Raw genomic sequence first — 57671 nt, 5'->3', positions numbered from 1 at the left:
GATTTTACTTTTCATTTACCTAACCCCCAGTTCCATAAAAATTATTGTTGCTGATACCGGTTAAACATCAGGTAAGGTTTAGTCAAGTCCTCGATCAGGTTAGATTTATCTTCGATAGCCAGTTCAACGGTTATGTAGCCCTTGTACCGTAGCTCAATCATCTTCTCGATAAACGTATTGTTGTCCGTCACTCCTTGACCGAACCGAACGAAGCTTTCGATGCCTTTCTCAATGGTTTCTTTCACATGAATATGATTGATTTTCGAATGAAGCTTGTCGATCACTTCGTCCAGCTCAATGTTGGACGCTTCAAAGTGCCCCGTATCCACACAAACACCTATATTCGGAGAATCGATGACCGTAAAAACCGACGTATAATCTTCAATGAATTCCAAGTTATTGTTGGTGTGATTTTCCAAACAAACCAGCACGCCCTGTTCCTCGGCATAGGGCATGATTTGCTTTAGAACGGCTATGATCGCTTCCAATCCCCCTGCCTGCCCTCTCCGGCTCCCGGTCGCCACAATACGATGACATCCCAATTCCCGTGCGGCATCAATCATTCTAAGCTTATGGCATACATCCTTACTGATCTCATTATTGTTGTTTCCGCCAAAGGAAGAGCCGTACACGGCAATCGGTACGAGCCCCGACTCCGCGCATCTCCTCTTTAAATTAAGAATTACCCGGGGAGTCAAATCAGAAGGGTGCCAACAATCAAGCTCAATATACTTATATCCCATCTCGGGCATTAGCCTCAGGCTATTTGTAAACTTGTTGTCACCGAAACCGTCGCAAGACAAGCTTGCGCAAGCCAAACCGATCATACATTTCAGCCTCCTGTCATTGTTTATGTTCTACTGCTTTCTACTGCTCTTCCTTGCGTATAGAGTCCGCCAGCTTCATTCCGAGCAAATCCTCCCAAAGCAAAAACATAGAACCTGAAGAATATACTCCCAATCCCTTTACACGTCCAAGTTTGAACGTTTCATGCACAGCGGCGGCAACGGGTACGAAGCTGTGATGACGGCTTGCTTCCTCCATGACGTAGTCGATATCCTTTCCATGCTGGGCCATATTATGGTTTTGTACCGGTTGCCCCGATAATATTCCTTTTCTTAAACCGCTAAGCAAGCCCGATTTCCCGCCGCCATGCTCAACAGCATCATAAATTTTCGAAATGTCGACCCCAAGCTGTGCGGCAAAGGAAAAAGACTCGGTAACCGAGCAATAAATGGCGGCCATAAGCATCTGGTTAACCATTTTGCTGACTTGGCCGTGTCCGCATGGCCCGATATGAACAATCGTTGACCCCAAAGCTTCCAAAACATCCCTTTGAGCTTCGAATGCCGCCTTATCTCCTCCAACCATAATGGAAAGAACGGCTGCTCTGGCCCCAACTTCACCGCCGGTTACCGGACAATCCAGCATCCATCCTCCCGCCGACGCAACCCGCTCAGCCAGCTCTATGGAAGCTTTCATGGTTGAGGTTGTTGTATCCAAAATCGTTTTTCCTTTGAAATCGACGCTCAGGAGACCATTGGGTCCTGCAATCACCTGCTGCAAGACAGGCACATTAGGCAGACTAAGCACGATGGCGTCAGCCCGTTCGGCTGCATCGGCCAATGAAGCGGCAACCGATGCGCCAATCGATTTCAGGCTCTCCGTTTTTGTATGATCCGCATCGAATACGACAGTCGGAAATCCTTTTTTGATTAAAATTTCAGCCATTGGCTTCCCCATAACTCCCGTGCCTATTACTGCTACTGTTTTCATAGTTTCCCTCTTTTCCTAGGTTTGTTTATGAACCGCACCCAGACTGTATTCAAGCGGGCTCATATCCGTGACTTGCTTGAACATACGGCTGAAATAAGCCGCATTGGGATAGCCTACCATCTGGGCAACCTCATAGACCTTGTAATGATTGGTAATTAAAAATTCCTTTGCTTTATTGATTCGAAAGCGGGTCAGATAAGATACAAAGCTTGTGCCGGTTTCGCGTTTAAAAATATTGCTTAAATAGTTCCGCGATAAGTTAAGCTCTTTGGCGAGCCGCGCAAACGATATTTCCTCGTTGTAATGTTCGGCAACCTGTTTTTTTACATAGTCAACATAAGACAATGATTTTCCGTTTGACAGATGCTGAATGGACAGCATGTATATGTGCTCGAGTTGGTTTCTCATCCATTCTTTTAATCTTTGTCCCGTGTTTTGCTTCTGCAGTTCCTGAAGCGTCGCCAATGGTTGGATCTGCTCTGTAAGTGTTGGAACCGCTTGTAACAGTTCGATTAGCACATTAGTGACAATACCGCTGCAAACGGTCTGCAAATAAGCAAAAGGCACGTGCTTTCCCCGTATCAACACCCTTTCCACATCATTCCAAACCGTTTCAAAGGGCACCATTTCATGCTCTTGCAGCCAGTAACTTACCGTTCCTGCCAGTTCATGCGGATATTGCGGCCAATCCGGAAACGTATCCCCTGTGTCGCCTGCATACAGCATTTGGTTGTATCCCTCAAGCTCGCTTAAAGCGAGCATTTCAACGGATTCCTTGCATGAAAGCGGATATTGTTGAACATCCGGGTAAACACAGCCGATCCCCGCATTCGTATTCAGATTCAAAAAAGTCTCGATCTTATTCATAGTTTCTTTGGTTACCTTTATTGCGTCGGATACCAGCCTTTCCGGGTTATTCCCGCAAAGCAAAACCGGAAGCCGGTCATGATCAAATGGCAGGACATAACCTATCCCTACGTCTGATACAATTTCTTCGGCGACATTGGCACAGGCAAACTTATAAAGCTGCCAATCTTTTTCCAAACGCATCTTGATATTTTCTGCCCTGTGAACCTTTAAGCTGATCACAATACCATTGCGGAAGAGATGGGGATCGAGCTGATAAAAATCAAGGATATGCCGCTGAGTCTCTTCGATAACGAGACCCGAAGTAATCATTTTATGCAAAAAGTACTCCCGCATAACGGGAAGCTGACGTTCCATCTGATCCTGCAGCTCCGCCAGCCTGTCATGCCGCTTGCGTATAGATAGCAGTTCTTCCATTACATTGCGGATTTCCGTTTCAATTTCCGTATATACGGTAGGCTTCATAATATAACGAGTCACACCAAGATGGATGGCTTCCTGCGCATAGGAAAATTCGCCATATCCGCTCAATACGATAACCGGAACGGTAGGATTGACATTTCTTACCTTTCGAATAAATTCGAGGCCGCTCAGCTTAGGCATACAAACGTCGGATACGATCAAGTCGGGTACGTGCGATTGGAATTTTTCCCAGGCTATCAAACCGTTTTTAGCGGTGTCGATTTCAGTGAAGCCAAGCTGATTCCATCCGATCATCGTCCTCAGTCCGTGCAGCACATGCTGTTCATCCTCCGCAATAATAACTCTCATGCCTTCCATCTCCTCCGTTAACCGTCAGCCTGTTTGTACGCTCCCATATCTCGATTTCAGCAAGCGATCGAATAACAGGGAGTATAATCTGTACCCGTACTCCCCCTTTCTCCAGGTTTTGAAGGGAAACACCGTAGTTTGAGCCGAAAAATAATTGGATCCTTTGATTGACATTTGTTATCCCGTATCCGCCGGAACCGTATGCAATACCTGTCCCGATCGTAGACATAGACTCATTCGACAGTCCCGAGCCGTTGTCTTCGATGATCAGCCGAAAGCTTTGCTCTTCCAAAGGCTCTGCTTTAATTACAATCCGGGCATGTCCCTCCTCCAGATCCTCGAATCCGTGGATGATAGCATTCTCTATAAACGGCTGAAGTATAATCCTTGGAACGTAATACAACGAATATTCCGTGTCTATCTTGACAGAATATGAAAATTTATCGTTAAACCGCTCCTGTTGAATAAGCACATAGGTTGCCGCATGCTCCATCTCTTCCTTCAGCCTGATGAAAGGTCCTCCCTTGCCCATGCTTATTCTAAAAAGCCGGGCCAGATTCGCTGCCATCCTGCTGACATCCATGGCCCCTTGCACTGCAGCCATCCAGTTCATCGTATCGAGTGTATTATATAGAAAGTGCGGATTGATTTGACTTTGCAGCATGTTGACTTCCGCGTCTCTTTTCGCCCGATGCTCTTCTTCCAGTTGCTCGAGAAGCATTTGCAGCCTTCGTACCATCAGATTGTAGCTTTGCAGCAATTCATGAAATTCAATTATAAAATTTTGATCCATCCTTTCGTTGAAATTACCGCTTTTCACCTTTTCGAAGCCTTGAAGCAGCATGGAAACCGGTCTAATAATTCGTTTCGACAAGTAGAAGGCTACCGGGACGGTTAATAATAAAGCGAACAGTCCTGTTAATAAGACGATATTCCGTAATTTATTAGCATATTTGTATACTTCTTGCGACTCTATAATATTGACAAGTCTCCAGCTGCCGGTTCCCTCGCTCGAATAGATATACATATAGCTTTCTTTATCTATATCTACAATGGATATTTGATCGTCGTTTTCGTATCCGATCCCTTTCAGCCAATTTTTATGACGTTCCATGTCCCCGCTTTCCGGTGAAAACACCGTGCTCATTAATCTGTTTTTGGGATCGAGAAGCAGAAAGACCTCATTCGAAACGGCATTCTCCTTGCCGGTTTGCAGCAGGCTCTGCAGCACCTTCTCTTTTAAATTAATTTCAACGTAACCGGTCAGCTCTCCCCTTTGATTAAATATTTTCATTACATAAGTCAGTACCGGCTCACTAACGAGTTTCCCCTCATTACGCACCGGCATCCAGATGGAATCAAACTCCCCGAGTAGTTTTGCCGCTTCTTCCCCCCAAGGAATAGAAGAAGCAGGAAGTATCAATTCGCTGATGGAAGGAATCGATTTGATGCTGTATACCTTTATACTTCTTACTTCCGGCTTAACTGCGGTATAACCGGTCAACCAATAATCAATTTCACGCAATGAAAATACATGGCTGTAGATTTCGGCCGTCATCGGTGCGCCGCTTAACACCTCACGCAATTTAGGATTTGTCGAAACTGCAAGTCCCGTTTCTTCGATCTGGCGCAGCAGATTGGAAATTTGACGCTGGTTGGCATCGAGCGCATGCAGCCTTGTAGCCCGCGTTTGTTCGGTTACAGTTACATGGACTACACTATAAAGAGAAATGGTAATAAGCGATAAAAATACAGCATTGAATGCAATTAAAATGGCTAATAGAAAATATCTTAACCTCCACTGCTTCTTCATAGAGTCCCCCCCTTGCTGCAGTCCCCGGATAACGGGAGAGCTATCAGCTGTTGAGCCTATTATACGAAACTCTTGTCTAATCAGGTTCGGAATTTGGAGGTCGCATGAAGATCGGCATCATCCTTTCAAGCCGCCGCTGGCAATGCCTTCAATTAAGTAACGCTGAAATACAATAAATATGAAGAATACCGGAATTAACGACAAGGCAGACATGGCAAACATCGGCCCCCATCTGGATTCGGAACTGGAGTCGAGAAACATCCGCAACCCAAGAGAAATCGTATATTTTTTCAATTCGCTTAAATACAGAAGCTGAGAGAAGAAATCGTTCCACGTCCAAATGAATGTGAAGATTGCCGTAGTAACAAGAGCCGGCAATGATAACGGCAGAATGATCCTTGCGTAAATTTGAAACGGTCCGCAACCGTCAACCGTAGCCGCTTTATCCAGCTCGTTCGGCAGCGTGCGAATGAATTGGACGATTAAAAAAATGAAGAACCCGTCCGCAGCTGTAAACTTGGGTACGATCAACGGCAAATACGTATTGATCCAATCCAGTTTGCTGTAAATAATATATTGCGGGATCATGGATACATGGTGAGGAAGCATCATCGTGACCAGCATCACGGCAAACAACGTTTTTTTAAACCTAAACTCCAATCTTGCAAAAGCATAGGCGGTCAGCGAGCATGACAGAATATTGCCGAGTATGGAGAGTCCGGAGACAAGAAAGGAATTGCTGTAAAATACAGAAAAGGACGTATCCGAGATTCCTCTCCAGCCTTGAATGTAATTAATTAAGGTTGCAGCCTCCGGCAAAAGTCCCGTATCTGTGAATATTCGGTCCGGCTGCTTGAAAGAGCTGCTTATCATCCAGATTAACGGATATAACATCAGTAACGAGCCTGCGATGATCAGCAGATGTAAAATCAGCTTATTTGCTTTGAAAATTACCATCAGACGTATACTCCCGTTATTCATAATGCACCCATTTTTTTGATGAAATGAAGGTTAGAGCGGTAAATACAGCTATGATCGCCAGCAGTACCCACGCCAAAGCAGAGGCATATCCCATGTTGAAATTCGCAAACCCTTCCCGATACAGCAGCAGCGTATAAAACAAGGTTGAATCCAACGGACCTCCGCTCCCGTTGCTGATGATATAAGCGGGCGTAAACGCTTGAAACGCCGATATAATCTGCATAATAAGATTAAAAAATATGAGCGGCGTCAAAAGCGGAAACGTAATATGCAGCAAGCTGGAGAGGCGGCCCGCGCCGTCAATTCCGGCTGATTCATAGAGCTCCTTGGGAATTTGCTGAAGCCCCGCCAAAAAGATGATCATCGGCGAACCGAATTGCCAAACCTTCAGTAGTACAAGTGTATACACCGCATATTCCGGTGAAGCGATCCAACTGACTCCCGTAATGCCGAATACGGAAAGCAATTGGTTGAAAATACCGTCCGCTCCGAACACCTCTCTCCACAATATCGCAATAGCCACACTGCCTCCAAAAAGAGAAGGAATATAATATACGGCACGATAGAAGCGAAGACCTGCTATTCCCTTGGATAGCGCAAGCGCCAAAAGCAACGCAAACATCAGCTCAAGAGGCACCCCAATGAGGACGTAGGTTACGGTTACCTTTAACGATTGGTAGAATCGGTGGTCATTGGTGAACATTTCCTTATAATTATCCAGACCCACCCAGGTTGGCTGAGAAAATAAATCATAATCAGTCAAAGCCAAATAAAATGAAGCAACAATCGGAATGAGAGTGAAAGCCAGCAAACCGATGAGCCAAGGGGTTAGAAATAAATAACCAGCAGCATCCCTTGTAATGCTCTTGTAAAACTTCATCTTTCATCCTCCAAGTATTTATTTTAAAATTTTGTCCACTTTTGCAAAGAAATCGTTAACCGCCTGCTCGATCGACTTCTTACCGAATGCAACTTCTTCGCTCGCTACTTTAAATTCCCTGCTCACTTCCGCTACTCCAAGAGGAGGCGTTACAGCCAGCTTTACTTGATTGGATATTTTACCGACAAACTCGATAACTTTCACTTCTTCCTGATTCAGCAACGGCTTCACAAATTCGTTCATTTTTTGGGAGCCAACCGGACCGTGTTCCGTCTTGAAAACTTTTCCGGCTTCCTGGTCATTAACAAAATAATGGATAAACAACGCAGCCTCCTTCGGGTGTTTGGACTTTACGGAAATGCTCATCCAGGCCCCGCCTAGCGTATCGTTTGTTTTTCCGCCGGGAATCAAAGGTACTCTTGCGATCTCAATCCTGTCTTTTGTAAGTGCTTGATATATTTTTAATTGATTAGCCGGAACGCCTCTCATGCCTGTGTTCCCTTTAATAAACATGGATTGGTCGTGTTCTTTTCCCCCTGCTTCCGCTTGCTTCGCCGCCGGCGGAATTGCACCTGCCTTACGCAATACGTCCCAGTTTTTGAAGTATTCGATCATATCCTCCCTGGTATATCCCAGCTTACCGCTTTCTGTATATAAATCTTTGTCTTTATACCTCAATATGTATCCCAAAAAGCTTTCACTGCCGCTTCCGTCCTCAATAGCCCAGAAATCGTCCCTATTGACTGCTTTTTTCAATTCAATCGCTTTTTTGATAAAATCGTCCCAAGTCCAATTTTCGGCCGGGGGCGTTACACCTGAACGCTTGAATAAATCCGCATTATAGTAAACCGTATCTACAGAATAGCCAAGCGAAACGGCATACTGCTTTCCGTTTACTTTGCCGCTGTCCACGACGGCCGGGCTAAAGTCCGTCAAATCAATTTCTTTGCTTTTAACCAAATCATCCAGTGCCAAGAGCTGGTTTCTTTTGGCGTAATCGGCCAGTTTCGTCTGATGCATATGCACAATGTCCGGTGCATTACCGCCTGCCATCTGTGTTGACAGCTTATCCCAATAAGGCCCAAAATCAGCAAATTCCCGACTCACCTTAATGTGGGGATATTTTTTTTCAAAATTATCAATGATCTGATTGTACATCTTCGCACGAGGCTCTCCCCCCCACCAGCTAATTCGCAATTCAACCTTTTCTTGCTGTTTGGCATTATCTTTCGTCCCGGATTGAGGTGCCTTTGATTGCGAAACAGTTGATCCACTGCACCCTGCCACTCCAAACACAAGCGATGTGCTCACCAATGCAATCACCGGATGTTTATAACGCATTGAACAACCCTCCTTATTGTTTTAACCGCTTACAATCCATACTATAAAGAAAAACATACCCCCTGTGAATGCAGATAGGTATGCTCTTATTGCACACAGGTAAGATCGGCAGGCTTGATCAAGAGCCTTTTCATCTTTGTGATTCATTCATCCTTCTGGTTTATGCCGCTGCTCTTTCTTCTGGCCGGCATGTCAACATTTAGAAACTGCGATATTGCATTTCTTCTCTCAAGATGTCCTTGTGTTATTAGATTTTTACCGCATTGGTTTCCCATTTTTCTTCTCAATTTCAAGTCATACAAACGGAACAACAATTTGCTTCTCTCCTTCTCAATAAGAACATATAAAGGAATCCGAATTTCGGGACAAAACGATCTATTGTATTATGTAAAATGGACTCGAAACCTTTATCGTTTATCAACTACGGAAAACGTTTCAATCTTATGTCCATCTTTGGAAAACAATATAACTTCTTGTCTTTTTGAAAAGACAAGAAGTTATAACTATAAAACAAAAAATCCGCTCAAATCGCGGATTCAAATCGATATATGTTCTTTTACTCTTACAGCTGTCGGTTGACAAGAACTTGATCTCATAAATGACAAGAGCTCGGATGACTACATAAACAGCTGCCTGGCTGCAAAACCTTCAAAACTGTCTTGACATCTTATATTATCATGGCAAGCCGCTTTATAGCGAACCTATGCTCTCTGCATACTCTCTAAAATATTGTCGATGGCAGCTTTGTAATACTCATCCGGCTTTGTCTTGATGACATAGCTGTGATTGCCATTCGGGAGAATTTCGAACGAGTTCCTTCCCGTTTGCTCATCTACTCGAGCTGTCCCGGTTATGGTACGATATCCCGCTTCCGTTTCATCACCTTGGCATGCAAGCAGTACCAGCATAGGATCCCAGGAGCTTCTTCCTCGAGAAGAATTGTGATCGCGCATCGCTTGCGCAACAAGATCCGTCGAGGAAGTCAATGTTCCGCCTGTCAGTATGTTGTTGGCGACTTCCCACCCCAGGAATGTGATCGCAGTCGGCCAATGCACACATAAGTAAGACCCTGCTGCTCTTGATCGCGGATTTCGTGCGAAATTGTTTTCCACCCCGTTGCCCTCATCGCCCCAGTTGCCTGCCATCATCCACAGCTTGTTTACTTTGCAGCTTACCAACTCCAATCCGGTCAGAGGCGAAATATCGTCTCCGGGACTGAGCAGCAAATTCGCCAATACTTGGGGATAACCGATTTCAACGACATCGAGCTTGTCTTGGGCATGGGCCAAGCTTCTTCGATATACTCGTACGGCATCCTCGCAATCCGCATTCGTTCTGGTTGAATGCGTGCCTGCCGCCATATTTTTCTGATAAGGAGGGTTGCCTCCGAAGTCAGTCGCCTTATGATCAATGCCGATCGGCACGCCCGGTCTGCCTTCTTCCTGCAGAAAGGCATCCAGAGACATTACCGAATATTCCATGCAGGCGTTTATGCCAATCGCCATGATATCAATCATCCGCTGCTTCTCTGCCCATACCAGCACTCTCATTGCAGCAACATCGTCACAATCGGTCCACCAGTCTGTTCCCACCAATACAGTTCTAGGCTTCATTGTCCTCACGCTCCTTCACCTTTATTTCGGTTCCCGATTAATTCCGTTTTCAGTGCGAAGCGGGAGTGATATCAGTTTATAGCCTCCCTGTACGGTTTTCCCGCCGGCGGCCTGACTATCAGTTCTTCCATGATAGCCCCCATCTCGGCCCGGTCCATCTTCTGAAGCAGATACCCCTGATTACGCCCCGGCTTCTTCCTCCATACGAACGAGCAGTCATCCTGAATATCGATATAGCCGTCCGCTTCGAGCTCCCAATAATCCCATAATCCTCTGACCGCGTAGAGTACCGCGCTGGGGTCGGCCGTATGATGATTCCAATGACCGAGGTCAAACCGGTCCCGGTGAAGCTGGTAGGCTCTGCGCACAGGATTGTCGTCCGGAGTCTGCCGCAGCGCCTCGCCCACTTTGATATTGTGTCCGATTTCCCGGCCTGCGAATGTTATTCGGCCAGGCCAATTCCGAATGGTATATACGGCAGCCGAAGCATCCCTGGTAAAATTCACGTTGTCCTTGGCAACGTCTACCGGAAAATTGCCGCCCATACAAACCCATTCAGAAACCTTGCGCTCGATCAATTCCAAGCCGCGCAGCGGACTGATCGCGTCCGGCCCGCTCTTCAACAGATTTTCCAAGTTGGACATATAACCGATGGTCAAAATTTTAACGCTGCCAGACTCCGCCTGCTCCAGCACCCTGCGGTACACCTCGACGGCATCCGGCGCCTCTTCATTGGAGGCGAGCCGATGCGGGAATTCTGCAGCCAATTTATCGAGAAAGCTGGAATCGTCCCGGAAAGCGCCCGCTCCGTTCTTGGGCGCCCCGACCGGAAGCTCCGGCCGGTTATAATACGTATTAATCACATCGACGACCGGCGCCGACATCGGATAACGGGAAGAAACCACCGTTGCCAAGATGTCAACCTCACCGGCATCCGCCATCGCATGCAGCATACCCAATGCGGCGGTATCGTCACAATCCGTCAGCATATCCGTATCCAAAATGAGCTGTACCGGCTTCATTTCCGCACCTTCCTTCAACCCTTGATTATACAATGCAAGCCCTCCCAAAGATCCATTCCAACGTCTGCCGCGTCGGACCTTTTTACATTTTTGACCACGCTGTATACGTATCATTGTAAATTTTCAGCACCTTGTCGATACCCATAGATTTTACGCGCTTCACATAAGCATCCCAGTTGCTGAGTGGTTCATTGCCCATAATGAATTTAATAATCATCTCGTCGACATAGGTTTGAACGTCATTCATCACCTGGCGGCGCACTTCATCGTCTTCTTTCTTGAAGCCAAGCTCAGGGATGCCGTCTAACGCATATGGAGCTATTTTGTTCATTGCATCCACGTTAAAGCTCGGATTCATCTCCAGGGTCGTATCCGGATGATGCAGAACAGGCCATGCGCTCTGGATCGGAGAGAACGTGCCGATTGCCTGTTTGGCCGACATGCCGTTCGGATTTTTCTGTACAAAGTCGGAATAGTGATAGCGGCCGCCAGGCTCCTTGGTGAACGTTTTCCCTTCCTCAGGACCAAAGGACAGAAAAGCGGAGCCTTCAGGACCATAGAAATAATCGAGCCATTTCACGGCCTCGGCCGGGTTCTTGTTAGACTTGGTAATAACCGTATGCGCGCCTCCCACGATACCTCCGAGCGGCTCTCTCTGATCGCCGTGCGGCCCTTTCATAGGTATGGTTCCCACCAATTTGAAGCCGGGAATCGTCTTCGGAAGCGTTTCGTTAAACGCTCTTAAATGTCCGCCCAACAGCCCTCTGTAGGAGCCGACGAGATTTTGCGACACCTTGCTTTGGAAAGCCTTCTCATCATTGGTCGCAAATTCTTTATCCAGCAATCCTTCCTTATACAACTGGTTGATCCAGGTGAGCGCCTCTTTAAACCGGTCCTCGATCGGGCCAAAGCGGATTTCCTTGGAGCCCTTCGGAATATAGAACGTGTCCTCCACGTCCCAGGCTCGGGACAGATTTCTTACAAACCCGATGCCGTTGGTGCTGTATGGAATTTCGTCCATCTTGCCGTTTCCGTTAGGGTCTTTCTCTTTAAACGCCTTCAGTACCGTGTACCATTCATCGGTCGTTACCGGCTCCTTCAGGTTCAGCTTCTCCAGCCAGTCCTGGCGGATCTGAAGCGGGTTGTTGATTCGGGATGGTCTGCTGCTCTCGTCATCCGCGTAAAGGCGCGGCAAGTAGTAGATCTTGCCTTCCGGCGTCGAAATCCACTTTTTAATATTCGGGTACTTCTTCATCAGAGCGGTCAGATTAGGCGCATTTTTCTCAATCAGATCGTTTAAATCGATAATCGCCCCCATCTGGGCATATTTCAAAACTTCCGTTATAGGTGTCTGCACAATCATATCGGGCAAATCGCCGGAGGCCATCACCAGATTAACTCTTTCTTTGAAGTTTTCCGCCGGCGGATTGTCCCAATCGATATGGACATTCGTCTTTTCTTCCAATTTCACGAACACATCCATTTTATCGTAAGGCATCTCGTGAGCCGCTTTAGGCACCAAAATTTTGAAGTTGATTTTTTGCTTGGCCGCATCCCCTGCAGCCGGAGTTCCGGCCCCTTTTTCAGGCGGACTGCTTGCCGACGGCTTGCTGGCGCTCGTATTGCAGCCGGCCAGCATGGTGGATGCCATGCCAACCGTAGCCACAACGGCAATTCCGGTTTTGAACTTCATCGATTTTTTCATTCTAACTTCCTCCCCTAATTTTAAATGTTCGAAAAAATACGTTTTCACGCTTACACTACCCTTTGATTGCCCCCACCATAACCCCCTTTACAAAATATTTCTGAAGAAACGGATATAGACAGAGGATAGGCAGGGTCGCGACCACCATCGTGGCGTACTTGATCCCCTCGCCAATCATTTCCTGATCGGATATTGCGCCTCCGGACATATCCTGCGTAGAGCTTTGGATCAAAATTTCGCGTAAAATGATTTGCAGCGGGTACAACGTCCTGTCCGACAGATAGAGCAGTGCCGGAAACCAGCTGTTCCAGTGGCCCACACCGTAGAATAGCGTCATTACTGCGAGAATCGGCGCAGACAGAGGCAGCACGATTTTCCAAAATACGGTCAAATCGGATGCGCCGTCGATAAAGGCTGACTCCTGCAGCTCCACCGGAATCGTGCTCTGAAAGAAGGTTCTCATGATGATCAGGTTCCATGTGCTGACGGCCCCCGGCAGGATCAGTGCCCACATCGTGTTCAGCAGCCCGAGATTTTTCACCAATAAATAACTGGGAATCATCCCTCCGCTGAAAAACATCGTGAACACGAACAGCAACATAAATATATTTTTTCCGTAAAAGTCCCGGCGGGACAGAGGATACGCCCCCAGCGCCGTCAAAGCTACGTTTACGAAAGTACCCACAACCGTGTAAATAATCGTATTTCCGTAGGTACCCCAGATTTCGGGATTGTTGAACACCATATCATAGACCAGCAAGGTAGGATTTACCGGCAGCAGCAGCACCTGTCCCTTTAATACGGCGATAGGGTCGCTCAGCGAGCTGCTTACAATCAGCAGCACCGGGTACAGAACGGATGTGCATATCGCCAACAGAATCAAAATAATAACGGCTTCAAACAGCTTCTCGCTGAAGCTTTCTTTGATATTCATAGTTTTCTTCCTCCCCTACCACAAGCTCGTGCCGTTCATTCTTTTACTTATTGCGTTAAACGTAACCAGCATCACCAGATTGATAACCGAATTGAACAGCCCTACCGCCGTAGAAAAGCTGTATTCGCCTCCCTGGATGCCCCGCCGGTACACATAAGTCGAGATGACGTCGGCAGTTTCGTAGGTAATCGGGTTATACATCAGCATAATTTTTTCAAAACCGACACTAAACAACCCGCCCATCCGGAGGATGAGCATAATCATAATCGTCGGTACGATACTAGGAAGCGTAATCGAGATCAGACGCTGCCAGCGGCTCGCGCCGTCAACGACGGCAGACTCATATAAATGCGGATCGATCCCGGACAAAGCAGCCAAATAAATGATGCAGCCCCATCCGGCCTCTTGCCATACACCCGATAGCACATAAATGGTTTTAAACCAGGCCGGTTCAGCCATAAAATGGACCGACTCCCCGCCAAGCGCAGTAATCATCACGTTGACAATACCGCTGCTGGGGGAAAGAAAGGAAAGAATCATCCCTACGACAACGACCAGAGAGATGAAATGGGGGATATAGACGATCGTCTGAATGCCTCGCTTTAAAAAGTTTTTCTGTACCTCATTAATCATTAAAGCGAGGATAATTGGAGCGGGAAATCCTACTAGAAGCGCATACAAGTTGATCATTAAGGTGTTTCCCAATAAACGTGTAAAATAAACGGAGGAAAAAAACTGCTCGAAATATTTGAGGCCGACCCACTGGCTGCCCCAAACCCCTACGAACGGGTTGAAATCCCGAAAAGCAATTTGCGCGCCATACATCGGGATATAATCAAAAATAATATAGTAAGCCGCTACCGGAGCAATCATTAAATAAAGGTAACGGCTTCTATACAGATTTTTTAGCACTGCACTTCTCATCTCTCATACACCTGCCCAATCTGTTTTTTTGCAGTATAGCATGAGAAAAAAAGGAGAGTAAATGAACGTTAATTTCACATGTTGCTATCTTGCTGAGGTGTCAAAAGTCTGCATTGCTGCTAGGTTTTCGGGCATTTGTATGTGCATTTTTTGCAGCTGTTCATATTTTGCAGCCGCCTTAAAGCGAGGGCACTCAGGAGGATTTGGAGCCGTACATCTCCTTGAAGCGGCCCGGTGTGATTCCCTCATATTTTCTAAACACCCGAATCAGACTGTGGCTGTCGGAATACCCGCAATCCTCCGCGATCTCCGCTATGCTCCTACCGGTATGCATTAACAACGGCTTCGCTCTCGCCAGCCTTAGAGCATGCAAATAATCAACGAAGCTGGTTTCCAACTGGTTTTTGAAAAACCGGCTCAAATACGATTGCGATACATCGAATTTATCGGCCAGGTAGCCTAAGGAAAGATTTCGATCACAGCAGTTGGCTTTGACAAATTCAATGACCTCCTGCTTGAAATCCGATTGTTCCCGCACTTTACTCATGCTGATATGCTCGCAAATGCTTTGATAAAAGCTGACCGTTTGCTTGTAAACCTCCTGCAGCGTCTTGCATTGCAAGAAGGCAGGCAAGGTGTTCGCACGGCGAATAATTTCGTTGTAGTCGTCAGGCTCCAGTTCGGCAAGCGCTTTCATGGCTGTGTTAACAATCTCGAAATAAATGCACTGGGCCATGCTTATCGATGTGGGGCTATGCTCAATTCGATGAATCACCTGATCCAATACTTCGCGTATCCCTTCAAAATCCCCTTGCTTCAGGCAATCCAGTATCTTTTGCTCATGCTGCAGCGTGTAGAAGTGCCGTTCGGTGGAGCCTGTCACGATCTGCTGGAACAAAATAACCGTGTTGCCACCTTTCACCATTCTGTATTCCAAAGCGGATTGCGCCTCCATGCTGGATTTGGAGATTTCCATCAGATTCTGGCACACATTGCCGATTCCGATCGTTAACGTGATTTTAAATCGCTTCTCAAAGAAATCTTTGGTTGATTGAGCCATGGCTAACAGTGTTTCCTCCTGCACAGCTTCCTTCTCGCCAAAATCCAAAACGAGCGCTACCCTATCGATGCTGATATCGACCGTATGGCCTACCGCCTGCGATTCACACATTTCCTTGGCTACATTGGCAATTGAAAACCGGTACAAGCCCAGCAGCGGTTCATTGCTTTCCTGCACCAGACTCTCCGCCGCATCGATATGAAACAGCATGACGGCGAAAGGACCGGAGCTCAGCTTCAAGCCGGTAAATTCGGAAATTTCCAGCGCTGCTTGCCGGTCCCGATATTCCCCTTTGAGAAGGCGCCTGAAGAAATCGGCCTGTACGACAGATTGGTACCGATCCATGCTGCTGCGCAAATCCTTATCCTTGCTAATAATCGTCGTCATGACTTTATCGATCAGATCGAGCTCATGCTTGTAGCCCTCCTGCCCCTGTTCTTCATTTTCCCGATACTTGTAGATGCTGTCGGCGATTTTGCGAATCGGATTGTAATGACGATAGGAGAAATAATAGGCCAATGCGATCCCGATGAGAACGGATAGAACGAACAAGATCAGGACCAGAACCTTCGTGGCGTTTACCTTGGAAAGCACGCCTCCGGAATCGAGCACGGATATACAGGCCCAGCCCGTAGACTCCGATTTGATATAGGAGATGATCTTCTCTTTTCCGTTAATGTTTCTATAATAAACCCCATCCTTGTTCTTTCCCGTCAAAGCCTTCAATTCACCAGCTTCAAGCACATTCCCATCGTTGCTGATACTGTTGACGACTCGTCCTATCGTATCGGTAATGTACATGCTCCCGCTGTAGTTTCCAAGAATGAGGCTCATCATTTTATTTATATTTTGGGCATCCATCGTAATCATCAGCATAGCCTTGTGAGTTGTATCCGCAACCGGCAGCGGTTTGAAATAGACGATCCGATCTTGCTTCGAATTTAGGCCGTCCATCACTTCAACTGGCAGTACCTGTTTCTCGCTGCTGTGATCCAACAGCTCTTTCAACTTCGCCTCCGGCATTCCGGCAGGAGAGAACACGTTATAAAACATGCTAAAGCTGTATTTACTGTCCGCTGAAACAACCACATCGGAATTCCGGTAATAAAGATAGATGTTATCTATAAACGTATTGGCGGTTCGCATATTCTTCAATTCCCGCGAAATCTTATAGAAGTCAAATTCCGGCAAAAGATCTACATCCTGCGCAAACAGCGAGGGGCTTACGCTGCTGTTCTGGGTAAGCTGAACAGCGACGTTATCGAACTCCTTCAGCCTGGTTTGAACCGTGTCCAATGTCTGCGAGACGGTTACCAGCGTTGCGTTCTCTACTTCTTTGTAGAGAGTTTCACTGAAGCGCTGATACAGGAAAATTCCGGTAAAGCAAAGGGGTATCATCAATATGACAATATAGGACAAAATAAACCGGGCAAACAGCGCAAATTTTCCATCGATTGTGAACCGTTTGCTTCGCCGCAGGCTGAATGGTTTCATAGTTACCCCCTTATGTTAAAGCTTACGCTTTTAGGATCTGGTCTAGTCTTATTCGATGTCAAGCGATTGGAATCCTCTCTGTCCTTAGCTACAAGTGTAAAGAAATCCATTCAACCTCGAGAAGAAGATATCGGTAGTCGCTATTTTTGCATGGTCAAAAAATGGCCAGTCTGACTATTTACAGTAATTCACTTCCCTCCAGCCACTCCAGTTCGCCTACTTTCTGCTGGCGGACATATGGCCCGAGTCGGATTCCATAACAATTTTATTGGCGGAGGCTTCATCGCTTTTAAGCTTACTGTCCCATTTGCCCTTCCACTTGAGAAACACAGACAGAAATTCGCAATATGCTCGTTGGTCTGGATCCATTACGCGATGCATGCATTCTCGGTTGCTGACCTGATTATGTTCGTGGTAGAGCCTCATTTAGGGAGAGGAAATTTATGCGCAAGGATTACATCGATTGGCTCAGAAATATAGGCATCCTGTATTTATTCCTTTATCATACGGAAAGAATTTTTGATGACCCCAATCCGTTCTATATCAAAGGAGAAACGAATGTATTGTCATCTCTTGTGATTCCATTCCTCCTTCTGGTTTATGCCGCTGCTCTTTCATCTGGCCGGTATCTCAAGCTTCTATGCGTTTCAAAGGAGAACGGCAGCCTTACTTGCCTTTACTTATGATACGGTTCTCCCCGCGTCAGTAAATGGTAAAGTAGAATCCGTAAAGAATCGTCTTCTGAGAACCAGAAGTCGATATTTTTAATGCTCTTGCGGTCAGCTTCCATGTGTATTTCCTTAATCAGTGCCCGTAGGAGTAACCGTTTTTCATCATTAGTTGCTTCCTTGAAACAAGACCTCGAAATTCTGCAAAGCCTCGAAAAATTCTACGCTGCATATTCACCTACAATACCCACTATTCCAAATCTTGTACGCTCATTTTTTCAATCTCCCTAGTTCTTTTTAATTTTCCACGACAGGCAAAATATACGCCAAGTAAGATTGCCGTTGGAATGTTATAAATGAAAAAAATATAGAACATCTTGAAAATAGTTGCAACCTTAGGTATTTGAACAGTATTTAAAATGGTTTTATAACCTTGCTCGGTTAAGGTTGCCACTGGTGTATAAAGTATAAGTCCCAATGTAGCCATGATAGATATAATCAAAGTAATTGCTGGAAGTATCAAGCCCAACCATTTATTATCTTTCTTCGAAAAGAAAATCTGCAAGAAAACAACCCCAGTTAGAAGCAGCACAGATAAAAGTGCCATTAAAATTGTTTTTATCACAATTATTATCATCCTTTCAATTTTTTGTATTCTGAAATAAGAATCTTAGCTGCATCTAAACCAATCTTTTCGTTTATGACCATTCGCTTTATTAAGTTAATATATGGTTCATTCGAATTATTCTCACTGATTTGAATCTTCTGAATCAGTCTATCAAGTCTAAGCCGAACAGTAGGGTAAGTAACGCCGTACTGTTTGGCTACTTCTTTTAGAGAACCGGAAGCTTGGAGAAACTTTTTAATGAACACAATATCCTCATCTTCCAGATTAACCATCCATTCCGGAACTGTCTCAATAGGCACACTCTCACCACCTTTAATAAAACTAAGTATAATTTTTAACATTATTAAAGTCAAATCGCAAAAAAATATCTACAAAATTAAAAAATTACTTTTAGCAATGCTAGAATAGTTCACTTTGCAAGGACGCTACAAAAAGCATCAATCTTAAGTCAGTGATCTTCAAGTCATTTATTTTAATCAAGAAAAGCCCAAGCATTTATCGCTTGAGCTACCTCTATTTATACAATAGGCATATTCGGTAATAATGAATGATCTAGGCGTTCTCGATTATTTGTCAACACGGTGTGTTAACACTACTACTTCTCGGCAATGCCGAGGCAGATGGAACAAGACTTTGCTCGTACCATCGATATTAGATTCCTCCCAAATGCTTGGGGGGAATTTTTATTTGAATCAAGCTTCAAACTGGAAAAAAACATTTCAAAAAAAAACGAAATTTCTTTTGGACATTTTTTAGTATAAATTGAAATCAACTGTTTTCCGCCTAAATCCGAATAGCCGTACAAACTGGAAAGAGCCCGAAGGATTGGTGCTTCTTACCTCCGGGAGCTTGATTACAATAGTTTTATAGGAAGAACCGGGACTATGGACTATGAAACGGAGATCTTCTCCTTGTTTTGCCCTGCTTGCATCATTTGATCGTGAACCCGCCGTCAATAACAAGATTTTCGCCTGTTATCATATTGGACGCATCACATGCCAAAAATAGCATTGCTGCGGCTATTTCATCGGGATAAGCGAACCTTCCTGCCGGGATCGTCTTTTTCATTGCTTCCCCAACCTCTCCAGGCCAAGCCTTTTCCCCCATTTCCGTCCAAACGACGGTGGGAGACACCGCATTAACGTTAATATTGAATTCAGCCCATTCTAACGCGAGGACTTTGGTCATCATAATGACAGCCGCTTTGCTTGAAGAGTAGGCCAGATGCTTGTCGATGGCAATAAAACCTGCTTGCGATGCGATGTTGATTATCTTCCCGCCCCCTCTCTTGATCATCTCCCGGCCCGTATACTTTGACATCAAGAAGGTTGCCTTCGCGTTAATATTCATTTGTTTATCCCATACTTCTTCGTCTAAATTTTCGGCATCGTCAAGCTCAACGGCGCCTGCAATATTGGCCAAAATATCTATTTTTCCGAATTTCTTTAAACTTTCCTCTAACACGTTTTGAATGTTTTCAGATTTAGTAATATCACATATGAATGCCTGTGCATCCGCACCTGTCTTGTTTAATGAGTCGGCAACCTCCTTTACACTCTCTTTAATATCAAGCAAAACAACTTTGGCTCCCTTTGAAGAAAAAAGCTCCGCAGTTGCCTTACCGATACCGTTTGCCGCCCCTGTGATGATCGCAACCTTCCCCTGCAATCCAAAATTACGGTCAAAAAATTTATATTCCATAATTGTCTCATCTCCCAGCTTAAGAATTGTACAGCTTAAAAAACGCCTGAGTTCTGCAGTCTTGGTCGGGCAGCTTGGTCTCCTCCAACCATAATCTCGCCCACATCTCCGCCGGAAACAGGAGCATCCAATGAGAAGCGGCCTCTTGCCGAAGCCGCCTGCTCAATGGACCTGCCTTCCGCAATCAGTTCGTCCGCCTTAACGCTTAATGACTACCGCTGCAAAATCGGTTAATAAAGGAAGTTCAATCATAGTTTCTCCATGTTCGCTTGTAAAAGACACATCCTGGTTTTCTATTAAACTGATCGCTTGGCTGCAAGCCCGAAGCCATGGCAATCGCACTTGGATATTGTGAACAGGAATCGGTTCGAAATACGTAACCCCGTTAAAGCCCGAAACATTAAGCAAATGAAGAATGTACGTCTCCTCGTCCAATTTGTTAAAAAATAATTCCACGTTTTGAGGCGCGTTAGTTTTGATTTGATGATTACCATCCATTACGGCTTCTAAGGAGTCCAGCACAATATGCTTGTTATCGGCATAACCGAATTGGTAATACAGCCGCCCTGGTTGCCATGGAAAATAAATTGCCTTTTGTTGTCCGTTCGATACAATGCCTAATCCAAAGTATTCGTTAGATGTGCTATGACCCGATGCGCGCTCCGGAGGCCCGAATGTTGACGGATTGACAAGAGGCAGGTGACGGACCGCCTTGGAACCGAAGGTTACCCGGGAAAAGCTGCCGTCCAGCAAGATCCAGTCGCGTTCTGCAAAGCTTGCAAAAAACTGCTTATTGTCCGTCTGCAGATAGGCTGCTTCCCGGTGATAGTCATGGATATCCTCTAATGTCGCGTCAAAATTTCGTTGCATGAACGTTTGATTGTCTTCTCCCCGGGTAAAGGACCTGCCGGTGCTAAGCAAGCTGCCCCCTAGTTGACAAAAGTTTTGAAGCTCCTGAAGCTCCTCGCTAGAAAACTCAGGAATGTCGGGAATCATCACCGCTTTGTAGACGGACAATCCTCCCTTACGATTAGCCAGTGTTTTTTGATCAATGACGTCGAACAAAACATGCCCTTCCTTAAGCATTTTAAAAAGTCCATAATACTCTTTGAGATCCGTTTTCCACATCTTCCTTGGTTTAATTAAGGCAACCTCGCTTACGGACTGAAAGTTTCCATAATATTGCTCATGTTCTTTATGATACTTAAATATCTTGGAGACTGTCGGTAAATTTTCACGATCCGGATAGTCTTCGAATACACCAATGATACAAAAATCCAATCCGGAGCCGCTGGCTAACCCTTCTTTCAGACGAAGGTTAATCTCGTGCCTGGAAACGGCGGTAAACCGGTGAACCAAATCGACAGCATTGATGCAGCAATTGCTGACGAGCTTATCATCCCATGAATCCTCGAGCGACTTTACATTCTCCGATGCGGAGTACAACCAGACCGGATGTGGTCTCTCTTTATCCGTATTCGACTCTTTACGGACGATATCTACCTTATGTTCACTGTAGGTGGATATCGCAATATCCCGGTTTTTGCTCTTGACCAGTTCGTAGACACGATCGAGCATTTTCGCAGCGGTTACTTGCTGATAGTTCATATGCTGTCTATAAACCGGGTCATTCATGTTGGCTTTTTCCGGCAAATCTAAGTTGTACAAAGCCCGAAACCGGGTTTTACAGCTATTGCAATGGCAAATTCCATGATCGTTGCCGCTATAGTCAAACGTGTTATACCCGAACCAATTAAAGAAAATTCCGTCTACATCGTAATTCGTCAAGACTTCATCGATGATTTGCAGGGAGTACTCCTGTTGATAGTCGCTGCTGATGCAAGAATGTACGATCCCATGATAATTAACTTCCATGCCGTCTTTGGTTCTATAAAACCATTCCGGTTTTTTTGCAAAAATGCTCTCGTGGGCTTTGCTGAAATCGAACCGGGCAATGAATTTCATTCCGCTCGCGTGCGCCTTCTCTATGGCTTCTTTCAACAAGTCCTTCTTCTGATTCGCCGCCCTGTAGTGGTACTCTAATTGGGTAGGATAGAACGCAACGATACCGCCCGCATTCATCATCAGCACATTCGCGGATAGTTCTTGCAGCTGAGCGATTAACGCATCCACATCCAGATTGGCATCGACTTCACGAAGATTATTTTGGATGAGCCGTAAATTGTTTTTGGACCACCATGCCATATGCTTTGCCTCCATTAGCTTCAGATTTAATTGCCTAATAGGCAAAACTATAAGCAACAGAATCGATTCCGGCAATAATAATATTTTTCACCCGGCTGTATCAAGGATTTCCGCGGATAGCACTTTATTGCAACGGGCACACTGGACCGCTAAACCGCTGTATGCCGACGGTTAGAACTCAACGCGAACCATATCCCATACACCTAACTCTGCCAGTTCTGCCGTTAAAACGCCATTGTTAACTTCATAGTAAACAGGTTGGCCCGATATACGGGCTGCAACATCTTTTACCTGCTGACCCAGCTCCAGCTTCAATGAAAACTTGATGTTATGGCAGGGAATGTTCTCCTTAAGCGGCCGCTGTCCAACTCCATTGACGAAATGCAGCAATAAGAGGTTGTCCTTCTTAAACACGCTGGTCTGTACACCGCGAGGAGCATCAACTTCCAAGTGTTTCTTTTCCCCCAGCATGATGTCAATATAGGCTCCAATTAATATACAGAAGTCGTCTAGCCCATATTCTCTAAATAGCCGGCTAGGCTCATAAGGCAAGAACATGACTTTCCCTTTCTTGAATGTACTTACCATACATAATGGCACTTGGGTTTGGGCTGCCGGCAGGCTGGCCCGCTCCGGCGGCGCGCCGACAGAATCCGCAGGGGCAAAAGGCGGCACCCAGGTTGCATAGACCTCGGTGTCGGATTTCGGAACACAGAACCCTACTCTACCGCGAAGCGGAACCAGGTTGGTTTCCCCGAGCTTGGTGCGTAGAACGTTGCCTGCGGGCTCAATACGCTGATAGGTTGCCACCATTTGCTCGCTGCAGACAATCTGCCCTTCAGTTCCGAGCAGGTGGAGGATAGGACTGAGCTCGATCCCGGAAGTGCCTTCCACAATCAAATGCCCGCCACCGGCCACATATTCCTCAAATAACCTGCCTGCATCTTCAGGAAAAACGAAACCTTTTGGAACGACTACAACAGGGTACCGTTTCATTTTCTCAAGCTCAAGCTGATAATGTGTCATCATATCGAATTCAATATGGTTGCTGATCAGTCCGTCAGCCCAGCCCTGGACGTATGTGCCGTCGTCACTAAGCAACTGCACCTGTGATGCGCAATTTGCCTCATCCATGTCATCTTCTACTTTTTTGATCATTTGGTTGAGTCGGGTAACGCCATCCAGGATTCTTTTATCTTCGATTGTATCGCAAAATCCCGTAAGTGTGGACCAATGCGCCCCGCCGTTTGCCTTAATCTGCGCGGACCAATAGAGGAATTCCGGCACCGGTAACCCCACATGCCGCCAATCCATCCCCGGTTGGGCGTGAATAATGCCGATGGGCGAAGGCAGTCCCTCCACAGTCCGCCCCATCTTCATGCGAATAGCCGGCTCGCTCCATTCAGGGAGGTTCTTTTGTCCATGAGAAAGCACGTCCTGCGCTTCGGTGCAAAGCATATTCCCCGTTTTGCTGCGCTCGTTGATATTATCTGCAGGCAAGGTCATGTTGGCTCCCAGATCGAGTTTAAAAGGAAAATAATAGCGCGTAAAAAGCTTGTCCGGAGCTTTAGTGCGCATCAGATCCCAATATTTCTGCGTACTCTCGGTGTTGCAGGAGGCTAACCAATCCGTTTCAAATTCAGAAGCTTTTTCCGGAATCGGTTTTCCGTATTTCTTCAGGTACTTTTCTTGGCATACACCGCACCAACACGATGAAGAGTAACCGCCGTTCCAAAAAATCCCGTCAACGTCGCCGTAGTTGTCCAAAATTTCGTTAATGACAGCGAGGCCTACCTCTTCATTTTGGTAGCCGTTATTAATGCAGGTAGTGTATAGCCTCCGCCATAGGCCGGGACGGTCATTGCCCCGTGGAATGAGGGATCCGTCCGGTTTGCGGGCGAACCATTGCGGGTTCTGATGGTAGATATAATCCTCGGCCATTGCAAAATCGAATCTGGCAATCACCTTGATATTCCGGGCATGGCATGCGTTCAATATTTCACGCAAAATATCCCTTCCGTCCTCCATATATTCATTGACATAATGGAACCGCACTTTGCTTGGATACCATGCCACGATGCCGCCGGCGTTAATTGTAATGACATTGGCGCCCATCTCTTCCGATTCGCGCGCGATTTTTTCCGCGTCCATCAGGGGAGCGTCCTTCGATTGCAGGTTGAACTGTATGATGCGAAGCGGCATTTGCCACCATAATCTTTGTGAATTCATCTCGAACACCTCTCTGAAATTGATTTTCAAGCAGTTGTTAAGCGTTTCCAATCGCTTGTATATTTATTTTAGCATCATCATTTTAGGAACATTTATATAAAACTGTAATTCCTTTATGGATTCATATGTATTTTTTCAATAAAAAGGTCCCGAGAGCGGATACTTTCCAAGTGTCCAACTCTCGGGTCGCGGTTCACCCTTATCTAACGGCACCTCTGTTTTCGAAAGAAGCCGAATTCATTTTGATTTTATATTCTTTGGGGGAGAGCCCGGTATACTTTTTGAAAAGAGCCGAGAAATGACTGACATGCTTAAAAGATAGCATGGTCGCCACATCGTTGATTGAGTAAGACGAGAAATAAGAGAACAGGAGTCGTGCCTCTTTGATCTTTTGCTTATGGATAAAAGTGGAGAGGTTAATGCCTGTTTCACAATAAAACAGATTCGACAGGTAATCGGGACTTATTTGTTGCCTGCCGGCAAGATCCTTTACTTTCAGTTCATCAAAAATATGCTGTTGGATATAGCGGATGCACTTCTCCACGCGAAGAGAATAAGCATGCTTCTCCTCCTCTTTAATGATCCGGATAAACAATTGTATGGCATTGTCGAGATAATGGATTAACTCGTTGCGGTTGGTCACACTGCTAATATCGGCTATTATGATTTCACCTAACGAGCAGGCTTTTTCACTATTTACATTATGATCAATAGCAATACGTATTGCGGTATCAATGATGCGAATTGCATTAGCCCGGTCATTGAGTACAGCTTCCTCCTTAGACATACGGTCCGGTAGGGGGGATATTCTATACTTGTTCAATACATCCCGCATTAAATGGATATCCCCCTTTTCCAGGGATAATTTAATACACTTCTCCAATTCATAATACTGATAGATATATCCGCTTTGTTTGCGTTCCATTGCACGCTTCAGCCATTCGTTCTGATTCACAGTCATCTCCCCTTGCTCAATCCAGTAAAAGGCGTGTCGTTACTCCTAGAATCGTCCCCTAATTGGGACGTCGCGTATGTCGACAGCAATGATTTGAACATTCTCACCTTAGCAGCGCGGCATATCCGTTGGCATAACTTTCCCGTAGTAATGGCTATTTTCCTGTAATATTACTATAACATTTCCTTCCATTGTATGTCCAAACCACCTAATAAATATAAAGAAAGGCCAACCAGTAATCTCTGGCTGGCCAAATAATGATGTATCAGAAACCCGCCAATTTAATCGCTACTTTCATGGCGTTTATCATAGCTACGGGATTTGCTGCTCCTTGTCCCGAGATGTCAAAGGCGGTGCCATGTGCCGGAGTCGTTACAACTACGGGCAGACCACCGCTGATGGTGACCCCTCTGTTGAAACCCAGCAGTTTCATCCCTGTCTGTGCTTGATCGTGATACATTCCAACCAAGCAATCAAAAGGCTTAGTATTTAAGCGAAGATAAATAGTATCTGCAGGATACGGCCCTTCCACCCGGATGCCCATCTCCAGAGCATCTTTAATAGCGGGACTGATCGCCTGAATTTCTTCCATTCCCATTAGCCCCCCATCTCCGGCATGAGGGTTAAATGCAGCTACGGCAATGCTCGGCTGCTGAATGCCCGCCTTCGACAAGATATCATGGGCAAAGCGGATAGTCCTTCCTACACGTTCCTTTGTGATCAGGGAAGCCACCTCCTTCAGTGGCACATGAGAGGTTACCCGTGTCACCCATAAATCTCCCATTACGTTAATCTCACTAAAACCCTCCGTGCAGTCCAGCAAACTTGCGAAAAAATGTATTTCATCTTTAAAGTGATAGCCTCCCCGATATAATGCCTCTTTGTTCAAGGGCGCATATACGACTCCGTTCAAACGCTGCTTCTTGGCCAACTTTAACGCATATTCCAATACTTCCCCGCAAGCCTTTTCACAATCAACCGAAAGGGTGCCAAGTTTATATTGCTCGGGGTTCAAAGTGTGTAAATCGATTAAATAAACTTCATTTTCATCATCCACTTGTTCAATATCTTCAATCTTTCGATAAGAAAAGACTTGACCTGCAACCGATTGACCTTGGCGAAAAATATGTTCATCACCGATAAGCACCCAAGTTGCCAATGCTTTTACTTCTTCCAACATGTCGATTAATGTGGCGGGAACAGGCCCTTATCCCTATTAATCGACAGTCTCTATTTCTTTGCTAAACCTTACTTCCGCTTCTCTGCAAATAAGGCAAGTTTTGCATAAAAATCTTCCATAATGAATCTGCTGTCTATATGTTTATAAACCCGTATCGGCCGGTTGTCCGGACTTTCAATATATTTATAGTCATCAGTAAATTGCGGCGCCGGAACCAGATCATAATGATACGCGTGCTCAAAAAGGAGCAGCCCTACAACCGGCGAATCGCCCAAGCACCAACACTCGCCTGTTCGGTATGAGCTTCGTATTGCATGTACGGATTGCCCGTATTCTACCAATTGATCGAATAAGTATTTTCCAATTTCCCGGTGGGGTCTAACCCTATGCTCCAGCTCCGCAATAGAAACAATAACTTGCTGATATACGTCTCTGGGAACTTGCCAAACGGGAACCTTTGATTTAAAAACCAAATTAGCCGCATGGATATCGTTGTGCAAATTGTACTCGGGTCCGCCATTCGGATAAGCCCCGCCGCCTATCCATATTACAGTTAGCTTGTCCGCAATTCGCGGCTCCATAAGCAGCGCTGAAGCCATATCGGTGAGGGGCCCCAAGAAAGTAACAAATAATGGTCTCGGGTCGTCGGACAGCGCTTCTCGAATAATTAATTCGGCGCCTTCGGACGGAACCGGCGTTGTTTCATCTTTAAGTGAATGGGTTGCCCCGCGGAATATTAAACCGTTTTTGGGAATGGACATCAGATCGAAAATAGTTTCTATTTCCTTATAGCTGTCTTCCATACTGGTTTTTGTTTTCGCATCTCCGAAGTGGGCTGCGATAAACCCCCGGTTATCAAATCTTGGACTTAACAGAGTATGGACGATGGCATATTGGTCGTCGCCTTCATTTTTAGCATCCGTGTTTGTAATCACCCGAATCATTTGTTCCTTTGGCACTGTAAAGGCATATTGATTATAGTTCATTTGAATCGCTCCTTTTTTAGGGTTGGTTGTGGTTATCTATTATCCTTTTACTGAACCGGATAACCCGGAAACAAAAAATTTCTGGAACAATAAATAAACGGTAAAAATCGGAATAACCGAAAATAATACGCCTGCATTCAATAGCCCGTAATTGGTCCCGTATTCCCCTTTGAAATTCATCAGACCTGAAGGGACTGTCCGCAATTCATCAGATATAATAAAGATCTGGGCCAGCAAAAATTCATTCCAGGTATGAAGAAAATCAAGAATGACCAGGGTGGCCACCGCGGGCATCGCAATTGGCATTATAATCCGCCAATATATTCCGAAATCGGAACAACCGTCCATCTTGGCCGCCTCATCCAGCTCTCTAGGAATCGACCGAAAAAATCCGCGTAACACCAGGATCGCAAAGGGCAGACCAAAGCCGATATACAAGATGATCAGGCCGGTATGTGTATCGATCAAGCCCGTTTTGCTTAACATCAAATTAAGCGGAATCAGTGTCGCTTGAAACGGGATCATCATACCGGTCAAAAAGAACGAAAACGTTGAATTGCTCCAGCGGTAATTTTGCCTTGTTAATGCAAACGCTGCGAGCGATGCTATAAATATGCCGAGAGGCACTTTAATTAATGAAATACTAAAGCTGTTCTTCATAAACAGACCCATTTTCCCTGCTGTCCATGCCTCTGTAAAGTTAGACCACTTTATCGTTTTTGGCATTTCATAAAAGGCGCCGGAGAAAAAATCCGCAGGACTTTTCAAGGCTGTAAATGCCATAAATACGATGGGAAGCAGCCAAATGAAACTAAAAACAATTAAAAAGAAATAGGAAACAATAACCGGTGTTCTGCTTCTTACCCTTCCTATTGCATTGCTCTTCTGCAGGGTCATCTCCGATGCCGGATTCATAGAATTGCTCCTTCCGCGCGATTATACATGTGATTGTTTAGACATATGCATGATATACGGAATTGTAATGGCCATAACAAGAATAACGAGAATCCACGAAATGGCGGAGCCCACCCCCAAGTTATGGAATTGAAACGTCTGATAATACATCCATGATGCCAACACTTGCGTGCTCTGGGCAGGTCCCCCGCCCGTCATGGCATAGATCGTATCAAACACTTTCATGGAGCCGATTAGTGTAGTGGCGAACACAATGACGAAGGTTTCTCTCAGCATAGGAACGGTGACATAAATAAAAACTTGGAGCTTATTGGCGCCCTCTACTTTGGCGGCTTCATACGGGTCTGAAGGGATGGACTGCAGCCCTGCCAAGAAAAGGATCATAGGGGCACCCACATGATGCCAGGTTGACGCAATAAATACGGAAAGAAGCGCCAATTTAGGATTGGATAACCATTCCACCGGCTCGAATCCGATCCCCCGGAGGATTTCATTAAAAACACCGAATTCAGGATGATACATCCACGACCACATCAGCGATACAACAATTCCTGACAAAACATACGGGAAGTAAAAAACACCTCTGAAAATAATCATTCCACGCAGCTTGTAATTGATGATCATCGCTAACGACAAGCCCAACACCGTTGTAGCAACCAAGGAACCTGTCGTCCAAAGAAAGTTGTTTCTTAGTGCTGTATAAAAAACCGAGTCCCCGGTGAAAAGGGTTACATAATTTTGAAGACCTACAAAAACCTTTGCCGTATTAATAGAACCGTTCCAACTAAAAAAACTAAGGTAAAGCGTATAGATGGACGGATAAACAATCACTGCCAAATGAAAAAAAAGCGCGGGTAATAAGAAAATAAGCGGTTTAGCTAAACGTACATTCATGCCATCATCTCCGTCACTTTTTATTGACCTTATACTTTTCCACTTCTTCTTGCATGAACTTGGCCGCACGTTCTGGCGTCATATCCCCTGTAACAATTGAGTCTTGTGCTTGGAAGAACTTTTGAATAATTTCCTGCGGCAATGCTTGATCCGTGATTAAATACGTTCCGCCTTCCAACGCTTGTACAAATTTTTTAAGGTGCGGCATATCTGAAGTTATAGGCGCGCCGATCGAAGCTAACGGCGGATTCAAGATGGAACCAAGCTTTTCAGCGGTTTTCGGGTTCACTGAGAATTCGGCGAATTGGATTGCCGCCTCTTGTACTTCAGGCGAAGACTTCTTGTTAATCTGGTACATATCGACATAGCTGGAAATCCTTAAAGGCGTTTGATCGGTTGGAAATGGAAAATACCCATACAAATTCAAGTCTTGCTGATCCTTATTCATAGTGACATCAAAAGTCGGGTTTTCCAATACCATGGCTGCCGTAGCTTTGTAGAAGGCGATTTTGGTTTCAGTCGGATCTAACGTAAGGAACCCTTTTGGAAAATAGCCGTTATCCGACCATTCCTTCCATTTTTTATAAGCTGCAACTACCTTGGGATTATCCCACGACTCTTTAAAACTCTTAAGACCATCATTCAAGGAAGAGCCTGCATAATGTTCAATTAAGCTTTCCATGAATCTCATCGTAAGCCAACCGCCTTTGCCGGCCGTTGAAATCGGTGTGATCCCGTTTTCCTTTAATGTTTTTAAAATCTTTTCGAAATCATCAAATGTTTTTGGCTCTAGCAGTTTATATTTCTCAAAAATGTCCTTACGGTAATAAATCCCCATTCCTCTGACATGCTGGGGAACCCCGGACAATTGTCCGCTTAATGTAGCCAGATCCAATGTAGATTTCAGGTACTTTTGGTCCCAATTATTTTTCTTGGCATATTCGGTAAGATCAAGTGTGAATCCGTTTTCAGGATAATAAGAACCTAACGTCCCTCCCCAGTTATACCACATATCCGGCAGCTTCCCTGATGCTGCGGCTACCCTCAGTGCTTCCTTATGGGGATCGGTAGCTCTGGTGCTCAGCTTAATTTCAATATTAGGATGTTCCTTTATAAATTCTTTCTTCACTGCCTCAGCAGCGTCGGCAGGGTTTCCGGTTAGTGTCCATAATTCAACAACAATTTTTTTTGCCGGTTGGTCTGCTTTGTTTTCTCCACCTTTACTGTTCGCTGAGTTCTGTGGCGAGCTACATCCTAATACGAATGAACCTGTCAGCAATAAACTTAACCCTACAAGCCCTGGTTTCTTCATTTCGTCACCTTCCAAAATTTATTGTGGTCTCGTAATTATTATCAAATAAATCGTACCTGGTTGATACAGGGTAAAAACGGTTTTTTTTGTGTTTATACGGTGCTTATTCCCCTAAATATCAAAAAGAGCGGGACCTCTCCCGCTCGCCTCACTTTATTTCATTTTTATATTCTAGTGGAGTTACCCCTACTCTTTTTTTAAATAAATGCGTGAAGTGAGCGGGATCATGATATCCAATTTTCTCGCATACTTCATAAATCTTTATTGCCGGATCGGACGATAGCAGCTCCTTTGCCTTTTCAATCCTTAACTTGATTAGATAACTGGAAAAAGGTTCGTTGGTTACTTCCTTAAATTATTTTGCCCAAATAATCGGGACTTAAATAAACTTCTTCAGCAATCGTTTTTAAGGAAAGCTCTGTAGAGCACAACCGCTTCTGCATTAATTCCAACACAAGAGCGACGACTCTCCGGTTCTTTTTAGGCTCCAGATTGTGAATGTACTCAGGTGAAAGGGGCCGCGGGGAATCTTTAATTTCGTTATAGTTCACGATCGGCCCCAAATCTTTTTTCTTTGCCGCCTCCAGAGCTTGTACGCTTTCCATATATATTCGGGATGTTTCATTAAGCTGTTCACACAGCCCGGATAAACCGATAAGAAGCTTAATCTTTAATATCATTTCAATTTGTTTATACAAGCTTTGCGCCATTTTTTTCTCTATTCCCGAAAACTCACGGTTAATGAAGGCGATTACAACAATATGGGTTTCGTTTATAACCGTAAATATATTTCCATACGGCTTCAAAAATTCCTCAGTAACATTTTTTATGGCCGATAAAGCGGTAGGTAAGTTCCATCTTTCGACGCCTTCATCGATATAACAGCTCATGATACAAATTTTATTAAATTCCGGTATGATCGAATCGTCAAAATAAGGCATTGGAATACCTATGAGTAAATCGTCCAACCTTTTTTCAAGCATATCTTTTTGCCTTCGTACATTTAACTTTTTCTCATTCTCTTCACCCTGGATCGACCTATTGACTCTGTTGATTGCCTTGAGAATCGATTCAATGGAAGCGGGTTTTAATAGATAATCCATTACTCCGAAACGGATCGCCTCTTGTGCATATTCAATATCTTTATAACCTGTAAGTAAAATAACTTTAGTATGCGGAGAATGAACATCCATGTATTGTATTAATTGCATCCCATCCATACCCGGCATACGAATGTCTGATATGACCAAATCGAAGCTTTGCTTTTGCATATAATGAACAGCCTCTTCCCCATCCTTGGCTGTATGAATATTTTCCCAGCCCGCGCTTTCAATCATTTCCTTTAATGTACGCAAAACAAATGGCTCATCATCCACAATTAATATATTCATTCTTGTTCTCCCTCGTTTACTATAGGAATATTCAATTCCACCTTTAATCCTCCTAAATGACTATGACTTAAAGCGATTCCATACATTTTTCCATAAATCAATTGAATCCGGTGCTGCAAATTTGGCAGTCCTAAACCGGTATGCAAAGTTTTGGAATGGTCTATTTCCATATCAAAATCTAAAGCTTTAGCCATCTGTTCAGAAGTCATGCCTATTCCGCTGTCCTCAATAATAAGATTCAGATTATTTCCATTTCGTGAAATATGGATATGGATGTCCCATCTCTCGCTTTTCATCGGTTCCAGACCATGGATAACTGCATTCTCGACAACAGGCTGCAGTATCAGTTTCATCACCGGGTACTTCAATAACTGTTCGTCTACATAAATAATAATATTCAACTTATCTTCGTAACGAGCCCGCTGCAGCTTTATGAAACGGTTCAATTGATCCAGGTCATCCTGTAGAGTAACAAATTCCGAACCCGGTTGAACGCTATATCTAAGCAGCTCACTTAGTGTCAGGACCATATCGGAAACCCGGTTTTGCTTGTCCATAACGGCATAATAATAAATAATATTCAAGCAGTTATACAAAAAGTGAGGTTGAAACTGCGCCTTCATCGCGATAAGTTGGGCCTGATTTTCTCTAACCTTTCGGTCGGATAAATCTCTGATAGTCTGATTCAAATTCATGATCATATTATTAAAACTGTCATACAGAATGTAAACCTCCCGGTTAACCATCTTCGCTTTGTATGTTGAAATTTTCCCTTTTTCAATGCCGCTAAGATGGCGGGCTAACTTGCGAATAGGCTTAACCAGAGACCAGGAAAAAAATGCTGTCAATAAAAAAGCAGCCAAGATTCCCAGTAATCCAATAATCACAATACTTTGCTGTACTTTATGTAAATCATTGAAAACCGATGTTTTTTTAACATAGGCTACCACAGTCCAGTTGCTGTACGAGGAGGAGGACGAAGTAAGATAGTTCAACTCACCGTCTATCTCTACCTGAGGAAACTGTTCATCTTTATTACCGATCTTGTCTAGTAATCCTTGATCCAATCTCAAGCCAATCTCTTGTACATCCGTGGAATACACGATTTGTCCGAATTGATCCAGCACCTGTACTTTAGCAGAATTATCAATAAAATTCCCTATCGTTCTTTGCATGACTTCCATAGGAATTATTATCAACATATAGCCAATTCCTCGCGACTTGGAAGAAAAATAATCATTAATTTGCCTAACCGCTAAAACACCGTTGATCATATTGGTTTTTGTATGCGAATCCTTATAGTAAAGGTCATTAGAAGTCCAAACCATGCTTCCCCGCGCTTGGATAACATGAGAATACCATTTCATTTTTTTAATCTCGTTGCTCCAGGAGGAATAAAAAGCGGGTCTGTAGTACAGATCCACGATCTCTATCAAAATATCATTTGATACATAAGCTTCTTCATGCGTGATTACTTTTTGTAATCCAATGGTATTAATTTTATTCTCACCTATGATTTGATTGGATTGATACAAATAGTTTTGCGTTTCCGGATTATACGAAATTCTTTGCGATAAATGATCGTATTCCCCTAACAATACGTCAATTTTCCCTCTCATTTGAGTAACGGATTCTTCCAGATATTGAATCGTCTTATTAAGGACTATCTGAGATGAAAAGAGGTAAGTAAAATAACTGATTAATGAAATTATAATTAACAAGATAACTGAAAAACCGACTATCAATTGAGAAAAGATCGTTGGATGTTTTCTTACCAAATCCCATCCTCCAGTACCAGGATAATATATTTTACAGTTTATAATAATACTCATTTATAATAAAGGGATTTCATGTCATTATGAAACTGTTAGATGATCATTCCCATTCCGCAAACCGGTATGCTCGCACGGCGTTTACAAACTTCTATTTACGTAGCAAGACGACCAGAGCATCTCTGCTGGTCGCCTCGCTAATTTTCCTATATGTGATCTCTGATTTTTCTGGAATGAATACGCAATCCGCCTTTTCAGACTCAAATCTCTCTCATGTACATGTTCTGATCCTGCAATCGAATCAGTACCTTGCCAAAACGTCCGCCTTCATGGATGACGACTTTTCCGGACGGATAGGCTTGCTCCAAATAGTCTGCAATGATATTCCGATTCCGCTCATCAACAGGCAGACGGTGATGGCCAAGCCAAGTCATCGCTTCCTGCAACGCCGTTTCTATGGAGACCTCTTTCGTTTTCCCTTCCCGCGTGATCAACGATTCGTATGCATAACCTTTAAGATACAGCAGATGCAGCAAATATCCCATTTCCGTAAGCTTCGAATGGTAGGGCTGCCCGGTGACGAGCGGCCAAACCTCCTTTACCAGACTGTGCTCCGTATGTAGTACCGGCATACTGATATAACAGAACTTTCGAGCGCACTGTAGCACCTTCTCCACGATCTCCCAATTGTGAATGACCGGGCTCATCGAGGCGAAGACGAGATCGAAGGCCTGGTTCCAGCCCTTGGCCTCTACGTCAATATCTTCAAACGGTACGGGTACAATCTTCATCTGGTCTTCGGCAAAGTTCGAGATGTTTTCTTCCAGCAATTCGATCAGCGGGGGAGAAGTCTCTACGGCGGTTACACGGGCCCCCCGCTCCGCAAACGGCACCGAGAACACGCCCGATGCGGCTCCAATATCCAGCACGGAGGCATTTTCGAATCGAACTCCTTGTCCTTCAAGCCAGTTCATGATTCGTTTGGTTCGCTTTCTTCCTTCTTCGTTAAACGATTGTTCGTTGAAGATCTTGGCCTTATGGTCAAAAGATCTGGTAAGATCGATTCCATTCTTTTTCATCCTGTTGATTTTCAAATCGGACTCGTCTTTCCATGCTTTTCCCCATATGGCTGCATTAAAAAAATCGTTCATGAATATTCCCCACGCTTTCCTTATGGTTTATGGATTCCACTAAACGAACGGTCCGATTCATCCTGCCGCCTGTTCATGTTCCGGCGATTTCCCTTTACGGAGAAAGAGGCCGAGTACGAGCGCAACGATCGCGATGATGACGCCGAACCAGAACGCGTTGTTGATACCGGCTGCGAGTCCTTTGGCGATTTCCGCCGGAGCCTGCGCATCGCTCGCTCCGCTCAAGTAATGCTTCTGTCCGCCCGACATAATACTGATGTACAGGGCAGTACCGATTGCGCCGGACACCTGCTGCAACGTGTTTAAGATCGCTGTCCCGTGCGGGTGCAGATGGCTTGGCAGCTGGTTAAGCCCCGCTGTCTGTGCGGGCATCATCACTAGCGCGATGCCAATCATCAGTGCGATGTGAACGGCGACGAGGAAGCCGGTGCTCGTCGCTTCGTCGAATCGGGTGAATTGCCACAGTGAGATAACAGCGATAACCAATCCAGGGATGACCAGAACGCGCGGCCCAAACTTGTCAAACAGCTTGCCTGAGACCGGCGCCATGAACCCGTTCACAATCCCGCCAGGAAGGAGGATCAAACCGGACTTGAATGCTGTTACCATAAGCACGCCTTGCATAAACATCGGAAGCATGATCGCCGATGAGAAAAAGGTCATCATAAGCACAAACAGCAGCACCGCGACAAGCGCAAATGTCGGATATTTAAATTCACGTAAATCCATGACAGGCTGCTTCAATATTAGCTGCCTCCAGACGAACAGCAACAACGCAACGCCACCCGCCGCGATCGTCCAGATGACTGCCGGTTCCGACCAACCGTGTTCGCCGGCACTGCTGAACCCATAGACGATTCCGCCAAAGCCGATCGTCGACAACCTGACTAATCCGCCCGACCAGCAGTACGCCGAATGCCGGCGATACCGCCGAGATGACCGTACCGACGAAGAACAGACTCATTGCCGACAGAAATATTTGCCGGGTCGTGAACCATTGCTGCAGGATTGCGGTCACCGGAACAAGCACGCCAACGACGAGCATGAAGGCAGTGGAAAGCCACTGGGCCGTCGCTGCAGACACATCAAACGATTTCATCAATTCGGGAAGGGCATTGCCCATCAACGTTTCGTTCAAAGCGGCGACGAACAGGCCGATAATCAGGGCAAACATGATCGGGCCGCGCTTGATATTGTTCAAATTACTCATCCTTTTCTCCCCCAAGCCTCTGTATTCAGTTCATTGTTGATGACTGCAGCGGCAAATGCGCCCATCGAAGCCGCAGCTATGGCCTGATGCATTCGCGATGCTGCATCTCCGGCGCTATAGACGCCCGGGATGTTCGTTTTTCCGAATTCATCGACGACGATCGCCCCCCATTCCGTAATCTCGCATCCGATCGTTTGCGGTAAGTCCGATCCTGTAACCAGATCCGGCTTGAAAAAGATCCCCGTGCATGGAACGATCGTCCCGTCTTCAAGCATGACTTGACGAACGATCCCATCGCTAGAGTCGATGTGCCGAATCGGTGAGTCGAACAGAGGTACTTGATTCCGCTGGAGCTCCTCGCGCTCGGCATCCGTCAGTTCATCGGGGCCATTCGTGCAGACGGAAAAACGGTTCGTCCAGCCGGATATGAGTGGAGCGAAATGCATAAGCTCAGCCCCCTTCGTAATGATGACAAGCGGCTGATCCCTTAACTCCCAGCCGTCGCAATACGGGCAGACGAAAGCGCTTTTCCCGTATACCTCCGCCAGTCCCGGAATGTTGAGCGGCCGATCCTTCATGCCGACGGCAAACAATACCTTCTTGCTAGCAAAAGTTTGTCCTTGCGCAGTCTTAATTTGAAACTGGCCGTCCGTTCCCGCAATCGACACAGCGGTTTCCGCTATGAAAGACACGGAGGGATAAGCGCTAATTTCTTCCTTCGCAATTCGCCGAAATTCGCTCGGACTGATCCCGTCGCGGGTAAGAAACCCGTGGGCCTCGCGAGTCACGGCGTTGCGGGGACGGCCTTCATCGATCACCGCCACCTTTTTCCTCGCCCTCCCCAGCACCAGGGCGGCGTTCAACCCAGCCGGTCCGCCGCCAATAATTGCCACATCGAAAAGTTGTTTTTCCATCGCCAACTCACACCTCCATAGATCTATAATATCCATAATTATAGCGCAAGAAGCATATTACTTCTTGTTTGCCTCATGGTTGCAACGCTTGAAAGCCATATCCAGTACCGACTGGATCGTGTGTTCCCGCAAGTATTGGTGCAGATGCTGTTCCGCACCGTTCATCACCTTCTCAACCAAACATTCGCTCTTTCCTGAACATTCGTGATCCCGCTGTGCAGCTCCCTCTTCCGCTAACAAACGATGCTGCTGCGAGCTCGTATTCGAGCATTCGAACAACTGCTGCCTTCCTTCAATCACTTGAATCACATCAAGAAACGTAATCTGATCGGTCGACCGTGCAAGCTCGTAACCGCCGTTCACCCCTGGCACAGCACGTACGATTCCATCCTGCCTCAGCTTGGACATGATTTTGGATAAATAGCTTTCCGAAACGCCAAGTGTCGTGGATAATTCCTTGATTCCGATGTTGTTGCGACGCTCCGAGTGACCCAAATGAATCAAGGCGTGCAGGGCGTAATCTGTACTTTTGGAGAACTGCATGTTTCCCTCCTCCCTCCTAAAATTATTATTATGGACCTACAATGTCCATAATATACGATTTGACTCCAATTTGCAATGACATTGTTATCCGAACTTCGGCTTCCAGTGGCGAGTTTTAAAATCGATGCTGATTTTCCAGATTAAACTCTTTATTTAACCGGCTCCTCACGTTTCAACCTGGCTAATTTTACCCCTAATAATGTAATTGGAATCTCCGCAATTAAAGCAACCAACTTATACCAAATAGGCGATGGATCGCCTGTTGCAAAACTATAGGAGGACATGGCGAGCCCAATTACCCCGATAAAGGCCGCATTAAAATATTCGGATTTTTTAGCAGTTCGAGCGCATATATAACCACCTAACATAGACCATGCTAGCCCAGTAATTAATAAGATACCTAAAATCAAATGATCGGAATAAACTTCGTTGAAATTATCTGTACTGATTCCCTTTACACTGAAATACCCCAAAACCAATAACCCGGTACTCAAATAAGTACCTGTTAAATTGACTATAAACCCAAGAAGGATTGCTTTTATTTTAAATTCATCAAGTTTCATATAGGTTCCCCATGTTTTATAATATCTCCATTTGGCAAGGAGTTTCCTGTCCAGTTTGAAGCCACTATTTTAAAAATATTCAAACAGGTCATCACCTTTTCCGCAAATTGATAACCTTTTCATTATACAACAATCGGCCATATATGAAAATATGCCTATAGCGCCGTCCATTTTTCGCAGCAGGGGTTATATAATTTTTCCCAACTCTTTTAATAGTCTATTCTTTAATTCCTCTAATGCGTCATTACTTGGCTTAACACTTTCCGAATACATAATTTCTTTGGGAGTCCACCAAACCGGAGATTTAGGGTTAGGTTCTGTTAACCGTCTTGGGAAAATGTGCCAATGCATATGAGAATCACCATTTCCTAGAAGTTCATAGTTAAGCTTATCTGGTTTGAACGCTTTATAAACTGCTTCAGATACTTTGCTCATTTCAACCAAAAACTTCTGCTTATAATCGCTATCTAATTCATGAAGCTCATTCTTATGTTCCTTACAAAGAAATAGCGCGTATCCTTCGAAATATTGATGATCCCCAATTACCACATAGCCAGTTTCAAGTTCAGCTACAAAATATTTATTTGAGCCTTCCTTAATCATGCTAATGCGATTGCAAATCAAGCAATTTCCCATTGCTGGCCCCCCCAATATTAGTTCAATTATTTCAATCCACGCTCCTGCATAAGGAGCGCATGTTTACCTATCCATTATATCTTTAAACAGCTGTTCTCTTTCCTCATTTTTACCTTGATAAATACCCAAGTAATCAAAAATTTCAAAAGAAAAATCAACAAATGCGCGACCCTTTGCAGTAATGACATGGCCGTCTCGCACTACACGCTGATCCAGGAAATTTTCGCGCGGGAATGGATTTTCAACGCCTAATTCATGGATTTTTTCTATGGAGCAAGAAGTAGTGAATTTCCTTCTATTTAATACGCCGGCTCTACCCAGATATTGCGGACCGTGACAGATTGCAGCTATCAACTTCTCTTCTTGATCGAGTTTATTTATAAGCACAGTCAATTCAATTTTTTGGGTTCGAATCGGGCCGCCAGGGATTATGAGTCCCTCGATATCATTCAGTTCCATTGCTTCATTAACTGTCAGGTTAGGTTTATAATACAAGCCGGATTCACTGACTACCGTCTCATAATTATACCCCATTGACAAGACTTCTTTTTCTCCAACATTCTTCATTTTATGAAATGCAAGTGTAATCTCAAAATCGGCAAATTGATCTGATATAAAACAAATGATTTTCCCCATTTATCGCACCCCGATTACTATTATTTGTTTTAATGGAGGGCTGCCGCCTGTAATTCAGTTCGACCGCATAGACCGGCGCAAACCCGACTCTATTATTTTATCAAATTCTTCTTAATTCTTCCAAAGCCACGGGCAAAATGCTTACTTCTTTCCTTACTTTGGGTTCAAAAAAAAAGAAAGAGCCTTTGGTTGGCTCTCTTACCTGCTATTATTTCTCAGTGGGAGAAATGAATTATACATCCCTAGCGCTGTTATTTGATTTTTTGAATCAATGACCGTCTTACAGTATGCGATAGTATCTCCCATCGATTTGTCTTCTAATTTTGAATAATTGTAGCCTTCCCTGACCCGTATTCCTTCTCATTGTTGACTAAGGTTACGGTAGTCCCGCAATAGCTAACGACCGATTGCTCCCGATACTTTTCGCTAAAAACCTGGTCGCCGACTTTCGCGAACAAAGTCGCGGCAAATAAGATCAAACCTATTAAATTTGCCGGGCACGCAGGGTATTACTGTAATGACCGGGAGATTGCTTCATGTAACGTTGAAAGATACGGCATAAGTTCCGTTCCGAAAATTATAAAATACGCAATGCCCGGCAAAGCCATAAATAAAAGAAATTTATTTTTGGTTATCGCTCTCACTGCCATTTTCCAGCCTGCTGCTTTTTTATGCAATGGCAGGACTGCTGTTGATCCCCGGTGTGTGTTTGATGGTGCCATGACTTGTTCTCTCTCCTTCAATTTGAAAAATAGGTATACCGTATTATTAGCCGTTATGCAATTATTCGCAATATTACATTTTTGCCCGGGTTCGACGGCACATTTTTGGTCAAGTTTTCCTCATGATATCAAAACGCAAACCAGACATCACAACAAACGATTCTTAAGAAAATTAATGCAAGCTAGTCCGGCAAATGAAAAGAGGGGCATCGAAATGCCCCTTGATTGACAATGGTGAAATACTTACAGCCCGCTTCTCCAAAAGTCTGCTAACGTACCTCTTACATTATACTTATAGCCGCTTCCCGCACTTTGTTTTCTACTACCTCCAGTCCAAGCCCTGGTCCTTCGGGCAGAAACAGATACCCGTCTTTATACTCCAATTGATTATTAAATAGTGCCGAAAGCTCCTCCCGGTGACCGGTAAACTCCTGATGGTACATGGCATTTGATACAGAAGCGCAGAAATGCAGGCTTGCCGCTGTGCCAATGGTCGGCTGAGTATTATGCACAACAATCGGTTTACTCCAAGCCTCGCATAAAGCCGCAATTTTCTTCGCTTCGGTAATTCCTCCGCATTTGACTATATCAGGCTGAACGATGTCCGGTTTTCCCTGCAATATCAAGTCACGGAACTGCCACAAGGTATATTCGTGTTCTCCGGCGCTGACAGGAGTATCAAGCGCATCCGCAACCTGGGCCATTGCAATGTAATCATGCTGCGGTGTCGGTTCCTCCAACCAGGCAAGGCCGACGTTCTCCTCCAAATAACGTCCTACCTGAATCGCTTTGTGCGCCGTGTAACCATTATTGGGGTCAAATGCAATTCTCACATCATCTCCAACCGCTTTACGTATCGCCTTAATCATGGACAACCCCGGGTCGTTTTTATATTCACCCTTTAGCGGACCGTAGTTCATTCTCAATTTTACAGTATCGAAGCCTTTTTCCACATTAGCGGCCATAATTTTGGCAACCTCATCTACGGTTGCTTTTCTATCCCAGCCGTAGCTGAAATAGATTTGTACCCGGTCCCGAAAGCGTCCGCCAATCAACTGGTAAATCGGTTTGTTTGTTACTTTTCCGATAATATCCCAGATCGCGATATCGATGCCGGAAATCGTTTCTAGCAGTGAGCCCGACGGGCCGAGTTTGTATGGCCTTAAAAACATTTTCTCCCACAAAACTTCAACATCAAACGGATCATTGCCAATCACAAGCGGTTTAAGAGAATGCACGGCCATGGCTTGCAGTACATGGCCTCCCATGGGAGAGCATTCGCCCCACCCGCTAATCCCTTCGTCAGTATCCAATTTGATGAATAAACTTCCCCAAGGCAATAGATAAGACGTTAAATTCGTAATAATCATTTGATTTCCTCCCCGGATTTTAAATAGCTTTCTTGATTTATGCAATACAATAGCGGCTCTCCCTTTAATCCTTGCAATATATTTTGCGCGGTGATTTTTGCCATGTTGAATCTCGTCTCTAACGTAGCGCTTCCAATATGGGGAAGGACAACGACATTTTCCAGAGTCAGCAGCGGATGATCCGGTCTTATCGGCTCCTTCTCAAATACGTCAAGTCCTGCTCCCCAAATGGTACGTTCCTTGAGTGCGGTAAAAAGCGCCGCTTCATCCACATTGCTTCCTCTGGAGGTATTCACCAGAATAGCGTTAGACTTCATCAGAGACAATTCCCTTTTCCCAATCATCTTTCGCGTTTCCGGCGTAGCGGGAGCCAGCATCACAACAAAATCGGAGGCTTGCAATAATTCATCAAGCGGGCTGTATTCAGCCCCTAATTGTTGTTCCAGCTCTTCCCTTCGTCTCCGGTTATGATACAAAATCCGCATCCCGAATCCGCAAGCTCTTCTCGCTACCCCTTGGCCAATCCCCCCCATCCCGATAATGCCAAGCGTGGCATTATATATGTTTTGCCCGGTTAACAGCATGGGTCCCCAGCCTCTCCAACTGCCCTCCAAGATGTAGTTCATTCCTTCCACAACTTTTCTCGCCGTGGCGAGCATGAGCGCAAATGTCAGATCGGCCACCGCTTCTGAAAGCACATCCGGGGTATGTCCGACCGGGATTCCTCTTCTTGTTGCTTCTGCGATATCGATATTATCAAATCCAACGGCCATCGTGCCGACGACCTTTAGCTTTGCAGCCGCTTGAAATACTTCCAGGTCTATTCGGTCGGATACATTGGTAAATATCGCGTCGGCATCCTTTACTTGCTCCAATAACAGCGCCCTCGGCATCGGTTCGATGTCTTCGTTCCACATGTACGTCGTACAGCTCTGATCCAACAGCTGTTTCAAGCTATCCGGTATGGCTCTGGTGATGACCACTTTCATGAAATCGTCTCCTCGAAAGAATAGGCATGTTCAAGAAGCTGAAGGAATCCCTCCACCGTCGGCGTGCGCGGATTGTTCCGAATCAGCCTTTCGATCTGGATCGCCTTAGCCGCAATCTCCGGCAGCTGTTCCCTTGAAATACCGATGGAGCTTAAGTGTGTAGGCAGCCCGGTTTGCCGCAAAAGCTCAATAAGGCGGGAGACGACAGCTTGGATAGTCTCCGTAGACGAAAGGTGAGCACCAAGGGGACGGATATGTAAGGCTTGAGCTAGCCGGTCCATCTTGTCGCCCGTTGTCCGGGCATTGAATTCGACCACATAAGGGAGCAGCAGGCCGGTTACTTCACCGTGCGGGGACTTGGTCAGTCCTCCGACCGGATAGGCCAAAGCATGGGCAGCAGCCGTGCCGGCATTGGAAAAAGCCAAGCCGGCCAATAAGCTGCCAAGCAGCATGTTGGATCGTGCTTCAACATTCGAACCTTGTTGCACGGCGGTGATCAAGTTTCCGGAAATCAGCTCGATTGCCCGCAAAGCCAGCGTATCGCTGATAGGTGCCGAACCTTGAAACAAAATATCGCCTTCAGCCTGGATATATTTATAATCCTTGGCCAAGTATGCTTCGATGGCATGCGATAAAGCATCGATGCCCGAGCATGCCGTCACATAGGGCGGCAATTGAAGCGTCAGCTCAGGATCGAGCAGCGCAACGGCCGGTCGCAAATAATTGTTGGAAATGCCCACTTTCATGTTGTTATCCGTATCCGTCACGACGGCAACCGATGTGACCTCCGAGCCGGTACCGGCTGTAGTGGGAATGGCAATGAGCGGGGCGATCGGCGATGGAATGGCGTTTTCGCCAAAATAATCTTGCGGTCGCCCCCCGTGCGCCATGAGCAGAGCAACGATTTTCGCCAAATCGATGCTGCTGCCGCCGCCTAATCCGATAATCGCATCCGCCGGGGTATCCGATTTGGCAATCTCGTAGCACTGCAAAGCAACGGAAATCGGCGGTTCCGGTGTCGTATCGTCAAACACGCTGACATGGAAGTTGTCCTTTTCCAAAATATTCATCACCAACCGGAGAATGCCGGATTGAACGATGCCTTTATCGGTAATGAGAAATACATTTCGGGCATTCAGCTTGGTTAAAACTGACCCGAGTTTATAAATCGCGCCATGTCCGAATACAATTTTACCGCTGGGGAAAAATTCCCACTGGTTTCTCATGCTTAGACCACCTCAACTCGACTAATTTCCTAAATCGATGACCACTAATTTTTCGTTTGTCATTTCCTTAACGGCATACCGCGGGCCTTCTTTACCATAGCCGCTGTCCTTCACACCGCCATAAGGCATAATATCGGCTCTAAAAGTGGAAACATCGTTAATGATCACACCGCCAAAATCCAACTCCCTGGCTGCCCGCAGCGCCAATTGCAGATCGGAGGTGAAAATGCCCGCCTGCAGGCCGTAATTGGAATCGTTCGCCGCTTGCATAACTTCGTCCATTTCCTGATAGGCGATAATGCAAATTACCGGCGCAAACACCTCCTGGCACACTACCTTCATTGAGGGTAAGGCATGGGTCAGGATCGTCGGATCAAGAACCGGACCCTTCCGTTTCCCGCCGCAGGCAACGATCGCTCCCTGCTGAACCGCCTCCTGGATCCACTGTTCCGCCCGCTCCGCTTCTCTCTCCGAAATCATCGGACCGATATCGGTTTCTTCCAGCTCAGGGTTTCCGGTCACAAGGGCGGAAGCCACCTCAACCGCTTTATCAACAAATGTAGGATAGACGTCTTGGTGCACATACACCCTCTGCACGGAAATACACGCTTGGCCTGCGTTCGCAAAGCCCCTCGTTACACACAATCGGGCCGCCTTATCCAAATCAGGGGCATCCTTATGAACAATATTCGGAGAATTGCTCCCGAGCTCCAGAGTCACCTTGCGAATCCCGGAGGCGGCTTTGATCTGTTTGCCTACTTCCGTGCTTCCGGTGAACGTATACATGGAAATGCGAGGGTCCTCCAACAAATACTGTCCGATCTCTCTGCCGGGCCCATTGACGATATTTAAAAAACCAGGCGGAAGACCTGCCTCAAGCAATATATCCGCCATCTTGGCAGCGGTTTGCGGAGTCGTTCCGGCGGGCTTCAATATCACCGTGTTGCCTGCAGCAAGAGCCGGCGCAATTTTATGGGCAACCAAATTAAAGGGAAAATTGAACGGTGTGATTGCGCATACGATACCGACAGGGACACGCAGGGTGAAGGCCATTTTATTGTCGTTACCCGGTTGTCCTTGAACGGGGATTTCTTGTCCATGCAATCTTTTCGCCTCTTCCGCTGAAGCAATGAACGTCTGAATGCCCCGTTCAACCTCCATTCGCGCATCCTTTAACACTTTGCCCCCTTCCCGGACAATCGTTAAGGCAAGCTCTTCTTTACGCTGCCGAAAGATTTCAGCGGCTTGTAATAAAATTTCATAACGTCGGTGAGGGGGCAACTGTTTCGTCAGGAACGTTTCCCGCACATTATGAACTGCCTGGTCTACCTCTTCGCGCGACGATTTGACCGCCCTGGCAATCAGCTCGCCCGTATACTTATGAAAGACATCATACGTTGCTTGACCGGTTACCCACTGTCCGTTAATTAAATTCCCTAAAGTTTCAACTGTATGGATAGGCATTCCTTCATTCCTCCCGAAATCATGATTATGCACTTGGCGTTTCTCTACCCTTTGATGGAACCGATCATCACCCCTTTGGCGAAATGTTTTTGAAGAAACGGATAAACAAGCAGAATGGGAAGCATCGCCAGTACTACTGCGGCCATTCGAATCGTTTCCTGCGGAATCATTTTATCGTCATTGGCACCGGCTGCAGCAATCCCATTCGAATCCGAATCGATGATGAGCGTTTTGATCAAAAGCTGCAGCGTCCATTTCTTCGTATCGGTGAGATATATGAGCGCATTAAAATAACTGTTCCAGTGCGCTACCGCAAAAAACAACGTGAAAGCGGCTATCGCTGGCATCGATAGAGGGATGATGATGCGGATAAATACCATAAGATCATTGCACCCGTCAATTCGGGCGGCATCCTCCAGCTCTTCCGGAAGAGAATCCATAAAACTTTTTACAACAATCAAACTCCAGGCATTAGTCAAACTGGGTATTATCAATGCCCAATATGAATTGAGCAATCCCATTTGTTTCACCAATAAATAGCTGGGGATGATCCCCGCGTTGAAAAGCAAAGTGAATATGACGCAGCCAAGCATAAAGTTTCTTCCAAGCATCATTTTTTTCGTCAGCCCGTATGCCATGGTGAACGTAATAACCAGATTGAGAATGGTGCCTGCAACCGTTATGAATCCCGTGCTTTTCAGTGAATTGATAAAACTGTCGGTAGACAATATATACTTATACGACGCAAAAGAGAATTCTTTGGGAATCAAATAAAAGGTAAAGGGAATATATGCATCAGGATTCGTCAGAGATACGCTGAACACATATATAAAAGGAAACACGCTGACGAGCGAAATAATTGAAAGTAATGTATAATTCACATAATCAAACGGCGTCAAACCTTTCTTTTGTACAAAACTCATGGTCTCCTCCCTCTTTTCTTAACTTAGTAAATGCCCTCATAACCGAGTTTCTTAACAATATAATTTGAAGCCATTACAAAAATTAATCCTACGAAGCCTTTGAAGAAACCGACGGCGACGCCAATGCTGAATTGCCCCCGCATAATACCTTGCGTAAAGGTATACGTGTCAAAAACCTCTCCTACCTCACTGACAAGCGGATTTAACATTAACAATACTTGTTCGAAGCCTACATCGGCCATATTGCCGAGACGTAAAATCAACAATATAACAATCGTGGGACGGATAGCGGGCAGCGTAATATGCCATATTTGCCGAAAGCGGGAAGCGCCGTCGACAACCGCCGCCTCATACCTTTGCGGATCGACGCCCGCGACGGCGGCAAGGAATATAATCGTCCCCCAACCCGCTTCCTTCCATATCGTTTGCGCCGTAATGATTCCCCAAAAATAATTGACTTTGGTTAAGAACGGGAAGGGCTCATGACCAAAGGAATAAATGATTTTATTGATTATCCCGATATCGGTCGATAGAACAAAAAAAGTCATACTGGCCACAATTACCCAGGATAAAAAATGCGGCATATACACAATCGATTGGTTCAGCTTTTTAAAGATGTCATGTCGAACCTCATTCAGCATCAAAGCTAAAAGAATGGGGATCGGGAAATAAAAGATAAGGCCAAACAAATTGATTAATAACGTATTGCGAAGCATCATATAAAATTTTGTATCGTTAAACAATTCCAAGAAATGTTTGAGCCCGACCCATTCGCTTCCCGAAATCCCCTTAAACGGGTTGTAATTCTGAAATGCAATAATAAGTCCCCACATTGGGACGAATTTAAATAACAAAAGATAAATGAAGCCCGGCAAAGTCAGCAGATACATATACCTGTACTTGACGATTTGTGCCCAAATACTAAGCAAACCATTTTTAAGACGAATATGGGACACAGACGAAATATTAGTAGTTTTAGACAAATGATTCATTGTTAGGATGTACCTCCTTTATCCTAGATTTGAGCACGGCCCGCGATTAACGCAAACTAGCCCGGAACTGCCCCGGCGCAAGGCCCGTATACCGTTGAAAAATGCGATTGAGGTTACGTTCCGAATACCCGATCAGGTTCGCAATTTCTTGAATCTGATAATTCGTTTCCAACATCAATCTTTTCGCTTCTTCCATCTTGCAGCGCACCACATAATCTACAAATGAAGTTCCCGTCACTTTTTTAAACAATCGGCTGACATAGGGCGGGGTCATAGAGATCAACTCGGAGCACTGTGTCAGGGATATATCCGATTGTATGTTTTCTCGGATATACTTGCATATCAGCATAATGTCGGATTGGCCTTTAGCGATTTGGGTTTGATCTGTCTGTTCCGTCATCTTCTTTATTAATGGAAAGCATTGCTCCGTAAACCAGTCAAAAATTTCATTCGATGTCCTTCGTTCCTTCAATTGATCGAATAAGTTATTCTCCGAAACTTCGAGGATACCGCCTCCTTGGCGCTCGGTAAATTGGATAATGGCCTGAATGACGGATGATAGGAGCATATGGTATGACTGATAAATAAACGTATACGATTTGGTTTGCCGCACCAATTGCATAAAATAAATTAATGCCCGTTCCGCTTCTGCGATGTCGCCTTTCATGAGCGCGGCAACTATTAATTCTTCCTGCTTGCTTGGGTAAAACGTTCCGCACTTCCCCCTGGGATTCTCCAATTCTTCAATATAAAGAATAGGATCGGAATCTCTAAATAACCGGTATCGAAGGGCTGTTAATGCTTCGCGATAGGATACCGTGACATCCGAAATGTGCGTATACCCCCTTCCGATGCCGATGGATACTTTGAACTTCAAGTATTGTCTCATTGCACTGCAAAGCAAACCGGCATATTTAAGGGATTCGTCTACAAGCGTGAACAGATCGTTGCCGCTTATAATGGCCGTTCCATTTCCTTCATTAAAGTTTAATATATAGCCTTTCAATGCCTTGTTCTCTTTAAGCAGCTCCTCCATCACATTGGCTACGGCAAATCCGACGATCGCCTTGTCTTCCAGCAGGAAGCGGTCCTCTTTATGGAAATTTTCAACCTCGGCAACCAACACGATATAATGGCCTTGAACCGGTATATTCAAGTCCGTACATTCTTTTTGCAGCAAGCCTCTATCCGCATACCCGTTTTCCAGCAAATTACGAAAAAAGCGTTCGCGCATACCAGGCTCCAATTTCCTTAAATAGGTTGACAGCCTATTCGTCTCCCCATCCAAATAATTTAAGCATTCTTTGATATAGCTTATTTCGTTCCGGTTGCTGCTTTTTACTTGTCCCAGATTCAAGCTTCTGCCATGCTTCATCAATTGCCGGATAGGACTGTAGGCTTTCATGGAGACGAACATGGATAACACTACCCCGATTGCAATGAAAACCAGTGCCGCTGCAATGGTTCCCCACCGTATCCAACTGACTTGACGAGAGATGTATTCTTTCGGTATCAAGGAAATGTAGGTGCGTCCCGAGGGGTTTTTCTGATAAGAGTATAAGATTTCCTCCCCATCCGCTTCCTTAGCAAGAAAAATTCCGGATTTGAAACGACTGTGCATAATGTTTTCAATGTTTGGATTTTTATCCATAGTTCCCGCTGACTCTGACGGTTTGTCGGAACGAAATATGATACCGCCTTCAGAATCCAATATACGTAAAGATCTGTCCGGAAAGGAAAAAAAGCTGTCCTTCATATAACTCTTCAGCATCTCGGCATGAATGTGAAACAAGAGGAACCCGTCCGGATCTTTCTCGGACATCAACGGGAGTCTGCGTATAAAAGAAATAAAGCCTTTTTCTTGCGCTTGCGGTAAATACAGCCACTGTGGTTTAGAAGATACATTAAAGGAATGATCGATATCTTTTTTGTATTTATAATCGTTTACCTGCAAATACCCATACTCCAGAGTCCACAAAGCGTTACTATGATTCTGGTAGAGGATGATTTCAGCAATCAAATCATTGGCATTTTTTTTCAGCATAAAAGTATCAAGCAACTGCCGCTGGGCAATATACTTCTCACGAAATTGATTGTCTGATACGGAATTCGCAGTCAAAGGGTTCAGGGCTAACTGGAACGATTCCTGTTCGATACCGGTTACTACTCTTTCGACCCGGTCCATAATCAAGGTTAGGGAAATTCGGCTTTCCTCTTCGGTTTTTTTATATGCGTCGTTAACCGAAATTTGATAATACATCATTCCCGCCAAGATAATCGGAATACATGCTGAAATCATGCCGAGCGAAATAAGGCGGTAAAAAAAACGCCCTTTAATATCGAACCAACCGATAACGGTCAAGGACCATTTCTGACGCAACCAGTCAGCCATTTGGACCCCCCTCAATTACAGGATAACCAGATTGTCACCTGCTATTTTCCCATATTTGCTTTAACTTCCTTCTCAGCTTTCGTATATTCTTGGAACGCCTTCTTCATTTCCGGCTTGTTCCTTAATTGTTCCTGATAAGTCTTGAATTCGTTTATTGTGATGTCACCGATCACGGCTTGTACGATTTTGGTATCATATTCCGATTGGAACTTTGGCCAAATATCATTGAATGTTGGGGAATTGTATCGTTCAAATGGATTAATAACCCCCTTTTTATCCCAATCCGCCACCAATTTCTCTGTTTCTTTGTTAAATTCAGGGGGAGCGTTAGGGTTTCTGACTTTAAAGCCATTGTCAGTGGTCAAGACGAACGGATGATAGCTGCCGATGTTTATCTCTTTGAATCCCTGAGTTGTCATGATCGGAAGGCCATCCGCATTAAGGGTATGATGGATGCCTTGCACACCGTATTCCCCTAAAAACAAATATTCCTTGGTCGCAGTGGAATCAAAATATTTTAGCATCCGCTTAACTTTTTCTACCGGTACCTTGCTGGAAATATACAAAGGGGCTGCAAAGCCCGGATCCAATTTGATGGCATACCCTTTCGGGCCTTTCAGTTCCACCGATCGGACGAAAGCTTTGGGATTGGTTTTTCGGTTGGTTTCCGTATACTGCCAGTCACGATTAATAATGCGGCTATAAGCTATCGCCCTGCCCGAGGCAAATAAATCCTCAGCCTGCGTCTCTTTCATCGTTGAAAATTCACGCGGCAATAATCCGTCTGCATACAATCCGCGGAACCATTCTACCATATCCGCAAATTGCGGTGTGAGGATATCTCGAATAAATCCGCCGTCTTTATCGTAGCTCGTATCGTATACGCCAAACGCAGCCGCAAAAGGTGCATTTCCGCTTAATACTCCGTGCATAGTCAACCCAATGGTGCCTGGCTTCGCTTTTATGATTGCTTTCATCGCATTCTTGAACTCATCCAGCGTCGTAGGCGAGGGAATGCCCAGTTCATCCAGCAAGTCCTTCCGCATGTGTATGCTGGCTTGGGTCTCCGATCTCAGGCGGGGCAATCCATAAATTTTGCCGTCCACTTTAGAAATGTCAAACTTCTCTTTGAGCTTCTTCAAATTCGGGTATTCGCTAAAATCTCCAAGCAGTGGAGTCAAGTCCCAAAACATGCCGTTCTGAATCGCTTTATAGAAGGTAGGCGTTGGATTGACCGCAGGCCCGTTAACTACCTCCGGAATATCGCCGGATGCCAGCATGAGTTCCAATTTCGAAGCGTAATTAGCGTTCGGAACCCATAAAATATCCAGATTCGTATTGGATCTTTTCTTAACCTCCGTCCAATATGCGTTATTCATATCAGGCACTTCGGTATAAAGCGGAAACATGGTGCTGATTTGCAGCATTCCCTCTTCACCTGGATTTTGTTTACCATTATCCATTTTTACAGAACCGCCTTCACCGCCGGTGCATGCAGCCAACAATGAGATGATCAGAGCAGTGGAAGTGCTCCCTGCAATAAATCGCCGTCTTAGTTTTTTTCTTTGCATTTTTTAGCCCCTTTCATTGGTTGTAAGCGCTTTAACATGTTGACTAACGCTTACACCCAATATTATACAATCCATCATTTGGAGGAAATAGACATTATTTAATTCATAGCATTTGAGTGCAAAAAATGTCTGCCCAAACATGTCTTTCATGGAAGATCACAGTATTACCGACAGCAACGAATCATAAATTAGCACGGTAAAACAGATGAACAAAAAATGTCTGTTGATTTTTTATTCTATTTCATAATCCAGTGTAAAAAATATCATGAAATTTCCTTGAGTAATAAGCGATTCCTTGATGTGGAACAAGGTGCGGATGGATTTTGCTTATTAACAATATATGGACATATGCAAAAAGGCCGGTTAAACCGACCTTATCAATTCCAGCTTCTTCGCTTTTTCCTTTATATAGTCCGCTGTCCTCAATGCTAACGACATGACTGTATTCGTGGGGTTTCCAGCGCCCGAGGTGACAAATATGCTTGCGTCACATATATACAGGTTAGTGATGTCATGGGTTTGTCCAAATGAATTGACGACCGAGGAATCCGGATCGTCCCCCATGCGGCACCCCCCCATCATATGGGCGGTATCAGGAATGACGAATTCGACTTTTCCGCCGGCTGCATCGAGTATTGCACTCATTTTTCCAACCGCATGGTCGATGAGCTTCCGGTCGTTATCGCCGTAACTGAATGTAACTTTTGCACGCGGCAAGCCATACTCATCTTTTTCGTCTGCCAGCGTAACCCGATTCGTCTCACTAGGCAGCACCTCACCGACCAAGGTGACCCTTCCGTAATAGTTGTAATCAAGTATAGTCTCTCTAAATCGTTCTCCCCACACTGGCCCTCCCTGCGCTTTCGATATTCCACTCGCGAACTCGACCGGCCTGGCTCCGTGCGAATGAAGGGTATATCCGCGGACAAAGCTGTTATTCGGATCGGTATGATAAAAATCTTGAGTAGTCGCTAACACGGGGGTGCCTTTATACAGTCTGATTTCATCGTCGAATTTGGCATAGACATCTTGACTGCTATGAACCATAATGGATTTTCCAACCCAACCGCTGGAATTGGCAAGCCCATCAGGAAACAGGGCATTGGATGAGTTGAGAAGCAACCGGGGCGTCTCCACCACGAAGGCGGATACGATCACGATTTTTGCTTTTTGCTCATACGTTATTCCATCATGAACGAAGATAACTCCTTTCGCCTTTCCATCAGATCCCACTAACACCTCTGTTACCATGCAATCTGCCAATACTTCGGCTCCGGCTTTGATCGCTTTCGGAATATGAACGATGAGTGTGCTAAATTTGGCGTCCGGCATGCACCCTTGATTGCAGAAGCCGCGATTGATGCAAGGAGGACGGCCTTCGAACGGTGCGGAAAGAATTGCAAGAGGTGCAACGGAAGAGCGGATGCCGAGTTTCTCACACCCGTTCATAAACATGTACGCGTTCGGACTGAGCGGTTCCCTTTCCGGATACGGATAAGGTCCACTGTAATTCCCCCATGGAAAATGTTTAGGTCCGGATACGGCAATTTCTTTTTCAATTCTTGCATAATACGGTTCCAAATCCTTATAGCCGATCGGCCAGTCGTCCGCGACGCCATCCATCGTCCTTGCTTTGAAATCTGCATCGTGAAACCGCAAAAATACCGCAGTAAAGTGAACGGTCCCGCCGCCGATACCTCGCCCGGAATTGTTGTGCCCCATCGTTAACGGGTCGTTACCGTCCACGATCCGGGTATCCTGCCAACCCAGATTTTTCATTGAAAGTTCATCGCTCGCAAAATCTTTTTGCGGATCTCGAAACGGTCCCGCGTCCAAAATGACAACGCTCATGCCGGCTTCACTTAATTCTTTAGCCAATACGCCTCCTGCAGCCCCTGCCCCAACGATTACGACGTCCACTTCTTCGTTTGCATATTTTCGCTTCACCATTGCTCCGGCTGCGCCTCCCATGGATCCAATTGTCCCAACTGCGTACGTACATATCCTCGCGGATAGGCCGGACCGGCATAACCGATTTCGGACCATACCTTTGGATGAGAGCAGTAAGATTCGTATGTTAAATTCAAAAGCTTTTTAAACAGCGCTTCTTGCGGAATTCCATCCCATACCTCTTGCGGTTTGGCAATGGATTCGCTTATATACTGCAAATATTGCTTTTGCTCTGCCATATCCAGCTCCAAAAAAGCTGAAGTATATTGCTCCTGAACCCCTTGTTCGATTGCTTGGAGTCCTGCCCTGATTAGCTCCGGGGCCTTGGGAACGTCTGCTTTTCTCTGACTTTCCCCAGGTGATTGATACAATGTTTGATCGATATGACCGACTACGAAGTCGAGCACTTCTGGCGTTTGATCATTCACGAAGAGCGAACTGATTCGTTTCACAAGTTCCGCCTCTTTTGAGGTAAGAAACTGTAAATTTATATTGGGCTTCAGCCGGGAAGTTACGATTGTTTGGGTGTGGTCATCCCATTCATCCTGTTCATTCATAACCTCGAAAGAGGGATAATGACTTTGTCCTGCCATCGGCTCACCACGCCTTCCAATAGATTGCGATCAAACCAAGCACACTCAAAGCGGAATACATTAAAGGGAGGGTGATAGGCGGACCGATGAGAAAGTTGCGCAAGGCCCATCCCCCGACTCGGACACCTACCCCACGAAAATGAAAGTAAAAGCCGATCAATCCCGAAACGACGCCAAACCACATCAGTACCAAAAACAAATTATGCAGCCAACCGGCGTTATATAAGGTCAGAATGATACCCGTTATGAAGAAAATCGGTGACGAGATAACGGGTACCCACATTGCTTTATGGTTAAAATTTTGCCGATAATGAAACATTGTCACCTGAATACTCATCATCAGAAACGCCAGGCTGACGAACAGAATGAGAACTCGTTCTATCGACCACATCGACCAATTCATGCTGCGTCCTCTTTTCCACATGTAGGTTAATTGATTTCATTATTTCCTTTTGCTGAAGAACTATTCCAAATTTAGCTTGTCTCCACTTTTATGGGTGAAATCAGGCACCGGAGGAGTAGTTATGAACGGATAAGATGAGAGACATTCATTATTTGGCTTTCATGCCGACCCGACGAATTCTTGTCATTACTTTTACATCGACCGAAATGTCTTTGTACATTTCCCCCCAACGATCTTTCGTACGTATGTTCTGGTTCCAGTATTGCGGCTGCTTGGCTCGTACATATTCACCGAACCCGAAAATATCGGATCCATTCTTCTGGGTTTTCCGAATTAAATCCTGGTAAGTTTTTACAAGTGATTCTTTATTGGTTTGCTCGATTTTTTTCAAAATATCGGAGTTGTCTGCAGGTATCCGTTCGTTTATCTTCTCCTCCAGACTGATTTCGGTGAAAACGGATACAGTAATATGAGGTCGGTTGTCTTTGATTTGAGCCTCGATTTTGGATTTGCGGCTGGTCGCGTAAATCGTGACATTATCGGACGGACCGTCCAAACTGACAAATCCCCGGTATCCCGACTTGCTTATTCCTTTAATCCCCATGTATCCGGCGATTTCAAACGGTTTCGTTACACCCGCCAATTTGGATCCTTTAAAATAAGCCAATCCCATAATTTCAACATTTTGTTCTTTTTTGATATCCATGTATGGAAGAAAGCCTTCCTGTCCTTTTTTCGAAGAGTTGCTCCAGAAATTCCCGACAAAATCGTTCGGGAATTTACCCATCTTGACAGCGCTGTCCATGGTCGATATTAGATACAGCGTTGGCACGCGTTCCAATTTCGGTGCAGCCTTCATTAACGCTTCCGCGTTTCCTTTCGAAATCATCATCCAAGCCATGCGTCTTACTTCCGAATTACGACGGAAGTAATCGTTCACATTTTGCATACCTTTTTTTGCCACAGCTTCCGATATGACGATGACGCGCAAATGTCCGAAGAACAGTTTAGCCGAGATTTGCTGCTGCAAATTCATGATCGCATCATCGATCGTATGACCAACCACATTAAGGACCCAAACCGTTGCTTGCGAACCTTTGCCTCCCGAAATGGCTTCTCCAGGTCCTAGCGGAATTCTTCCGGGCAGCGCGATTTGAACGGCAACGCGAATCAAATCTTTTTCCGGCGCGGGAAATTTGCCTTGAATATGGGAAACCTCATCCTCTTCTTTCAGCGCTTCCGGGCCTGCAACATCAACCGAAATCCCCAAAACGACGGCACGTTCCTCGATTTCAAGCCGGTCCCAGCATCCAGTCAGGAGCGGAAGTAAAAGGAGCATGATGCCTAGCAGCTTGACCGCTTTGAACCATCGATTTGTTGTCAATCGGGATCCCCTCTTTATATTGAAGTAATACATTTATTTTTTCCTTCCATATAAATTCGCCTATGTTATGAATCAATTTACCATCCCTTCCACTGGAGCAACCAATACCCTGCAAACATCAATAAACCTAGACATACATTGAGCCATCCGATAAAACGGCACACCTTTCTCTCCTTGTCCATTCCCGCCAATTTGTAGGCTTGAACGTCCACCCGTAAAATGATCGTCCCTGTCAGAAGCCATAAGGGTATAGAATAACCAAGAAAGCCGAAATATCCAACGTAAGCCATAATCTGCAAACCCTCCTCAAGTCTTCATGGGAAATAACCGCCCAACATCCTAACTGCTTTGGTCCATCGGTTTATTCCTGACAGAATCCCCTCTTTTCTTGCGAATAAGAGAGATCGCAAGCAGAACGGCCGGGTAAACGATCGTGATGAAAAGTCCGATTCGGCCGACATTTTGAATGATTTCGTACATATGCATGATATTTAAAGGCAGCATGGCCATGACGAAAACGATCGGCAAGACGAAAAAGGAAAACATCCGATGTTCGCGCAGGCGGAACAGCTTGCTCATCGAGTGGATCGTCAGAAAATAACTGGAGAACAATGTGGTAAATACAGCGGTTACCCAAACGGCTAGAAAGGCTGCATCCAAACGTTCCAAAATATTCGCGGGCAACGATGTCGCCTTCGCGAGCTCGAGTGTCGGCCAGAGCAGCTGCTTGCTCTCTTCGGCGCCAAATACGCTGACTGTTGCTACGACGATCGTCACGTACAGCCCTCCTGCGATCAATATCCCCCATATGCTTGCCTTCAACGCCTTCTCGGGTCGGCGCATGGCCGGTATTACCATGGTCAGAACGAACGATCCTTGAAACAATGCGGCTATAGTAAAGACGCCCCCCACCATATCTTTCGGTGCATTTCCCCAAATCGGCTCCAGATTGATGATCTCGGCATTTTTCAAGGAAAGCGCGACGATCAGCAAGCCGGGGCCGAGGAGCAATGGAAAATAAAAAGTATGAATGTATGCAAATGTTGCGATGTCATTACGCGTAGAGAGGGCTGCCAAGAGCAGCATTACAATAACGGTCACTTCTACGGGAGTCGTCTTCAGAACAGAGGTAACCACCACTTCGCCGAACTCACGCGCGGTAAGCGATGTCAGAATAGCAAAAAAAGCAATAATAAATACGCTGCCGATCCATGCCGGCCATTTCCCGATAATATCCTCACTGTATTGAATAATGGATTTATTAGGAAACCGCATGCCAAGCAAGGCAATCAGGCCTAATCCGACAAAGGCAACTACCATACCGAGAAACGTGACGAGAGGAGCGCCCGAATCCGCTGCACGAACGGCAAATAGGGGAAGAGGGAGTACACCTACCCCTATTATGGTGCTGATCAGAATAGAAGCTGCTTGGATTACGGTAATCTGACGGGAAGTCTCCATTTGTCGTCACTCCTTTTGATCTTTGAATTTTAATGGATCCATCACGTTGTCCGGCGGTTGCTTCAGTTGTTCCAACGTAGTGTCGCTCAATCTGGTTTTGTCGAGAGGATGAAGGAACGCAGGTCTTTTATTCATCCACCATAACGGTCCGCGAATGAGCAAATCCTTCATTCCTTGAAAATTTCCGGGAACGAGCGGGCTCAAGTAAGGGATCCCGAACGATTTCAAGGAAAGCAAATGGTTCGCGATGAGGATCAAACCGATCATAACGCCGTACAGACCGAAAATACCAGCCAAAATAATAAGCGGGAAACGCAATAGCCGCAAAGCAAGCGCGGCATTATAAGCAGGCGTAGCAAATGATCCGATCGTTGTGAGCGCGATAATAACGACCGTGATCGGGCTCGCGAATCCCGCCGCGACCGCAGCCTGTCCGATAACAAGCACCCCGACAATAGACAGAGCGCCGCCGACCTGCTGCGGCAATCGGATCGTCGCTTCCCGCAACACTTCCATGGAAATTTCAATAACGAGTACTTCTATGATGGCCGGGAATGGAAC

Annotated in this window: 51 protein-coding genes and 1 pseudogene (2 of these 52 running past the window's edge); all 52 read right to left on the bottom strand. The window is 45.4% G+C overall.

What is annotated here, in order from left to right:
• A protein-coding gene (locus E1757_RS06645) for a Gfo/Idh/MocA family protein (RefSeq protein WP_133226056.1) crosses the window boundary here: on the bottom strand, positions 1–15 show its 5' portion. 1092 nt of this gene lie to the left of the window's left edge; the window shows 15 of its 1107 coding nt (coding positions 1–15); the start codon lies at positions 13–15; the stop codon falls past the left edge of the window.
• Positions 16–41: 26 nt separating this feature from the next.
• Positions 42–743: a sugar phosphate isomerase/epimerase family protein gene (locus tag E1757_RS06640; protein WP_133226622.1), complete on the bottom strand. Its 702-nt coding sequence runs from the start codon at positions 741–743 to the stop codon at positions 42–44.
• A 124-nt stretch (positions 744–867) separates the two neighbouring features.
• Positions 868–1776, bottom strand: a complete 909-nt coding sequence (locus tag E1757_RS06635; RefSeq protein WP_133226055.1) for an NAD(P)-dependent oxidoreductase — start codon at positions 1774–1776, stop codon at positions 868–870.
• A 15-nt stretch (positions 1777–1791) separates the two neighbouring features.
• Positions 1792–3414: a response regulator gene (locus E1757_RS06630; RefSeq protein ID WP_165971984.1), complete on the bottom strand. Its 1623-nt coding sequence runs from the start codon at positions 3412–3414 to the stop codon at positions 1792–1794.
• Positions 3389–5227: a cache domain-containing sensor histidine kinase gene (locus tag E1757_RS06625; RefSeq protein ID WP_133226053.1), complete on the bottom strand. Its 1839-nt coding sequence runs from the start codon at positions 5225–5227 to the stop codon at positions 3389–3391. The genes E1757_RS06630 and E1757_RS06625 overlap by 26 nt, the downstream gene beginning before the upstream one ends.
• Before the next feature lie 117 nt (positions 5228–5344).
• Positions 5345–6184, bottom strand: coding sequence for a carbohydrate ABC transporter permease (locus E1757_RS06620; RefSeq protein ID WP_133226052.1), 840 nt, complete (start codon positions 6182–6184; stop codon positions 5345–5347).
• A 16-nt stretch (positions 6185–6200) separates the two neighbouring features.
• Positions 6201–7088 carry a carbohydrate ABC transporter permease gene (locus E1757_RS06615; protein WP_133226051.1) on the bottom strand — a complete coding sequence of 296 codons (888 nt, stop codon included), beginning with the start codon at positions 7086–7088 and terminating at the stop codon, positions 6201–6203.
• Between the two features lie 18 nt (positions 7089–7106).
• A complete protein-coding gene (locus E1757_RS06610; protein ID WP_133226050.1) occupies positions 7107–8429 on the bottom strand; it encodes an ABC transporter substrate-binding protein in 1323 nt (440 codons plus the stop codon).
• A gap of 701 nt (positions 8430–9130) precedes the next feature.
• Entirely contained in the window at positions 9131–10042 is a 912-nt protein-coding gene (locus E1757_RS06605) for a nucleoside hydrolase (RefSeq protein WP_133226049.1), read from the bottom strand.
• A gap of 71 nt (positions 10043–10113) precedes the next feature.
• Positions 10114–11097, bottom strand: coding sequence for a nucleoside hydrolase (locus E1757_RS06600; RefSeq protein ID WP_165971983.1), 984 nt, complete (start codon positions 11095–11097; stop codon positions 10114–10116).
• Between the two features lie 49 nt (positions 11098–11146).
• Entirely contained in the window at positions 11147–12769 is a 1623-nt protein-coding gene (locus tag E1757_RS06595) for an extracellular solute-binding protein (protein ID WP_133226047.1), read from the bottom strand.
• Between the two features lie 55 nt (positions 12770–12824).
• Complete coding sequence (locus E1757_RS06590; protein WP_133226046.1) at positions 12825–13703, bottom strand: carbohydrate ABC transporter permease; 879 nt, start codon at positions 13701–13703, stop codon at positions 12825–12827.
• A gap of 15 nt (positions 13704–13718) precedes the next feature.
• Positions 13719–14627 carry an ABC transporter permease gene (locus tag E1757_RS06585; protein WP_133226045.1) on the bottom strand — a complete coding sequence of 303 codons (909 nt, stop codon included), beginning with the start codon at positions 14625–14627 and terminating at the stop codon, positions 13719–13721.
• Positions 14628–14820: 193 nt separating this feature from the next.
• A complete protein-coding gene (locus tag E1757_RS06580) occupies positions 14821–17181 on the bottom strand; it encodes a helix-turn-helix domain-containing protein (protein ID WP_133226044.1) in 2361 nt (786 codons plus the stop codon).
• A 918-nt stretch (positions 17182–18099) separates the two neighbouring features.
• Positions 18100–18474, bottom strand: a complete 375-nt coding sequence (locus tag E1757_RS06575; RefSeq protein ID WP_220446485.1) for a hypothetical protein — start codon at positions 18472–18474, stop codon at positions 18100–18102.
• An 8-nt stretch (positions 18475–18482) separates the two neighbouring features.
• Complete coding sequence (locus E1757_RS06570) at positions 18483–18776, bottom strand: DUF2089 family protein (RefSeq protein ID WP_133226043.1); 294 nt, start codon at positions 18774–18776, stop codon at positions 18483–18485.
• A 631-nt stretch (positions 18777–19407) separates the two neighbouring features.
• A complete protein-coding gene (locus tag E1757_RS06565) occupies positions 19408–20178 on the bottom strand; it encodes an SDR family oxidoreductase (RefSeq protein WP_133226042.1) in 771 nt (256 codons plus the stop codon).
• 35 nt (positions 20179–20213) lie between these two features.
• Positions 20214–20345: an NAD(P)-binding domain-containing protein gene (locus E1757_RS06560; RefSeq protein ID WP_281282482.1), complete on the bottom strand. Its 132-nt coding sequence runs from the start codon at positions 20343–20345 to the stop codon at positions 20214–20216.
• A 31-nt stretch (positions 20346–20376) separates the two neighbouring features.
• Positions 20377–22458 carry an alpha-amylase family protein gene (locus E1757_RS06555; RefSeq protein ID WP_246079046.1) on the bottom strand — a complete coding sequence of 694 codons (2082 nt, stop codon included), beginning with the start codon at positions 22456–22458 and terminating at the stop codon, positions 20377–20379.
• Positions 22459–22554: 96 nt separating this feature from the next.
• Entirely contained in the window at positions 22555–24612 is a 2058-nt protein-coding gene (locus E1757_RS06550; protein WP_133226041.1) for an alpha-amylase family protein, read from the bottom strand.
• Between the two features lie 199 nt (positions 24613–24811).
• On the bottom strand, positions 24812–25567 hold the full coding sequence (locus tag E1757_RS06545) for a helix-turn-helix domain-containing protein (protein ID WP_165971982.1): 756 nt from the start codon (positions 25565–25567) through the stop codon (positions 24812–24814).
• A 265-nt stretch (positions 25568–25832) separates the two neighbouring features.
• The gene (locus E1757_RS06540) at positions 25833–26726 is read right to left on the bottom strand and encodes a PdxA family dehydrogenase (RefSeq protein WP_165971981.1); all 894 of its coding nucleotides are present in this window, start codon (positions 26724–26726) and stop codon (positions 25833–25835) included.
• 89 nt (positions 26727–26815) lie between these two features.
• A complete protein-coding gene (locus E1757_RS06535) occupies positions 26816–27733 on the bottom strand; it encodes a nucleoside hydrolase (protein ID WP_133226038.1) in 918 nt (305 codons plus the stop codon).
• Positions 27734–27772: 39 nt separating this feature from the next.
• Positions 27773–28648, bottom strand: a complete 876-nt coding sequence (locus E1757_RS06530; protein ID WP_246079045.1) for a carbohydrate ABC transporter permease — start codon at positions 28646–28648, stop codon at positions 27773–27775.
• Between the two features lie 21 nt (positions 28649–28669).
• Positions 28670–29542 carry a carbohydrate ABC transporter permease gene (locus E1757_RS06525; RefSeq protein WP_133226037.1) on the bottom strand — a complete coding sequence of 291 codons (873 nt, stop codon included), beginning with the start codon at positions 29540–29542 and terminating at the stop codon, positions 28670–28672.
• 13 nt (positions 29543–29555) lie between these two features.
• Positions 29556–30854, bottom strand: a complete 1299-nt coding sequence (locus E1757_RS06520; RefSeq protein ID WP_133226036.1) for an ABC transporter substrate-binding protein — start codon at positions 30852–30854, stop codon at positions 29556–29558.
• Positions 30855–31002: 148 nt separating this feature from the next.
• On the bottom strand, positions 31003–31158 hold the full coding sequence (locus tag E1757_RS37160) for a helix-turn-helix domain-containing protein (RefSeq protein ID WP_425464828.1): 156 nt from the start codon (positions 31156–31158) through the stop codon (positions 31003–31005).
• A gap of 46 nt (positions 31159–31204) precedes the next feature.
• Entirely contained in the window at positions 31205–32245 is a 1041-nt protein-coding gene (locus E1757_RS06510) for a response regulator (protein WP_133226035.1), read from the bottom strand.
• Positions 32242–34023 carry a cache domain-containing sensor histidine kinase gene (locus E1757_RS06505; RefSeq protein WP_165971980.1) on the bottom strand — a complete coding sequence of 594 codons (1782 nt, stop codon included), beginning with the start codon at positions 34021–34023 and terminating at the stop codon, positions 32242–32244. Before E1757_RS06505 ends, E1757_RS06510 begins: the two co-directional genes overlap by 4 nt.
• Before the next feature lie 254 nt (positions 34024–34277).
• Positions 34278–35168 (bottom strand): class I SAM-dependent methyltransferase, encoded by an 891-nt coding sequence (locus E1757_RS06500; protein ID WP_133226033.1) that lies wholly within the window; start codon positions 35166–35168, stop codon positions 34278–34280.
• Positions 35169–35225: 57 nt separating this feature from the next.
• Positions 35226–36378 (bottom strand): annotated as a pseudogene (locus tag E1757_RS06495) (MFS transporter).
• Entirely contained in the window at positions 36375–37292 is a 918-nt protein-coding gene (locus E1757_RS06490; RefSeq protein WP_133226032.1) for an NAD(P)/FAD-dependent oxidoreductase, read from the bottom strand. The pseudogene E1757_RS06495 and the gene E1757_RS06490 overlap by 4 nt, the downstream one beginning before the upstream one ends.
• Positions 37293–37349: 57 nt before the next feature.
• Positions 37350–37835 (bottom strand): RrF2 family transcriptional regulator, encoded by a 486-nt coding sequence (locus tag E1757_RS06485; RefSeq protein ID WP_133226031.1) that lies wholly within the window; start codon positions 37833–37835, stop codon positions 37350–37352.
• Between the two features lie 149 nt (positions 37836–37984).
• Positions 37985–38398 carry a hypothetical protein gene (locus E1757_RS06480; RefSeq protein ID WP_133226030.1) on the bottom strand — a complete coding sequence of 138 codons (414 nt, stop codon included), beginning with the start codon at positions 38396–38398 and terminating at the stop codon, positions 37985–37987.
• Between the two features lie 186 nt (positions 38399–38584).
• Entirely contained in the window at positions 38585–39034 is a 450-nt protein-coding gene (locus tag E1757_RS06475; protein WP_133226029.1) for an HIT family protein, read from the bottom strand.
• A gap of 63 nt (positions 39035–39097) precedes the next feature.
• Positions 39098–39670 carry a DJ-1/PfpI family protein gene (locus E1757_RS06470; protein ID WP_133226028.1) on the bottom strand — a complete coding sequence of 191 codons (573 nt, stop codon included), beginning with the start codon at positions 39668–39670 and terminating at the stop codon, positions 39098–39100.
• Positions 39671–40179: 509 nt separating this feature from the next.
• Positions 40180–40392 carry a hypothetical protein gene (locus tag E1757_RS06465; RefSeq protein ID WP_133226027.1) on the bottom strand — a complete coding sequence of 71 codons (213 nt, stop codon included), beginning with the start codon at positions 40390–40392 and terminating at the stop codon, positions 40180–40182.
• Positions 40393–40673: 281 nt separating this feature from the next.
• Positions 40674–41762: a mandelate racemase/muconate lactonizing enzyme family protein gene (locus E1757_RS06460; protein WP_133226026.1), complete on the bottom strand. Its 1089-nt coding sequence runs from the start codon at positions 41760–41762 to the stop codon at positions 40674–40676.
• A complete protein-coding gene (locus tag E1757_RS06455; protein ID WP_133226025.1) occupies positions 41759–42751 on the bottom strand; it encodes a 2-hydroxyacid dehydrogenase in 993 nt (330 codons plus the stop codon). The genes E1757_RS06460 and E1757_RS06455 overlap by 4 nt, the downstream gene beginning before the upstream one ends.
• The gene (locus E1757_RS06450) at positions 42748–43977 is read right to left on the bottom strand and encodes a hydroxyacid-oxoacid transhydrogenase (RefSeq protein ID WP_133226024.1); all 1230 of its coding nucleotides are present in this window, start codon (positions 43975–43977) and stop codon (positions 42748–42750) included. The genes E1757_RS06455 and E1757_RS06450 overlap by 4 nt, the downstream gene beginning before the upstream one ends.
• Positions 43978–43998: 21 nt before the next feature.
• Complete coding sequence (locus E1757_RS06445) at positions 43999–45441, bottom strand: aldehyde dehydrogenase family protein (RefSeq protein WP_133226023.1); 1443 nt, start codon at positions 45439–45441, stop codon at positions 43999–44001.
• A 44-nt stretch (positions 45442–45485) separates the two neighbouring features.
• Positions 45486–46364, bottom strand: a complete 879-nt coding sequence (locus tag E1757_RS06440) for a carbohydrate ABC transporter permease (protein WP_133226022.1) — start codon at positions 46362–46364, stop codon at positions 45486–45488.
• A 23-nt stretch (positions 46365–46387) separates the two neighbouring features.
• Positions 46388–47356: an ABC transporter permease gene (locus E1757_RS06435; protein WP_133226021.1), complete on the bottom strand. Its 969-nt coding sequence runs from the start codon at positions 47354–47356 to the stop codon at positions 46388–46390.
• 46 nt (positions 47357–47402) lie between these two features.
• Entirely contained in the window at positions 47403–49748 is a 2346-nt protein-coding gene (locus E1757_RS06430) for a helix-turn-helix domain-containing protein (RefSeq protein ID WP_133226020.1), read from the bottom strand.
• Between the two features lie 41 nt (positions 49749–49789).
• Positions 49790–51319, bottom strand: coding sequence for an extracellular solute-binding protein (locus tag E1757_RS06425; RefSeq protein ID WP_133226019.1), 1530 nt, complete (start codon positions 51317–51319; stop codon positions 49790–49792).
• 363 nt (positions 51320–51682) lie between these two features.
• The gene (locus tag E1757_RS06420; RefSeq protein WP_133226018.1) at positions 51683–53269 is read right to left on the bottom strand and encodes a GMC family oxidoreductase; all 1587 of its coding nucleotides are present in this window, start codon (positions 53267–53269) and stop codon (positions 51683–51685) included.
• A complete protein-coding gene (locus tag E1757_RS06415; protein WP_133226017.1) occupies positions 53263–53862 on the bottom strand; it encodes a gluconate 2-dehydrogenase subunit 3 family protein in 600 nt (199 codons plus the stop codon). Before E1757_RS06415 ends, E1757_RS06420 begins: the two co-directional genes overlap by 7 nt.
• Positions 53863–53866: 4 nt before the next feature.
• Positions 53867–54265 carry a hypothetical protein gene (locus E1757_RS06410; RefSeq protein ID WP_133226016.1) on the bottom strand — a complete coding sequence of 133 codons (399 nt, stop codon included), beginning with the start codon at positions 54263–54265 and terminating at the stop codon, positions 53867–53869.
• A gap of 148 nt (positions 54266–54413) precedes the next feature.
• Positions 54414–55649 (bottom strand): Ger(x)C family spore germination protein, encoded by a 1236-nt coding sequence (locus E1757_RS06405; protein ID WP_246079044.1) that lies wholly within the window; start codon positions 55647–55649, stop codon positions 54414–54416.
• A 77-nt stretch (positions 55650–55726) separates the two neighbouring features.
• The gene (locus E1757_RS06400) at positions 55727–55939 is read right to left on the bottom strand and encodes a CLC_0170 family protein (protein WP_133226014.1); all 213 of its coding nucleotides are present in this window, start codon (positions 55937–55939) and stop codon (positions 55727–55729) included.
• Positions 55940–55988: 49 nt separating this feature from the next.
• On the bottom strand, positions 55989–57110 hold the full coding sequence (locus E1757_RS06395; RefSeq protein WP_133226013.1) for a GerAB/ArcD/ProY family transporter: 1122 nt from the start codon (positions 57108–57110) through the stop codon (positions 55989–55991).
• A gap of 6 nt (positions 57111–57116) precedes the next feature.
• Positions 57117–57671 carry the 3' end of a spore germination protein gene (locus E1757_RS06390; protein WP_133226012.1) on the bottom strand. 1074 nt of this gene lie beyond the right edge of the window, so only the last 555 of its 1629 coding nucleotides appear in the window; its start codon lies off the right edge, out of view — the gene reads right to left on this strand; its stop codon occupies positions 57117–57119.

It is taken from the genome of Paenibacillus piri (assembly GCF_004354045.1).
Classification (GTDB): Bacteria; Bacillota; Bacilli; order Paenibacillales; family NBRC-103111; genus Paenibacillus_S; species Paenibacillus_S piri.
This window is presented reverse-complemented; position numbering and strand designations above follow the sequence as displayed.

Coding starts and splice junctions, on each gene's coding strand:
- E1757_RS06460 (WP_133226026.1), bottom strand. CDS start 41,762: ATGATTATTACGAATTTAACGTCTTATCTATTGCCTTGGGGAAGTTTA.
- E1757_RS06640 (WP_133226622.1), bottom strand. CDS start 743: ATGGGATATAAGTATATTGAGCTTGATTGTTGGCACCCTTCTGATTTG.
- E1757_RS06625 (WP_133226053.1), bottom strand. CDS start 5,227: ATGAAGAAGCAGTGGAGGTTAAGATATTTTCTATTAGCCATTTTAATT.
- E1757_RS06610 (WP_133226050.1), bottom strand. CDS start 8,429: ATGCGTTATAAACATCCGGTGATTGCATTGGTGAGCACATCGCTTGTG.
- E1757_RS06590 (WP_133226046.1), bottom strand. CDS start 13,703: ATGAATATCAAAGAAAGCTTCAGCGAGAAGCTGTTTGAAGCCGTTATT.
- E1757_RS06565 (WP_133226042.1), bottom strand. CDS start 20,178: ATGGAATATAAATTTTTTGACCGTAATTTTGGATTGCAGGGGAAGGTT.
- E1757_RS06615 (WP_133226051.1), bottom strand. CDS start 7,088: ATGAAGTTTTACAAGAGCATTACAAGGGATGCTGCTGGTTATTTATTT.
- E1757_RS06475 (WP_133226029.1), bottom strand. CDS start 39,034: ATGGGAAATTGCTTGATTTGCAATCGCATTAGCATGATTAAGGAAGGC.
- E1757_RS06425 (WP_133226019.1), bottom strand. CDS start 51,319: ATGCAAAGAAAAAAACTAAGACGGCGATTTATTGCAGGGAGCACTTCC.
- E1757_RS06420 (WP_133226018.1), bottom strand. CDS start 53,269: ATGGTGAAGCGAAAATATGCAAACGAAGAAGTGGACGTCGTAATCGTT.
- E1757_RS06630 (WP_165971984.1), bottom strand. CDS start 3,414: ATGAGAGTTATTATTGCGGAGGATGAACAGCATGTGCTGCACGGACTG.
- E1757_RS06415 (WP_133226017.1), bottom strand. CDS start 53,862: ATGGCAGGACAAAGTCATTATCCCTCTTTCGAGGTTATGAATGAACAG.
- E1757_RS06635 (WP_133226055.1), bottom strand. CDS start 1,776: ATGAAAACAGTAGCAGTAATAGGCACGGGAGTTATGGGGAAGCCAATG.
- E1757_RS06450 (WP_133226024.1), bottom strand. CDS start 43,977: ATGAGAAACCAGTGGGAATTTTTCCCCAGCGGTAAAATTGTATTCGGA.
- E1757_RS06510 (WP_133226035.1), bottom strand. CDS start 32,245: ATGAATATATTAATTGTGGATGATGAGCCATTTGTTTTGCGTACATTA.
- E1757_RS06480 (WP_133226030.1), bottom strand. CDS start 38,398: ATGAAACTTGATGAATTTAAAATAAAAGCAATCCTTCTTGGGTTTATA.
- E1757_RS06435 (WP_133226021.1), bottom strand. CDS start 47,356: ATGAATCATTTGTCTAAAACTACTAATATTTCGTCTGTGTCCCATATT.
- E1757_RS06430 (WP_133226020.1), bottom strand. CDS start 49,748: ATGGCTGACTGGTTGCGTCAGAAATGGTCCTTGACCGTTATCGGTTGG.
- E1757_RS06535 (WP_133226038.1), bottom strand. CDS start 27,733: ATGAACTATAATCAATATGCCTTTACAGTGCCAAAGGAACAAATGATT.
- E1757_RS06465 (WP_133226027.1), bottom strand. CDS start 40,392: ATGGCACCATCAAACACACACCGGGGATCAACAGCAGTCCTGCCATTG.
- E1757_RS06445 (WP_133226023.1), bottom strand. CDS start 45,441: ATGCCTATCCATACAGTTGAAACTTTAGGGAATTTAATTAACGGACAG.
- E1757_RS06585 (WP_133226045.1), bottom strand. CDS start 14,627: ATGAGAAGTGCAGTGCTAAAAAATCTGTATAGAAGCCGTTACCTTTAT.
- E1757_RS06470 (WP_133226028.1), bottom strand. CDS start 39,670: ATGGGGAAAATCATTTGTTTTATATCAGATCAATTTGCCGATTTTGAG.
- E1757_RS06410 (WP_133226016.1), bottom strand. CDS start 54,265: ATGAATTGGTCGATGTGGTCGATAGAACGAGTTCTCATTCTGTTCGTC.
- E1757_RS06525 (WP_133226037.1), bottom strand. CDS start 29,542: ATGAATGTACGTTTAGCTAAACCGCTTATTTTCTTATTACCCGCGCTT.
- E1757_RS06550 (WP_133226041.1), bottom strand. CDS start 24,612: ATGAATTCACAAAGATTATGGTGGCAAATGCCGCTTCGCATCATACAG.
- E1757_RS06580 (WP_133226044.1), bottom strand. CDS start 17,181: ATGAAACCATTCAGCCTGCGGCGAAGCAAACGGTTCACAATCGATGGA.
- E1757_RS06530 (WP_246079045.1), bottom strand. CDS start 28,648: ATGAATCCGGCATCGGAGATGACCCTGCAGAAGAGCAATGCAATAGGA.
- E1757_RS06395 (WP_133226013.1), bottom strand. CDS start 57,110: ATGGAGACTTCCCGTCAGATTACCGTAATCCAAGCAGCTTCTATTCTG.
- E1757_RS06620 (WP_133226052.1), bottom strand. CDS start 6,184: ATGGTAATTTTCAAAGCAAATAAGCTGATTTTACATCTGCTGATCATC.
- E1757_RS06605 (WP_133226049.1), bottom strand. CDS start 10,042: ATGAAGCCTAGAACTGTATTGGTGGGAACAGACTGGTGGACCGATTGT.
- E1757_RS06485 (WP_133226031.1), bottom strand. CDS start 37,835: ATGCAGTTCTCCAAAAGTACAGATTACGCCCTGCACGCCTTGATTCAT.
- E1757_RS06520 (WP_133226036.1), bottom strand. CDS start 30,854: ATGAAGAAACCAGGGCTTGTAGGGTTAAGTTTATTGCTGACAGGTTCA.
- E1757_RS06490 (WP_133226032.1), bottom strand. CDS start 37,292: ATGGAAAAACAACTTTTCGATGTGGCAATTATTGGCGGCGGACCGGCT.
- E1757_RS06595 (WP_133226047.1), bottom strand. CDS start 12,769: ATGAAAAAATCGATGAAGTTCAAAACCGGAATTGCCGTTGTGGCTACG.
- E1757_RS06440 (WP_133226022.1), bottom strand. CDS start 46,364: ATGAGTTTTGTACAAAAGAAAGGTTTGACGCCGTTTGATTATGTGAAT.
- E1757_RS06400 (WP_133226014.1), bottom strand. CDS start 55,939: ATGGCTTACGTTGGATATTTCGGCTTTCTTGGTTATTCTATACCCTTA.
- E1757_RS06455 (WP_133226025.1), bottom strand. CDS start 42,751: ATGAAAGTGGTCATCACCAGAGCCATACCGGATAGCTTGAAACAGCTG.
- E1757_RS06500 (WP_133226033.1), bottom strand. CDS start 35,168: ATGAACGATTTTTTTAATGCAGCCATATGGGGAAAAGCATGGAAAGAC.